Annotated in this window: 49 protein-coding genes and 3 pseudogenes (1 of these 52 running past the window's edge); 23 read left to right on the top strand and 29 right to left on the bottom strand. The window is 53.8% G+C overall.

The annotated features are described in order from the left end of the window. Positions 1-1,251, bottom strand: partial view of a glycoside hydrolase family 15 protein gene (locus OSC10802_RS0104670; protein ID WP_017715624.1) — the beginning only. The gene continues 1,959 nt to the left of window position 1, outside the view; 1,251 of the gene's 3,210 nt are visible here — the first part of the coding sequence; the start codon lies at positions 1,249-1,251; the stop codon falls past the left edge of the window. Between the two features lie 570 nt (positions 1,252-1,821). Between OSC10802_RS0104670 and OSC10802_RS0104675 the strand changes: the two genes are divergently transcribed. Further along, positions 1,822-2,574, top strand: coding sequence for a WecB/TagA/CpsF family glycosyltransferase (locus tag OSC10802_RS0104675; RefSeq protein WP_026098165.1), 753 nt, complete (start codon positions 1,822-1,824; stop codon positions 2,572-2,574). Positions 2,575-3,231: 657 nt separating this feature from the next. Here OSC10802_RS0104675 and OSC10802_RS0104680 read toward each other — a convergent pair. Beyond that, positions 3,232-5,325, bottom strand: a complete 2,094-nt coding sequence (locus OSC10802_RS0104680) for an ABC transporter ATP-binding protein (RefSeq protein WP_017715626.1) — start codon at positions 5,323-5,325, stop codon at positions 3,232-3,234. 553 nt (positions 5,326-5,878) lie between these two features. On the opposite strand from OSC10802_RS0104680, the gene OSC10802_RS0104685 reads away from it, so the two are divergent. The 7 genes and pseudogenes from OSC10802_RS0104685 to OSC10802_RS0104715 all read left to right on the top strand — a co-directional run bounded on the left by OSC10802_RS0104685 (position 5,879) and on the right by OSC10802_RS0104715 (position 11,226). Next, a complete protein-coding gene (locus OSC10802_RS0104685; protein ID WP_017715627.1) occupies positions 5,879-6,064 on the top strand; it encodes a hypothetical protein in 186 nt (61 codons plus the stop codon). Between the two features lie 403 nt (positions 6,065-6,467). After that, entirely contained in the window at positions 6,468-7,559 is a 1,092-nt protein-coding gene (locus OSC10802_RS0104695) for a hypothetical protein (protein WP_044169958.1), read from the top strand. A gap of 50 nt (positions 7,560-7,609) precedes the next feature. Beyond that, positions 7,610-7,816 carry a hypothetical protein gene (locus OSC10802_RS0104700; RefSeq protein ID WP_026098168.1) on the top strand — a complete coding sequence of 69 codons (207 nt, stop codon included), beginning with the start codon at positions 7,610-7,612 and terminating at the stop codon, positions 7,814-7,816. Positions 7,817-8,317: 501 nt separating this feature from the next. After that, positions 8,318-8,428 (top strand): annotated as a pseudogene (locus OSC10802_RS52580) (RNA-guided endonuclease TnpB family protein); the annotation flags it as partial. An 18-nt stretch (positions 8,429-8,446) separates the two neighbouring features. Then, the gene (locus OSC10802_RS0104705) at positions 8,447-9,166 is read left to right on the top strand and encodes a pyridoxine 5'-phosphate synthase (RefSeq protein WP_026098169.1); all 720 of its coding nucleotides are present in this window, start codon (positions 8,447-8,449) and stop codon (positions 9,164-9,166) included. 192 nt (positions 9,167-9,358) lie between these two features. Further along, a complete protein-coding gene (locus OSC10802_RS0104710) occupies positions 9,359-9,688 on the top strand; it encodes an MgPME-cyclase complex family protein (RefSeq protein WP_017715631.1) in 330 nt (109 codons plus the stop codon). A 323-nt stretch (positions 9,689-10,011) separates the two neighbouring features. Continuing rightward, entirely contained in the window at positions 10,012-11,226 is a 1,215-nt protein-coding gene (locus OSC10802_RS0104715) for a lipid-A-disaccharide synthase-related protein (RefSeq protein WP_026098170.1), read from the top strand. Between the two features lie 443 nt (positions 11,227-11,669). Here OSC10802_RS0104715 and OSC10802_RS0104720 read toward each other — a convergent pair whose 3' ends face one another. The 4 genes from OSC10802_RS0104720 to folD all read right to left on the bottom strand — a co-directional run bounded on the left by OSC10802_RS0104720 (position 11,670) and on the right by folD (position 15,202). Beyond that, complete coding sequence (locus OSC10802_RS0104720) at positions 11,670-12,377, bottom strand: polysaccharide deacetylase family protein (protein ID WP_017715633.1); 708 nt, start codon at positions 12,375-12,377, stop codon at positions 11,670-11,672. A gap of 266 nt (positions 12,378-12,643) precedes the next feature. Next, the gene (locus OSC10802_RS0104725) at positions 12,644-13,099 is read right to left on the bottom strand and encodes a divergent PAP2 family protein (protein ID WP_017715634.1); all 456 of its coding nucleotides are present in this window, start codon (positions 13,097-13,099) and stop codon (positions 12,644-12,646) included. Positions 13,100-13,114: 15 nt separating this feature from the next. Next, complete coding sequence (crtE, locus tag OSC10802_RS0104730; protein ID WP_017715635.1) at positions 13,115-14,047, bottom strand: geranylgeranyl diphosphate synthase CrtE; 933 nt, start codon at positions 14,045-14,047, stop codon at positions 13,115-13,117. Positions 14,048-14,329: 282 nt separating this feature from the next. Further along, the gene (gene folD, locus OSC10802_RS0104735; RefSeq protein ID WP_017715636.1) at positions 14,330-15,202 is read right to left on the bottom strand and encodes a bifunctional methylenetetrahydrofolate dehydrogenase/methenyltetrahydrofolate cyclohydrolase FolD; all 873 of its coding nucleotides are present in this window, start codon (positions 15,200-15,202) and stop codon (positions 14,330-14,332) included. 229 nt (positions 15,203-15,431) lie between these two features. On the opposite strand from folD, the gene OSC10802_RS0104745 reads away from it, so the two are divergent. Further along, entirely contained in the window at positions 15,432-15,854 is a 423-nt protein-coding gene (locus OSC10802_RS0104745; protein ID WP_017715638.1) for a hypothetical protein, read from the top strand. Positions 15,855-15,861: 7 nt separating this feature from the next. Beyond that, entirely contained in the window at positions 15,862-16,305 is a 444-nt protein-coding gene (locus OSC10802_RS0104750) for an NUDIX hydrolase (RefSeq protein ID WP_017715639.1), read from the top strand. A 39-nt stretch (positions 16,306-16,344) separates the two neighbouring features. Here the strand turns inward: OSC10802_RS0104750 and OSC10802_RS0104755 are convergent, their stop codons facing one another. Further along, a complete protein-coding gene (locus OSC10802_RS0104755) occupies positions 16,345-17,118 on the bottom strand; it encodes an ABC transporter ATP-binding protein (RefSeq protein ID WP_017715640.1) in 774 nt (257 codons plus the stop codon). A gap of 140 nt (positions 17,119-17,258) precedes the next feature. Here OSC10802_RS0104755 and OSC10802_RS0104760 point away from each other — a divergent pair, with 140 nt between their 5' ends. Further along, entirely contained in the window at positions 17,259-18,089 is an 831-nt protein-coding gene (locus tag OSC10802_RS0104760) for an ABC transporter permease (protein WP_017715641.1), read from the top strand. A 40-nt stretch (positions 18,090-18,129) separates the two neighbouring features. On the opposite strand, the gene OSC10802_RS0104765 is transcribed toward OSC10802_RS0104760, so the two are convergent. From OSC10802_RS0104765 to OSC10802_RS0104800, 7 genes are all read right to left on the bottom strand, one after another. Further along, entirely contained in the window at positions 18,130-19,617 is a 1,488-nt protein-coding gene (locus OSC10802_RS0104765) for an acyl-CoA synthetase (RefSeq protein WP_017715642.1), read from the bottom strand. A gap of 183 nt (positions 19,618-19,800) precedes the next feature. Further along, entirely contained in the window at positions 19,801-20,574 is a 774-nt protein-coding gene (locus OSC10802_RS0104770; protein ID WP_017715643.1) for a PaeR7I family type II restriction endonuclease, read from the bottom strand. Between the two features lie 11 nt (positions 20,575-20,585). Next, a complete protein-coding gene (locus OSC10802_RS0104775) occupies positions 20,586-21,578 on the bottom strand; it encodes a DNA-methyltransferase (RefSeq protein ID WP_017715644.1) in 993 nt (330 codons plus the stop codon). A 79-nt stretch (positions 21,579-21,657) separates the two neighbouring features. Beyond that, positions 21,658-21,960: a hypothetical protein gene (locus OSC10802_RS0104780; RefSeq protein ID WP_198525061.1), complete on the bottom strand. Its 303-nt coding sequence runs from the start codon at positions 21,958-21,960 to the stop codon at positions 21,658-21,660. A 9-nt stretch (positions 21,961-21,969) separates the two neighbouring features. Further along, complete coding sequence (locus OSC10802_RS0104785; protein ID WP_017715646.1) at positions 21,970-22,215, bottom strand: hypothetical protein; 246 nt, start codon at positions 22,213-22,215, stop codon at positions 21,970-21,972. Continuing rightward, positions 22,199-22,474 (bottom strand): BrnT family toxin, encoded by a 276-nt coding sequence (locus tag OSC10802_RS0104790; RefSeq protein WP_017715647.1) that lies wholly within the window; start codon positions 22,472-22,474, stop codon positions 22,199-22,201. Before OSC10802_RS0104790 ends, OSC10802_RS0104785 begins: the two co-directional genes overlap by 17 nt. Before the next feature lie 235 nt (positions 22,475-22,709). Beyond that, positions 22,710-24,974, bottom strand: coding sequence for a DUF1796 family putative cysteine peptidase (locus OSC10802_RS0104800; protein ID WP_017715649.1), 2,265 nt, complete (start codon positions 24,972-24,974; stop codon positions 22,710-22,712). Positions 24,975-25,325: 351 nt separating this feature from the next. On the opposite strand from OSC10802_RS0104800, the gene OSC10802_RS48850 reads away from it, so the two are divergent. Both OSC10802_RS48850 and OSC10802_RS0104805 read left to right on the top strand, forming a co-directional pair. Further along, positions 25,326-25,517, top strand: coding sequence for a hypothetical protein (locus tag OSC10802_RS48850; RefSeq protein WP_155967383.1), 192 nt, complete (start codon positions 25,326-25,328; stop codon positions 25,515-25,517). 58 nt (positions 25,518-25,575) lie between these two features. Then, positions 25,576-26,253, top strand: coding sequence for a Uma2 family endonuclease (locus tag OSC10802_RS0104805; protein WP_017715650.1), 678 nt, complete (start codon positions 25,576-25,578; stop codon positions 26,251-26,253). A gap of 57 nt (positions 26,254-26,310) precedes the next feature. On the opposite strand, the gene OSC10802_RS0104810 is transcribed toward OSC10802_RS0104805, so the two are convergent. The 3 genes from OSC10802_RS0104810 to OSC10802_RS55435 form a co-directional block, all read right to left on the bottom strand. After that, positions 26,311-27,348: an ABC transporter substrate-binding protein gene (locus OSC10802_RS0104810; RefSeq protein ID WP_017715651.1), complete on the bottom strand. Its 1,038-nt coding sequence runs from the start codon at positions 27,346-27,348 to the stop codon at positions 26,311-26,313. A gap of 181 nt (positions 27,349-27,529) precedes the next feature. After that, positions 27,530-30,607: a PAS domain-containing protein gene (locus OSC10802_RS43950; protein WP_017715652.1), complete on the bottom strand. Its 3,078-nt coding sequence runs from the start codon at positions 30,605-30,607 to the stop codon at positions 27,530-27,532. Between the two features lie 518 nt (positions 30,608-31,125). After that, positions 31,126-31,248, bottom strand: coding sequence for a hypothetical protein (locus tag OSC10802_RS55435; protein ID WP_255349118.1), 123 nt, complete (start codon positions 31,246-31,248; stop codon positions 31,126-31,128). A gap of 144 nt (positions 31,249-31,392) precedes the next feature. On the opposite strand from OSC10802_RS55435, the gene OSC10802_RS52585 reads away from it, so the two are divergent. Continuing rightward, complete coding sequence (locus OSC10802_RS52585; RefSeq protein ID WP_198525062.1) at positions 31,393-31,644, top strand: hypothetical protein; 252 nt, start codon at positions 31,393-31,395, stop codon at positions 31,642-31,644. 4 nt (positions 31,645-31,648) lie between these two features. On the opposite strand, the gene OSC10802_RS43955 is transcribed toward OSC10802_RS52585, so the two are convergent. The 4 genes and pseudogenes from OSC10802_RS43955 to OSC10802_RS0104845 all read right to left on the bottom strand — a co-directional run bounded on the left by OSC10802_RS43955 (position 31,649) and on the right by OSC10802_RS0104845 (position 36,960). Then, positions 31,649-33,952, bottom strand: a complete 2,304-nt coding sequence (locus tag OSC10802_RS43955) for a DUF3987 domain-containing protein (protein WP_017715655.1) — start codon at positions 33,950-33,952, stop codon at positions 31,649-31,651. Further along, positions 33,953-35,068 (bottom strand): RNA-guided endonuclease InsQ/TnpB family protein, encoded by a 1,116-nt coding sequence (locus OSC10802_RS0104835; RefSeq protein ID WP_232731805.1) that lies wholly within the window; start codon positions 35,066-35,068, stop codon positions 33,953-33,955. Further along, a pseudogene (locus OSC10802_RS54035) lies at positions 35,037-35,672 on the bottom strand (IS607 family transposase). Before OSC10802_RS54035 ends, OSC10802_RS0104835 begins: the two are co-directional and overlap by 32 nt. 193 nt (positions 35,673-35,865) lie before the next feature. Then, a complete protein-coding gene (locus OSC10802_RS0104845; RefSeq protein WP_017715657.1) occupies positions 35,866-36,960 on the bottom strand; it encodes a DUF3987 domain-containing protein in 1,095 nt (364 codons plus the stop codon). Between the two features lie 437 nt (positions 36,961-37,397). On the opposite strand from OSC10802_RS0104845, the gene mutS reads away from it, so the two are divergent. Continuing rightward, positions 37,398-40,136, top strand: a complete 2,739-nt coding sequence (gene mutS / locus OSC10802_RS0104850) for a DNA mismatch repair protein MutS (RefSeq protein WP_017715658.1) — start codon at positions 37,398-37,400, stop codon at positions 40,134-40,136. Positions 40,137-40,638: 502 nt separating this feature from the next. Here mutS and OSC10802_RS0104855 read toward each other — a convergent pair. The 3 genes from OSC10802_RS0104855 to OSC10802_RS38715 all read right to left on the bottom strand — a co-directional run bounded on the left by OSC10802_RS0104855 (position 40,639) and on the right by OSC10802_RS38715 (position 43,647). Beyond that, entirely contained in the window at positions 40,639-41,529 is an 891-nt protein-coding gene (locus tag OSC10802_RS0104855; RefSeq protein WP_017715659.1) for a proline iminopeptidase-family hydrolase, read from the bottom strand. A gap of 196 nt (positions 41,530-41,725) precedes the next feature. Then, on the bottom strand, positions 41,726-41,869 hold the full coding sequence (locus tag OSC10802_RS48860) for a hypothetical protein (protein WP_017715660.1): 144 nt from the start codon (positions 41,867-41,869) through the stop codon (positions 41,726-41,728). Positions 41,870-41,928: 59 nt separating this feature from the next. Continuing rightward, complete coding sequence (locus tag OSC10802_RS38715) at positions 41,929-43,647, bottom strand: PAS domain-containing sensor histidine kinase (RefSeq protein ID WP_017715661.1); 1,719 nt, start codon at positions 43,645-43,647, stop codon at positions 41,929-41,931. A 333-nt stretch (positions 43,648-43,980) separates the two neighbouring features. Here OSC10802_RS38715 and OSC10802_RS55440 point away from each other — a divergent pair, with 333 nt between their 5' ends. The 3 genes from OSC10802_RS55440 to OSC10802_RS48870 all read left to right on the top strand — a co-directional run bounded on the left by OSC10802_RS55440 (position 43,981) and on the right by OSC10802_RS48870 (position 45,589). Beyond that, positions 43,981-44,109: a hypothetical protein gene (locus OSC10802_RS55440; RefSeq protein WP_255349119.1), complete on the top strand. Its 129-nt coding sequence runs from the start codon at positions 43,981-43,983 to the stop codon at positions 44,107-44,109. A 448-nt stretch (positions 44,110-44,557) separates the two neighbouring features. Further along, positions 44,558-44,755, top strand: a complete 198-nt coding sequence (locus OSC10802_RS0104875; RefSeq protein ID WP_017715663.1) for a hypothetical protein — start codon at positions 44,558-44,560, stop codon at positions 44,753-44,755. 612 nt (positions 44,756-45,367) lie between these two features. Next, positions 45,368-45,589 carry a hypothetical protein gene (locus OSC10802_RS48870; protein WP_155967387.1) on the top strand — a complete coding sequence of 74 codons (222 nt, stop codon included), beginning with the start codon at positions 45,368-45,370 and terminating at the stop codon, positions 45,587-45,589. Between the two features lie 16 nt (positions 45,590-45,605). Here the strand turns inward: OSC10802_RS48870 and OSC10802_RS38720 are convergent, their stop codons facing one another. Continuing rightward, positions 45,606-46,994: a serine/threonine protein kinase gene (locus OSC10802_RS38720; RefSeq protein ID WP_017715667.1), complete on the bottom strand. Its 1,389-nt coding sequence runs from the start codon at positions 46,992-46,994 to the stop codon at positions 45,606-45,608. A 34-nt stretch (positions 46,995-47,028) separates the two neighbouring features. Then, complete coding sequence (locus OSC10802_RS38725; protein WP_017715668.1) at positions 47,029-48,639, bottom strand: helix-turn-helix domain-containing protein; 1,611 nt, start codon at positions 48,637-48,639, stop codon at positions 47,029-47,031. Between the two features lie 534 nt (positions 48,640-49,173). Here OSC10802_RS38725 and OSC10802_RS48875 point away from each other — a divergent pair. The 4 genes from OSC10802_RS48875 to OSC10802_RS0104930 all read left to right on the top strand — a co-directional run bounded on the left by OSC10802_RS48875 (position 49,174) and on the right by OSC10802_RS0104930 (position 54,316). Then, entirely contained in the window at positions 49,174-49,617 is a 444-nt protein-coding gene (locus OSC10802_RS48875; protein WP_155967389.1) for a hypothetical protein, read from the top strand. A gap of 352 nt (positions 49,618-49,969) precedes the next feature. Beyond that, complete coding sequence (locus tag OSC10802_RS45825; RefSeq protein WP_082218242.1) at positions 49,970-50,929, top strand: M23 family metallopeptidase; 960 nt, start codon at positions 49,970-49,972, stop codon at positions 50,927-50,929. A gap of 233 nt (positions 50,930-51,162) precedes the next feature. Further along, positions 51,163-51,861 (top strand): hypothetical protein, encoded by a 699-nt coding sequence (locus tag OSC10802_RS48880; protein ID WP_155967390.1) that lies wholly within the window; start codon positions 51,163-51,165, stop codon positions 51,859-51,861. Positions 51,862-52,651: 790 nt separating this feature from the next. After that, positions 52,652-54,316 (top strand): BamA/TamA family outer membrane protein, encoded by a 1,665-nt coding sequence (locus OSC10802_RS0104930; RefSeq protein WP_017715673.1) that lies wholly within the window; start codon positions 52,652-52,654, stop codon positions 54,314-54,316. 21 nt (positions 54,317-54,337) lie between these two features. Here the strand turns inward: OSC10802_RS0104930 and OSC10802_RS0104935 are convergent, their stop codons facing one another. Beyond that, positions 54,338-54,811: a hypothetical protein gene (locus OSC10802_RS0104935; protein WP_044169961.1), complete on the bottom strand. Its 474-nt coding sequence runs from the start codon at positions 54,809-54,811 to the stop codon at positions 54,338-54,340. 210 nt (positions 54,812-55,021) lie between these two features. Here OSC10802_RS0104935 and OSC10802_RS0104940 point away from each other — a divergent pair, with 210 nt between their 5' ends. After that, positions 55,022-55,216: a hypothetical protein gene (locus tag OSC10802_RS0104940; RefSeq protein WP_026098177.1), complete on the top strand. Its 195-nt coding sequence runs from the start codon at positions 55,022-55,024 to the stop codon at positions 55,214-55,216. 497 nt (positions 55,217-55,713) lie between these two features. Here the strand turns inward: OSC10802_RS0104940 and OSC10802_RS0104950 are convergent, their stop codons facing one another. Both OSC10802_RS0104950 and psaB read right to left on the bottom strand, forming a co-directional pair. Next, a complete protein-coding gene (locus OSC10802_RS0104950; RefSeq protein ID WP_017715679.1) occupies positions 55,714-56,949 on the bottom strand; it encodes a damage-control phosphatase ARMT1 family protein in 1,236 nt (411 codons plus the stop codon). Positions 56,950-57,167: 218 nt separating this feature from the next. Next, positions 57,168-57,399, bottom strand: a pseudogene (gene psaB, locus OSC10802_RS0104955) (photosystem I core protein PsaB); the annotation flags it as partial.

The raw sequence follows: 57,399 nt of genomic DNA on the forward strand, positions 1-57,399 counted from the left end.
ATCCAGCATCTGCCCGAGCAAATACAAACTCTGCGCCCACACTAGCGGGATATTTTCGTTCGGGAGGCGCTTCTGGCTGTGGGGATTTAATTGCTCGGCTCTCACGCTTTCCGCCGGCACGCAATACAGCTCTGGCAGCAATTGCAACCCATCCCGCTCAACCAGCAACGACTCCAGCCGCTCCTGATAGTATTGCACTTGCTGCCGGTCGCCCCGAAACAAGCCATCCAAAACTAAATAGGTGAAAAACAGCGGCCACTCGCACTCAATATTCTCAAACTGTTTCAGCTCCCACGGTTCGTAGTGCAGCCGGTGAGTGTCTTCCAAAACCGTTTGGTGCCCGTCCCGCATAAAGCGCTTGCAGCCGTAGCGCCCCTGCAACTTATTAATAATATCTCCGCGAGTGCGCTCCACCAGCTCTGCGCTCTCCACCGCAAAGGCTGGGTAGCCAATAACGCTCAGCAGCGCCGCATCAATTTCTTTTGACACCGATTCCCTCGGCAACAGGGACTCCAAAGTCATGCGGGCGCGGGCAATTTCGTCGGGCAGGACGTGGATGACAGAGCTTTGGGAGCCGCGCGCCCCGAACAAGTTCAAGCCGCTCATCGCTTCCAAGGCGGCTTTTGCCATGCCTATCGAGCTGGCGTTTAATTCTGGATTGCCTTTATTAATTTTGTTGCCGCGCTCCCAGATTCCGTAATCAGGCGTGCGGTAGGCGCGCCCGATGTAATAGACTAAGTTTTGAATGAAATTGACTTCATCTGTTGTGTAAATAATGTGCAAACCAGATGCCGTCATCTCCGCCAGCATCAGGAGAAACAGGGACGTGGCATCGACTTGCAAATGCCCCCACTGCTCGTCCCCCACCACCACGTCGCCGGTGCCGGTGCTGTATTTGGCGTGCAGGCAGTCTAGAAGGGACTGGGTTTGTTTGAAGCGCTCCACTTTGTCCGCTTGGCGCATCATGCAGAACAGCAACCCCCGCATCAGCTTGACGACGCTGTGCTCTAGCTCAAATGTGCGGCCCTGCAAATCGTCGATTTTGCGGTAAGCTAGGGCTAACCCCCAAGTGGCCAGTGTGCTGTACACGTTGTCCCGCACCCAGGCGTCGGTGTAGTCGCCGTGGGCGTTTATCGCCGTGGATGCCGGCAGCAAGCCGGTAATCGGGTTTTGCCGCTTCAGAATCACCCCTGATATCTGGCGGTAGTAATCCTCCAAACGGGCTTGCAGTTGGGCGGGTGGTTTCGACATGTCTTTTACCGATTATTTCCGGAATCTAAGTGAGCTGTGATGTAGTCTTCCTCCAGCCTGACGGAAGGCCAGCGCAGAATATGCCCCCGGGCTGAAGTCTTGCAGCTAGTGAGTCTGTCCCGCTGTAAATCAAACCTAATTCAAGGCCAGCCGGCGGCCAATCCGTCTCCCGAAAGCGCCTTTACCAAATTTTCACAAAAAACCTGGCAGCTTTATGCTGGCCTTAAATCGAACTCGGCAGAAATACAAGTAATATTAAGATTAGGTTAACTGTAGAAATTCGTCAAGTTTTTTAGGATGTGCGTTCCAGATACGGAGGTGCTAACCTGTCAGCTCTTTACAGTCAGAAAACTTTTCCTCTCTGTCAGCAGGTCTGGCCTCGTGACGGGCGGGTCGCAGACCGGGGCACCGGCAGAAACCAAATCGTCAGTGGCTAAACCCCGGAAATAGCGAATTACTAATAAGCAATTAGAGATACAGGGCGGAAGCAAATGGACAGGGGACAGACCGGTTGCTGGAAAGCGCTCCTTCGGGATAATGGGTGAGAGTGTGGCTGTGAAACAAGTGATGATGTCAAAGGTGCCAAGGGAATTTTCTGTACTGGGACTGCCGGTGCACTTATTAGATGACTCTCCGGGATGGTTGCTAGAGCGCCAGCAGCAAGGGCTCGGAGCGCATGTGGTGACGCTCAATGCGGAGATGACGGTGCAGGCATCAGAGAATCCGGCTTTGGGGAGCGCCATCCGTCAGGCTGAGCTGGTTGTCCCAGATGGTGCCGGTGTGGTGCTCTACTTGCAGCTGCTTGGCCAAAAGGTGCGCCGCTGTCCGGGAATTGAGCTGTGCGAGTGTTTGCTCCACAACGTGGGCCAGCTGGGAGAGGTGTGCCCCGTATTTTTTTATGGGGGAGCGCCGGGAGTGGCAGAAAAGGCGGCGCAGCGGTGGCAGCTGCAAGTTCCGGGGTTGAAGATCGCGGGGGCGCAGCACGGCTTCCTCCAGCCGGCAGAACAGCAAGAATTTTGCCAAACCCTGAAACAGCTGCAGCCGTGCGTGATTTTGGTGGGGCTGGGCGTGCCGCGCCAGGAGTTTTGGATTGTCCAGCACCGGCACCTCTGCCCGCAAGCCATTTGGATCGGTGTCGGCGGCAGTTTTGATATTTGGGCCGGTGTTAAAACCCGCGCCCCAGGCTGGCTGCGCAACAACAATCTGGAGTGGCTGTACCGGCTGTATCAAGAACCCTGGCGCTGGCGGCGCATGCTGGCTCTGCCGGTGTTTGCTTGGCGCGCTTTGCTGGCTCTCTGTTTTCAGCGAAAGGCTGTCAGTTAGCCTTTCGGGATCTGGGTTTTTGGCGGGTGAGCCGCCGCCGTGAAGTATAGCAGCACGCAGTTAGGTTAGGACGTAGGACAGGCGTCTCGCCTGTCCCAGATATCTTCAGGCCCGGCGTTAGCGCAGCGGCGCGTAAGCGCTACGCCGTACCTCCGTCTATACTTCGTATCGAGCGTGTCCTAAACTGACTGCCTACTGCTATAACGCCAAGGTTTTTCTCGTTCCTCTGGGAGCGAGAAAAATTTTTGCGCCTGCCCTTGACAAATAAAATCCTTTGCAGTATAATATCTTCTCTCTCAGTGGGATGAGCTATGGCCCAGAAACCCGGTTTCTTGGAGAAACCGGGTTTCTCAGTCCCTCACTCACAGGATAAACGCTATAATCTCCGGAAGAAAGCATATATACAAAACCGGTCTAAAACCGGGGATTTTTGAAAATAATTTAATCGGAAACCGGAAAATGGCGCTTTGAACCGGCTTCTGAGAGAAAGGAGGCTCTGACTTGAAAAGGTTGCGCAGTTGGGCTTTAGCCCTACTGGATCGTCCGCCGCCCGAAGCGAGTTTTCATTGGTGGCGATGTGCGCAGTTCCGAAATGACTGCCTCCAAAGCTGCGTTCCCAGGCGGAGCCTGGGAACGAGAGATTGGGCTAAAGCCCAACTACAAACAGGCTTGCTGCTGCTGAATGCGTTCGGGGGTGCCGGTGGGAATAGAGGCAATCAGCTGGCGCGTGTAAGCCTGTTGCGGTTGGCGGTAGATTTGCTCAGAGGGGCCGATTTCTTCAATTTTGCCCCTGTTCATCACCATAATGCGGTCGCTCATAAACTTGACCACGCTCAAGTCGTGGGAGATAAAGATGTAGGTGAGGCCAAATTCGTCCTGCAGTTCTTTGAGCAGATTCAGCACTTGCGCCTGCACGGAGACATCAAGCGCGGAAACCGACTCGTCGCAGATGATAAACTTGGGGTTGAGCGCCAGGGCGCGAGCGACGCAGACCCGCTGGCGCTGACCGCCAGAAAATTCGTGGGGGTAGCGGTTCATCCAGTCGGGATTTAGACCCACCCGCTCTAGCAAGTGAGCGGCGCGCTCGCGGCGCTGCTTGGCGCTCTCACCGGCACCGTGAATCACCAGCGGTTCCATCACCGCTTCCCCTATTTTCATCCGCGGGTTGAGAGAGCTGAAGGGATCTTGAAAAATAATCTGCATGTCCCGGCGCAACCGGCGCATCGGTGTGCCGGTCAGGTGGGTGATGTCTTGCCCTTCAAAAATCAGCTGTCCGCTCATCGGCTCAAGCAGCCGCATCAGCGTGCGGGCCAAAGTGGTTTTGCCGCAGCCGGACTCGCCAACCAGCCCCAAGGTTTCGCCCGGGAAAACCTCAAACGAGACGCCATTGACCGCCATCGCGTAGCGCTTCGTTTCGCCAAACATCCCCCGCACCGGGAAGCCAACCTGGAGATCGCGGACGCTGACCAAAGGGGATTGCTGCTGCAGTTTGGCCAGCCGCTCCTCCATCTCCGCCTCGCTCACTTCTATAATCTGCCGGTCCCTCAGACCTGTTTGTAGTTGGGCTTTAGCCCATCTTGACTCTGCTGCAGACGCTGTTTGGGCGGCTTCCCCTTCTGCCGGAACGATGCTGTCGCCTCCCCCAACGCTGGCGCTGGGGTCTTCGACAGGAGTTGCAGACAGGGGCAATTCCGTCTCGACATCTGGCGCAACCGCAGCCCTCTCCCGAATTTCCACAGCGCCGGTGCCGGTGGGGACCACTTCCATGAAGTCGGAAACCGTCGGCAAATAGCGCAGCCGGCGTTTAGGCTGAGGCCGGCAGGCGAGCAGCCCTTTGGTGTAGGGGTGCTGGGGGTTGGAGAAAATCTGCCACACCGAGCCGGTTTCCACAATTTTCCCCTGGTACATCACCGCCACCCAGTCCGCAATTTCGGCAATCACGCCCAAGTCGTGGGTGATAAACATCATGGCCATCTGCCGGCGGTCGCGCAGCTCCCGCAGCAAGTCGAGGATGGTGGCTTGCACGGTCACGTCCAGGGCGGTGGTCGGCTCGTCGGCAATCAGCAGCGCCGGATTGCAGGAAATCGCCATTGCGATCGTCACCCGCTGGATCTGCCCGCCGGAGAGTTCGTGGGGATAGCGGTTGAGCAGGGCTCGCTTTTGCTGGTTGATCTGCCGCGCAATTTCCCCCTCGTCAAGGTCGATTGCCCAGTTATCGTCCGGGGAGGAGATGCCGGTAGAGCGCCTCTGGGTTTCGATGTGGCGCTGGCGCAGTTCCTCATCGCTGGGGAGGAGTTTGACTTCTTGCAACAGCGCGATAGCTTGCCGGCGAGCTTGTGCCGGCGTCACACTTTGGTGCAGCCGAATCGCTTCTGTCAGCTGAAAGCCGATGGTGTGCACCGGGTTGAGCGCACTCATCGGCTCCTGAAAAATCATCGCTATCTGGCTCCCCCGGTACTGCTGCATTTGCTTGGGCTGGAGCTGCCGCAGGTTCACCGGCTCTAGCCGCTGCTCATCTTTGGATACGCCCCGAAACCAAATTTCCCCACCGGCAATCTTGCCCGGGGGTGCCGGCACTAGACTCATCACAGCTAGGGAGGTGACGGATTTGCCCGAGCCTGATTCCCCGACAATACCCAGGGTTTGCCCGAGCTTCACCTCAAAAGAGATGCCGTCAACGGCTTTAATCAGTTTCTCGTCAGTTTGGAAGTGGACTTGCAGGGAGCGGACATCAAGAACGGTTTCGGTCATGGAGGTGTTTGCGCGGTTTTCACGAGTGGAATACAACTTGTGTCTGTAAATCTGCTATTTTTATAGGGGTGGGCCGGCGGCGGCCACAGAGGGTTTTTATCAATCCCTATTCGGGATTGAAATGGCATTGAAATCAAATGCCCGCCACACACTGCGCTTTTGCGCCGCCGGCTGCTGCCCCACAAGGGAGCCTGCGCGCCTGCCGGTACGGAACAGGCCTTGGGCACCTCAGCTCACCGCCGGCCAGCATGCCGCCAGTCCCTACAGGGTTTAAATAACATTTATATGTCACGAAGCCGGCAGGCATAGATAAATCAAGGGAAGCTAGCTTGGTTAATTTTTAGCACATCTTGAGTTGAATTTCGCCTCTCATTGAGTTAGGCGCGGGATTTGGGGGCAAAAGTTTGGGGGCTCTCGCTTTCCCCGCAGGCCGGTGGGAAGTTCCTGGCGGCAAACACCAAACAGCGGACAGCGGACAGCAGACAATTTAAACTCTAAAATTTAAAATCTAACAGGGGGAAAAGCTCCTTGCCCGCCAATGTAGTTATTTATTATGACAAAAGAACAGCCGGTAAAGGGGAAGCGCGGGCGAGGAATTGGCGCAGCGCCGGCAGCTGCGGTGAGTGGCGGGCTGGAACAAGCGAGGAATTGCTGCGGCAGGAATGCCGCCGGTCGAGAGTGGCTCTCTGTTGAGGCTGGCAGCCGGCAATCGTGCCGGCGCTCGCTGGAGCACGCTTGAAAAGGGCGTGGGGCGTGGGGCGTGGCCTCAGGCGCATGGGGGCGCTCACACCCAACTGCCCCAGGACAGCCATGCCGGCTGTTGGCAGACATGTCTTACTTCCGGAAGAAAGCATATATACAAAACCTGGCTCAAGACCGTGTTTTGTGAATACCTTTTTTTCGGAAATGACTGAATTTGAGGGGGTGGCGTTCCTGAGGCAGCAGGGGGTGTGGGGCAAACGGGCAGGGGGCAAACAGGCAGGGGGCAAACGGGCGTAGGGTCTAATCCGAGCCTGCGCAAGGGTTGCGGCTGTGCGGGAGTGGCGCGGGCGGCAACAGGGGGCGGGCTAGAAGAAGAGGGCTTTCTTGCTAGACTTCTCTGTGAACACTCACCGGCTTGTCAGCGTCAAGTCTTGCTAGCCATGCCAAATCCTCTCGAACTTGCTAAGCAGGGAGATCCGAATGCGATTGCCGCCCTGCTCAACCGTTCTCTTCAACCCAGAGGCATTACTGCCACAGCCGAACAGGAAGATGGTTATTTGCACATCATTCTCAAGTCGGCGCAAGTGCCTAATCAAGAAGCCGTCGTTAGTTTCATCCATCAGGGGATGGTGAAATTGGAGAGTGAAGCGATTCACACGGTGAGGGTCGAAGGTTATATGACAGGCATTGACACTCCTGCTTGGAGTGACGAATTTCCCTTAGAGACAGGGGTTCTATTCCAGACAAACCAGGTGCCCCCTCCTGAGGAGCCTGAGGAGGAAGAGGAATATGCCGAGCCGCCGGAAATTGAAGATGAGGGGGACTTCGATGAATCCAGTGAGAGCGATGAGGATTCGGAGGATGCCCCCCCAGAGGCGGACAAGCGCCGGTTGGACAAACGGATCTTGCTCTTGGCGCTGCTGGCGCTGCTGGCATTAGCCGCTGTCGCTGCAGTCGCCTTTTTCAAATTCTTTATCCCGGGTGAAACGTCGGGTGAGGGCGCTCCCGAGCCAGTAGCATCTCAGGCACCCCCTGCAAAGCCCGCCCCACCGGCAGCAAAAACCCCCAAGCCAGCAGCCCCCAAGCCGGCAACCCCCACTCCCCCTATCCCGCCGCCCCCACCGCTGCCAGAGGAGAGCGCACCAGAAGCCACCCCAACGCCACCGCCACCGCCCTCCCCCACCCCTGTGCCACCGCCACCTCCCACCCCTGTGCCCGCCCCACCGCCGGCTGCCACCCCTGCGCCCGCCCCACCGCCGGCTGCCCCAGCCAAACCGCCTGGGCAACCGTCACCCGCTCAGTCTGACCCTTGGCGGCTGGGGGTCAACAAGGCCATGAGTGCGGCGACTCTGGTTCAAACGGCTTACTATCCGGATGAGTGGAATACTGTGGCCACTGAGTGGCAGCAAGCCATCGACCTGATAAAACAGGTGCCACCGGGGCACCCCAAGTATGAACAGGCTCAGCAGAAGCTAGAGGAGTACCAGCGCTATCTGGAATATGCGCAAAAAAATGCCGGGAATAGCTACTGATTTTTGGGCGGGGCTTTTCGCCCGCACCCCGATGGCACTTTCCCCGCAGGATGTCCGCCGCGCCACTGACCGGCATTTTTTCACGAGCCGGGTCCCGGGTGGCGGTTGAGGAGCGCTGCGCGCCCAAAGCCGGTTCCCCCGACCTGTGTGCCGGCACGAGTCAAGTAAACGCTTTTCTCCGGGAAGAGAACTCCCACGGCACCCTCAGGGCGCTGACTTTTTTACAAGTTTTATGCCGGCGCGCCGGGGCTGGCTAGATTTGATTGGTCGGAACCGGAAAATGGCACCGGTAGCGGGCGTGAAATTTTCCGTTAAAGCTTGAGTGGGAGCTTCCCAGACAGCCCCGCCAAAAATGTGCGCGAATTTATCAGATTTATCCCCGAGATGGGGGAAAAGGCTTAGAATTGCGGGTAGCTTTAACGTTTAAATTTATATGAATTCCAAAAAATAGGGCTGTGGGTGCGTTATTATAGCAGCAGTCATATTGGTTAGGGCCCGCTATGGCCCAATACGATCTGCTGCTATATCACAGGTTAGGGGCGGGTTTATCGGTGTTGTAGCTGTGTGGCACTCTTTGTGGGTGAACCCGCCCCTACATCATGTTAAACCCCTTGTCTTAACCTAAGTGCCTACTGCTATAACCCAGTGCAGCTGCAGTAAAATCAAGGGCGGATGACTCACCGAGAGGTAAAATTTAGTCTTGAATTTCTTGCGCAATCCTGCGAAACGTGATACAGTACAGAAATAGTTGAGAAATTGGCGCTTTTGGGATTTTCCTGAAAGCTTTGCGGGATACCGCCTCTATCACTTTTACCGGTGATAGTCCTATCGTTGCAGTGTCCGGGAATACCCGAACAAATGTCGCGTAAATGTATCAGAGATTTGGATTGCCCACATTAGGCGTCAACATTGACCACGTTGCCACTATCCGGCAGGCGCGGCGGACGGTGGAGCCCGACCCCGTGGCGGCAGCTGTGCTGTGCGAACTTGCTGGCGCAGATGGCATTACCGCCCACCTGCGGGAAGACCGGCGGCACATTCAAGACCGCGACGTGCGCTTGCTGCGGCAAACGGTGCGCACCCACTTAAATTTGGAAATGGCAGCCACCGATGAAATGGTGGGCATCGCCCTTGAGGTTAAACCCGATTACGTCACCTTGGTGCCGGAACGCCGCGAAGAGGTGACTACCGAAGGGGGGCTGGACATTGCCGGCCAGCTCGACCGCATGGCAAAGGTTGTCGATACCTTGCAGTCTGCCGGCATCCCCGCCAGCCTGTTTATCGATGCAGATGAAGCACAAATTGAAGCATCTGTCAAGGTCAAGGCGCAGTTTATTGAACTGCACACCGGGCGCTATGCCGAGGCGGCGGATGAAGCCAGCCGGCACAAGGAATTAGCCCAGCTCGCCAAAGGGTGCGAGCTGGCTCGCGGAGCCGGTTTGCGAGTCAATGCCGGCCACGGGCTGACCTACTGGAATGTCTTTCCCATTGCCAGCATCGAAGGCATGGAAGAGCTCAATATCGGTCACACTATTATTAGTCGAGCGGTGCTAGTGGGTTTGGAGCGAGCCGTTCGCGAAATGAAACAAGCCATGCGAGGGGGATAGGGCATGGGGCATGGGGCATGGGGCATGGGGCATGGGGCATGGGGCATGGGGCATTGGATTACTCCTGAAACCTAACACCTCAGACCCAAGACCTAAAAGCTATCCCCTATCCCCTATCCCCTAAAACCTACCCCCTAAACCCTCACCCCCAACTCCTAAACCCTAACCCCTTAAGAATGGGAATGATTTGAGATGACAAGTTACTACTATGTTCTGGCTTCTCAGCGCTTTTTGACCGTGGAAGAACCTCTGGAGGAAGTCCTCAGGGAGCGCACTCGCAACTACCAAGAACAGGAAAAAGAGATTGACTTTTGGCTGGTTTTGCAGCCGGCATTTATAGAGGTGCCGGCAATGGCAGAACTTAAGGCGAAATGCCCCCAACCAGCTGCGGCGATAATTTCCACCAATCCCCAATTTATTACTTGGTTGAAATTGCGGCTGGAATACGTGATCGCCGGCACATTTGAGGCTCCCTCGGATGCCATTCCAGATCCCCTGGCATCCCTAGCTGGGGTGTCCTGAGCCAGTTGCTCTCCGCCGCCCCCTCGCCTTGGCTTGCCGTCTGGGAATGCGGGGGGTGGGGGAAGAAGCTGCCAGGCATTTTTTCGCCGGGGCTTAAAAGAGGGGGTATTCAATGACCTCTAGCTTGTAATAATTCAGGAGCCAGCAGCTCAGTTGCCAGAAGCTCACAAGACAAGGGGGAAAGAAGCAAACAGGAACGGCAAGTCAAACGCAACTACCTCTGTGAGTTACTGAGTTGCTGAACTCCTGAATTATTACTTTAGATAAGCAACGAGTTGGGGCTGCAAAGCATGCGGGTGGGAGGGGGAAAAGCCTACAAACAGATGGTTCAAAAAGTATTATTTGTGAGTAACGGTCACGGGGAAGACTTAATTAACAGTCAAGCTATCCAAGCTTTTACCCAGTCCCGCCCAGAGGTGGAAGTGTCAGCCATGCCGATTGTAGGCGCGGGGAATGCTTACCGCCGATTGGGCGTGCCAATTATAGGGCCCACAAGTCCCATGCCGTCCGGGGGGGTTTTTTATATGAAACCCCTGTTTTTGGTCAAAGATATTTGGGCGGGGCTAATTGGTCTAACTTGGCAGCAACTGCGGGCGGTGTGGGCGTATTCGCGCAGCTGCGACTTTATTCTGGCTACAGGAGATATTGTCGTTGCTGCCATCGCCCACTCTACGAGACGCCCCTATGCAGTTTTTCTGTCCGCTTATTCTAGCTACTACGAGGGGCGGCTGCGTCTGGGTGTTATTCTGCCCCATTTATTAAACTCGCCCAGATGTCTCGCTGTTTTCACCAGAGACGCCTTTACCGCCCGTGACTTAAACCAGCAGGGATTAACCAAAGCAAAATTTGTGGGAACGCCGGTGATGGACAGGCTGACTCCCACAGGAAAAGACTTGCAGCTGATATCTGGAACGCCGGCAATCGCTCTGCTTCCCGGTTCCCGCCTCCCGGAAGCCAGCAACAATCTGCGCTTGCAGCTGCAATTGGTGAGAGAAATCGCTGGCGTGATGCGCCCAAATCCCGTGCAGTTCCGAGCCGCTCTCGTCAGCGATTTGATGGCGGAACTGGAAGGGATCGCAGCGTATGAAGGCTGGCAGCACCAAGCTGGAAAGCTGACCTTTACAGAAAATGTTAGTGGCAAACAAGAAACTGTTGAAGTCCTCTGTCACTCTGACGGTTTTGCAGATATTTTGCATAAATGCGACTTGGTAATTGGCATGAGTGGGACCGCTGTTGAGCAGGCGGTTGGACTGGGGAAACCGGCAATCACGATTCCCGGACCCGGACCCGCATTTACCTACCGGTTTGCCGAAGCGCAGGTGAGACTTTTGGGCCCGAGCGTGCAAACCATTGGCACAAAACCGGCAACCCCCGCCACTCTCCGGGAAGCCGCTGATAGAATCCGCCAGATTTTGCAAGACTCAGCCTACCTGGAAGCCTGCGCCAAAAATGGCTTGGAACGCATGGGGGAAGCCGGTGCCAGCCTCAAACTCTCTAACTTTATCTGCGATTATCTGCGCACAAAACAGCCTCTCTAGTCTTGAAGCGGGAGCGGCAGTTTCATTGAGTCCGCTGGCATCATTGCTGTGATGTCAGCGCGTGTTTATAAAGAAAATGTGAGGGAGCCAAAAATTGGGTTTCTTGTGGTGCCATCCCACATATATAGCAGTATGCACTTAGGTTAGAACATTAGACCTTCAGGGGGGGCGGGACGCCTGCCCTACGTCTATATAGCAGTAAGCATTTAGGAAACCTACATTCCGGCCTCCCTTGCTCCAGAGCTCCTGAAGCTTCTATTGTTCTAACCAATATGACTGCTGCTATAGCGGTTCTCATCGAGCGTGAGGTACTGAGAAACCCGGTTTCTTAAAGAAACCGGGTTTCTGGCATGTACGAACGTTATGGAAAGCTGGCAATCAAAGATGTCTGTAAACCCGCCCCTGCCAAGCAAAAGAAACCCGGTTTCTTCCCCCCCAAATTCCTACCTCCCTCTCGAAAGCAGCTGAGAAACCGTGAGAAATTCGTAGCCCTTTGACTTCAGGCTTTTGATGATTATTTCAGTAGCAGCCACCGTGCGCGAGCGGTCGCCCCCACCGTCATGCAGGAGTACGATTGACCCAGGCCGCACTTGTTGAGTGACGCGATTGGCAATTCCTTCAGCGCTGAGTTCTTTTACATAATCTTCTGAATCCACATCCCAGATGACCAGTTTCTTGCCCATCCGGGAGAGGATATAAGGAAGGAGTAAAAGTCTCCGCCCCCACGGGGGTCGAAAAGTGATGTCTTGAGTTACGCCTAATTCGCGCAAAAGGCTGTCAGTTTTTTCTATCTCCGATCTGTAGAATGCAGGGGCTCTAAAAACCATACTCTGGTGTGAGTAGGAGTGGTTCGCTAGCTCGTGGCCCTTGACAGCAATCAGCCGCACGATATCGGGGTGCTTTTCAATATTGCCACCGATTTCATAAAAAGTAGCTTTTATCTTGTCGCGAGCCAGAACATCCAGGAGCTGGTTTGTATAGGGCGGGTTGGGTCCGTCGTCATAAGATAGAGCGACGATTTTATCTTGAGTGTGCGCCCGATTGATGCCAAAAAACTGCTGTATTTTCGGGGTCAGCGTGACGGCGACAAGCAGGCCACATAAGCCAATTATTAATAATATAAATTTTCTGTTGATTTTAGGGATTTTCACAGCAAAATTCGCTCAAATGACAGTCAAGGGTCAAGGTTCAAAAAAGAATTGATCGATGTTTTGCGAAAACTCAAAACGCAAAAGGAAACGGTTGAGGGGAGTGCCTCACAAGTAGCGCTCTCCAAACCCAACTCAACCCCTTCTTCTTCTCCCCTAGATATTTGTGCGCCGGCGCGGTTGATAAAATCACTACTTTTTACCCAGGGAGCGGTTGAGAAACCCGGTAGCTAAAAAAACCGGGTTTCAGGCTAGTAGAGCCCCTGCACTCAATACGCCGGTCCCGCCAGCCAGGAGACAGCGACGCCCAAGGTGGAGCCCACTATCACCTGAAAGGGGGTGTGCCCGAGCAACTCCTTGAGCCGGTCTTCGTTAAATTCGGGGTGTTCTTGAAACAGCTCGTCGATGATTTGGTTGAGGATGCGAGCCTGCTTGCCGGCGGCTTGGCGGACACCGGCGGCGTCGTACATGACGATAATGGCGAAAATTGCCGCGAGGGCAAACTCCGGCGTTTCCCATCCCAGTGTCTGTCCGACGCCGGTGGCCAAAGCGGTGACGAAAGCCGAGTGAGCGCTGGGCATCCCGCCGGCGGTCACCAGAATCCGCACGCTGACCTTCCCATTTTTCACCAACTCGATCGCCACCTTTAAGACTTGAGCGAACAGACAGGCGAAAAGAGCAACCAGCAGCACCTGGTTGTCGAGGATGTGGCCAAAGTCCTGCATGGTGTTTGACTTACCCTAATGACTGCGGTTGGTAATGAAATCTGCGAGCGAGCGTAGCGGCTGGGCCTTCTGCCCGAAGGGGTCCAGTTCCGCCTTAGCCGCATCAATGAGCAGGCTCGCTTGTCGCCGCGATTCCTCTAGCCCCCAGAGACTGGGATAAGTCGCCTTTTGGGCTTGCAAGTCCTTGCCAGCGGTTTTGCCCAGTTTCTCAGTGGTGGCCGTGATGTCCAGGATATCATCTACAATCTGAAACGCCAACCCTATCTTCTTGGCGTAGCTCGACAGCCGCTGCAGGTCGAGAGCCGGCGCTCCCGCCAGCAGCGCCCCGCAAACCACACAGGCTTCCAGCAGGGCACCGGTTTTGTGGGTGTGGATAAAGTTGAGCGTTTCCACCGGCACATCCGGCTTGCCTTCCCATTCCAAGTCTACCACTTGCCCGCCGACCACGCCAGCCGGCCCGAAGGCGCGAGCTAGCTGGGCGATCGCCCGCACCACCCGCTCCGCCGGCACGTTTTTGGTGTTGGCGGCAATAAACTCAAAGGCGTAGGTCAGCAACCCGTCGCCCGCCAGAATCGCAATATCCTCACCATAAACCTTGTGATTTGTCAGCTTCCCCCGGCGGTAGTCGTCATTGTCCATTGCCGGCAAGTCGTCGTGAATCAGCGACATGGTGTGAACCATCTCCAGGGCGCAGGCGGTTGGCATCGCCATTTCCGGGGTGCCGCCGGCCAGCTCGCAACTGGCCAGACAGAGGATGGGGCGCAGGCGCTTGCCACCGGCCAGCAGCGAGTAGCGCATGGCGTCGTAAATCTTCTCGGGATAGGTCACCGGGATGGCACGCTCCAGCGCCGCTTCCACCTGAGCTTGTTTTTCTGCCAGGTAGGCTGATAAGTCAAACGCAGATTCCTCTTGCTTGTGAAGCGAATCAATGTCCTTGGTCGATACCATCCCTTCATCCCTCGATCTGTGACTTCGTAAACAATTTTAGGGGAGATTGGCAGCCGGGATTAGGGGATTAGGGGAAAATACAGCGAGGGGTTAGGGATGTGCCGGGGCGGGTTTTTATGCGGGGCTAGCTGTGTGGCAGAGGTTGTGGATGAACCCGCCCCTACATGTTTCCATTCCTCCCCAAATTGAGCGATATTGCGCAACCGTGGGTATAACCCCCCGTTAATTCGCCAGCAGCTTCATCCCCTAATCCCGGCTCACCTCCCCACTCCCCATTCCCGATTAGCTTTTTTTGCTGTAGCTCTCTACCGTATTGGCCAGCAACATGGCCACGGTCATGGGGCCGATGCCACCGGGCACGGGGGTGATAAATTGGGCCACCTGTTGGGCGGACTCGAAGTGGACATCCCCAACCAGGCGGGAGCTGCCGGTGCCGTCGGTGACGCTGTTGATGCCCACATCTACGACAGTGGCTCCGGGTTTTATCATATCGCCAGAGATCATTTCTGGGCGACCGGCTGCCACGACTAGGATATCAGCGCTGCGGGCCACCGCTGCCAGGTCGGGGGTTCGGGAGTGGGCGACGGTGACGGTGGCGTTGGTTTCCAGCAGCATCAGCGCCATCGGTTTGCCGACTAAAATGCTGCGGCCAATCACAGCGGCCTGTTTGCCGGCGGGGTCAATGTGGTATTCTTGCAGCAGGCGCATCACTCCTGCCGGCGTGCAGCTGCGCAAACCGGGCTCCCCCCGCAGCAGTCGCCCCATGTTCATCGGGTGCAGTCCGTCGGCATCTTTGTCGGGGTCGATTTGGTAGAGGAGGGAAATCGCATCTAGGTGTTGGGGGAGGGGCAGCTGGACGAGTATGCCGTCCACTCGCTCGTCAGCATTGAGCCGGTGAATCTCTTCCTCCAGTTCGGTTTGGCCCGTTTCTGCGGGGAAGTGCTTGCCATAAGAGGCGATGCCGATTTTGGCGCAAGCTCGCTCTTTATTGCGGACGTAAACGGCGCTGGCGGGATTGTCGCCCACCATGAGCACCGCCAGTCCGGGGGGGCGATTTCGCCCTCCTTGCAAGGATTTGACGCGCTGTTTCAGTTCGGTTTGGATTTTCTGGGCGAGGGCTTTACCGTCTAGAATTTGGGCAGTTTTGGTGTCCATTGGGGTTGATGCAGCGAAACGATAGGCGCGCGAGCCCGTCTGTGGCCCTGCTGGCAAGCACCGGCACGCCGCTCAGCAAAAGGTTCTCGCAGGCGCACGCCAATGCTCCCATGAATGCGGGTGAGGCTTGCTGTATTGAAACCGAGCTCAAGCCCTAGCTGCCACACGCGCCTTTATGTGACACTATAGAGCATAATCGTGCGAGTAAAGCGTTACAGAGTGTGGCTGTATGTCTCTCAGAGAAATTGCGATCCGTCCGGGAAAAACCCGGGTTTTGGCACTGGCTTCTTTATCTTTGCTGCTGGGGGGGCTGACTGCTGGCGCTCAGATAGCCTTGTTTGGAGTGAATGTCGGGGCTTCCGATATCGGAGAGATCCAGCAAAAGCGGGATGTTAATTCGACAGTCTACCTGCAAGGCAAGGTGGAAAAGCGAGCGCCTTTTCTGGGTGCCGGCGGCGCTTACCAGCTGCAAGATGCCACCGGCAGCGTTTGGGTTCTCACGAACAAGACGCTGCCCAATCAGGGAGATGAAGTCTCCATTAAGGGAAGTGTCAATTATGAAAGCATTCCTGTCGCCGGTCTTGAGTTAGGAGAGGTTTACATAAAAGAACAGGAACAGTTGCAGCGCAAGCCAGCCTCGAAATCCCAATGAGTTCACAATGAGTAACAAACCCGTTCATGTCGCCCTCGCTATTTTGTATCGCGACGGGAAATTTCTGCTCCAGCTGCGAGATAATATACCCGGCATTCTCTATCCCGGACACTGGGGGTTTTTCGGCGGTCACATGGAGCGGGATGAAACGCCTGAAGTCGCCATCGGGCGCGAACTGCTCGAAGAAATTAGCTACGCGCCGCCGCAGATGTCAAAGTTTGGCTTGTATTCTGATTCCTCTGTTGTGCGCCATATTTTTCACGGCGCACTGGATGTTGAATTGAGCCAGCTCGTGTTAGGCGAAGGCTGGGATATGGATTTGCTCACCCCTGAAGAAATTCGGCAGGGTGAGGGCTACTCGCGAAAAGCCGGTGAAATGCGCCCCCTCGGACTCATTCACCAGCAAATTTTGCTGGATTTCATAAAAGCTGATTTAGAAAGGAATTGTTGATGCGCCAGAAACCGGGTTTCTTAAAGAAACCCGGTTTCTTTAGCCCTCTCGCAAACCGGCAATCAGCCGGCGCTTAATTTCAATAAACTCTGGGCTGAGTTTAATGCCCAAATCCCGGTGCGCCGGCAAATCGACGCGGATTTCTTCTTTGATTTGTCCGGGGCGGGCGCTCATCACATAAATGCGCTGCGACAGGAAAATCGCTTCCCCCACATCATGAGTGATGGTTAGGACAGTAATCCGGGTTTTCTGCCACAATTCTAGCACGAATTGCTGCATCTGTTCTTTGGTTTGAGCGTCGAGCGCCCCGAAAGGTTCGTCCATCAGCAAGACTTCCGGTTCGTTGGCTAAGGCGCGCGCAATTGCGACGCGCTGTTTCATGCCGCCTGACAGCTGTTTGGGATAAGATCGGGCAAACTGAGTTAAGTTTACCACATCTAGGTAGTAATCAATTCGCTGCTGCATCTCTTTCCTAGGGATGCGCCGCAGCTGCAAGCCAAAGCCGATATTATCCGCTACAGTGAGCCAGGGAAAGAGGGAAAAATTCTGGAAAACCATTCCTCTATCGGGTCCGGGACCGGGTACGCTTTCGCCATCAACCAGCACCTGTCCGGAGGAGGGGGGCGTCAAACCGGCGATAATATTCAGCAGGGTGGATTTTCCGCACCCTGACGCCCCGACAATACAGACGAATTCACGGGGATAAACGTGCAGGTTGATGTTCTGCAGCGCCATCAGTTGCTTTCCCTGGTTGGGAAAGGCTTTGAATAAATTGCGGACTTCTAGTTTGGGGTGGTTTGAGGAGTCGAGCATGTTTGGAACCGCAGATTGACGCAGATGAACGCGGAGGGCGCTGACTGTTAAGTAGTGTTACAGGAGGGGACGCGCCGGCGCACCCTGCGGTGGAGTGGGTGAGGGAAGTTAATATAGAGTGTAACTTAAATTTTTGCGCTATGATAAAACCGCTGCCAAGTTCTTCTAAAAAGCGATATCTCCAGCCGTCTGTGTTTTGGAGCATCCGCCAGGGTTTTCCTCACTGGCTGAGGGTGCTGCTGACTGTGGCGGCGCTAGTTGTGCCACTGCTGCTGTGGGCTTTGCTCAGCGCTCAGGGGTGGGTGCCGGCGATGTTTTTGCCGGCACCGGCGGCGGTGATCCGTGCCGGTGTCCGCATGTTTGCTGAGGAGAATTTGCTGCAAGATATTATAGCAAGTTGCGGGCGCGTTGGGGCGGGTTTTTTGGCGGCGGCTGCTGTTGGCATTCCGGTGGGGATTGCTATGGGGACGTTTCCCAGCATGGAGAGTCTGTTCAGCCCACTTGTTGGGCCAGTTCGCTACATGCCTGTGGCGGCGTTCATCCCTCTGATTATCCTTTGGGTGGGATTGGGGGAAGACGCTAAGATTTTGATTATTTTTCTGGGGATTGTGTTCTACAATGCTATAATGATAGCAGATTCGGTTAAGTTTATTCCGGGCGAATTGTTAAATGTTGCTTACACTTTGGGGGCGACTCGCCGAGATGTGCTGTTCCGGGTAATCCTACCGGCGGTGTTTCCGAGTGTGCTGGATACGCTGCGGGTGAATATTGCCGGCGCTTGGAACTTTCTGGTGATTTCGGAGTTAATTGCGGCTGAGAATGGGTTGGGGTTTAAAATTGTGCAGGCTCAGCGGTTCCTGCAAACGGATAAGGTGCTGTTCAGCATTGCAATTATTGGGTTAATTGGCTGGGCGATTGATTGGGCTTTCAAGTTGCTGTCGAAGCTTCTGACGCCTTGGGCGGAAGGGTAGGTTTGGTAGGGTGCGTTCCACCGGAACGCACCCTACTGTGTTAGGATTGAAATAGCTGCGCCACTGCCGGTTTAGTCACTTTCCCCATAGCGTTGCGGGGGAGTTCTTCAACTGCCAGAATTTTGCTGGGAACTTTGTAAGTCGCCAGTCGCTCTTTTGCCCAATTTCGGAGAGGTTCTAAAGTCAAATGAGTTGCCGGTGGCAATACCAAAGCTGCGCAGACGCGCTCGCCCCACTCTGGATCGGGAACCCCAACTACAGCACAGTCTTGAATGTCTGGATGGGTTCGCAACACTTCTTCAATTTCTAAGGCAGAAACTTTGTAGCCGCCGGTTTTGATGATATCGACGCTGATTCGCCCGAGGATGCGGTAGCTGTCATTCTCGAAGGCGGCGAGATCGCCGGTGCAGAACCATCCGTTGCGGAAGGATTTGGCAGTTGCTGCCGGTTTTTGCCAATATTCTAGAAACACTCCCGGTCCTTTGACTTGGATTTCGCCAGGGGTTTCGAGAGGGACTAAATTGCCGGTTTCATCAACTAACCGAACTTCAACCTGAGGTAAGGGGTTGCCCACATATCCGGGCAATCTTTGCCCGTGTAAAGGGTTAGATAGGGCCATGCCTATTTCGGTCATGCCATAGCGTTCGAGCAGAAAATGTCCGCTGATGCTTTGCCATTTTTCTAAGACTTGGACGGGTAAAGCGGCGGAACCTGAAACCATCAGGCGCATTTTGGCGCAGCCGGCGGACATGCTTTTTTTGCGCTCGCTATCTGCGGCTTCCCAAGCTGCAATTAGCTTGACATAAATGGTGGGGACAGCCATAAATAGAGTTAAGTCACCGCCGGCAATTCGGTTCCAAATAGTTTGGGCGTCAAATTTGGGGAGCATGTGGCACTCAGCGCCAGCCCACAGGGCGCAAGTGAGCACGTTAATAATACCGTGAATGTGGTGAAGTGGCAGGAAGTGCAAGATGCGATCTTCGGATGTCCACTCCCAGGCGTCAATCAAGCTTGTCACTTGAGCTTGAATGTTTTGATGGCTGGTTACTGCGCCTTTCGGTTTGCCGGTTGTACCGCTGGTGTAGAGGATTAATGCGCGTCGGGAGATATCGACTTCGGGGAGTGCGCCGGCATCAGCGGGGAGTGTGTCGGAAGTGAGGAGAAATCGCAACCCTCGCTCTTCAGCAATGGGGCGCAATACCGGCTCGAAATCCGGGTGAGCGATGAGAGTGGATGCGTCTGAGTCTGCAATCACATATTCTAACTCGGGGCGGGGATGGGAAACGCACAGGGGCACTGCCACCCCACCGGCACGCCAAATGCCCCACTGAGTGGCGACATACTGGAATCCTGAGGGGATGAGAAAGGCAACTCGCTGCTGGTGCAAGTCTTGGGCGCTGTCGAGAAGGGCGGTTGCGATTTGGGCGGATTTGTGGAGCAAATCCCCGTAGGTAAAGGTTCCTTCGGGTGCGGCAATCGCTCTTTTGTGTTCGTTGGGTTTGGCTCGGGCAATTAGGGGCAGATTCATGTTAGTTCTGTGATTTAGGAGTTATTGTGAAATCATACCATTGCCCGGGGGGTCTGAGTTACAAGATTTCCTTTGGGAAGGATTGTGCGAGCGCCCCTCCGGGAAACATCGCTGGACAGCAGATAACTTTTGCGACTCAACCGCTCCGTTGACTTGCCGTTCCAGTTCAGCATTGGGTAGCATTCAGCCATCGCTACTCTCAGAGTGTTCAGTCGATTCATCTTTCCCCGCTCCAATCTCCTTCTTCGGAGGATCAGGTGGGCCAGGTGGTTGCATTTTGGCTACGGGGATAGCGCGACCCAAAAGCGAAATAACGAAGGTGCGAAAACCTAGCTCTGCGTCTGGCTCACGGTACTCTCCCTTCAATCCATCTTCACGAGATGACATCAGGAAGCACCCAGCATCATAAAGCCGCGATCGCACCAGTTTAGTAAGAAGTAACTGATACCGCTTGGCATAAGAGGCATCCTTAAACTCGGGAAAAACCTTAAAATGAGGCTCCTTTACCCTTACTGGCTGGTTCGAGCTAGGGGCATCCTCTAACAGCATAAGATAGCCAAGCCACGGTCGCTCGGATGGTTTGAATGCACCCTCTTCATAAGCAGCCCACAGATCCGTAGCATTCCCAAGAGCCTCTTCAGTGCGGTTGTTGAAGTTGTTTCCAAAAGAGCCAACCTGCGACTTGAACTCAATAATTGCTACGACTTTGCCATCGGCAACAACAAGTAAGTCCCAATTCTTTTCTGCCCGGAACCAACCAGGAAGTTCAGTTTTTTGTCGCCAGTAAATCGTCGCTCGTTGCAAGCCTGACGCGATAAGGATATTTGCTATCAACTCGCGGAAGCCGTCCAGATGTTTTCCCGCTCTTACAGCTTGCGGATTCCGCTCGCGTGTTAGCCAGAAATACTCAACAGCTTTTGTCAATTGCTGAGCTAGATCGTTCAGTACATCGCTCATAGAGTTTGTTTTCAAAGGTGCAGAGTGACAGTTGACTTGCGGAATAGACCTGTTACTTGTGTGACAGTCCGCTCATAAGCGCAGGTTAAATAAGCTTCATCAATCTCATACCCGATACTGTTTCGACCGCAGTTAGCTGCTGCTAATGCTGTTGTTCCTGTACCCAGGAAGGGGTCAAGCACAGTATCGCCCACAAATGAAAACATGCGGATTAGCCGTGAGGCAAGTTCCAAGGGATAGGGCGCAGGGTGGTGCCGTGTTGATGCGCCGGGGATGCCAGCCCATATCTGCTGGAACCACTCGCGATGGCACTTTTCAGGTATGACACTGAGGATTCTTGTCGTTAAATCCTGTGTTCGATAGCCTCCTGGCTTGCGTTCCATAAGGATAAACTCGATGTCATTCTTAATCACACCATTCGGCTCGTAGGGTTTGCCCATGAAAGGGGCACCATTTCCCTCAGCCTCAAACGATGCGTTAGCGATTTTGTGCCAAATAATTGGGGAGAGATTGTCGAAACCCAATGCTCGACAGCGATCCTGAATTGAGGCGTGAAGTGGCACTACAGTATGTCGCCCACCGTTCTTTTTTCTAGAAAGGCAGACATCCCCGACCACGCAGATCAACCGGCCCCCCGGAACCAGCGCATCAAAACATCTTTGCCAAACCTTATCGAGCTCACAGAGAAATTGCTCGTAGCTCTCAATGTAACCCAGCTGTCCGCTGACCTTGTTGTACGCTTTCAGAGTCCAGTAAGGTGGCGATGTTAAAACTAGGTGAGCGCTCCCAGGTTGAGCAGCCGGCATGTCCCTCGCATCGCCAAGGTAAAGATGGTGTTGGCTTGGTATCTGTGGGAGGCACTGATCTATGAGTGCGGTAAGTTTTTCATCCTTGGCGATGCGAGGGATAGCTTTTTGAGTGTCACTTAAATCTCCCAGCCCGTCAGGAAGAAAGACTGAGAGATCGCTATTGGTATTGAACTTGGCCTCAGGAAAGTCGGGCATTGGTTTTTATGTTAAGTATTTTCATTATAGCACAAGGCTTCCCCAGCACACTGTGGTGTGGGTGCCGGTTACGCTATCGCTAACCGGCACTACAGATAGAGGCTTTGACCACTACAGACCGGCAAGCTGGGTACAGGTAATCCTCTCCAGAATCATCCACTACACGCAGATAATTTTCTACTTCGGCTTTAACGTCTGGTAGGAGCCGGTACAGTTTCCAGACCTGCAGATCGTCACAGCCTTCACTTGTCACACAAATAGCAAACTTGTAATGACCTGATACTTGAGCCATATCTACTAATTCCAAAAAACAGTTGGCGAAGCCATGACGCAAGAAACCGGCAGCATAAGTCAGCACCGGCATCCGCTCTAACGCACGCACCAATAACCTCTATTCCGTCGGCTCCACCGCAGTATTGGACTGCAGTTGCTTGGCAACTTGCATTAACAGCCTTAATGCCTCATTCACCGCTTTATCATCAGGAAAAGCTCGGGCTACATCGGGCTCTAAAAGCACCAAGTTTGTTCCCGCACGATACCGAGCGACATACTTGCCTCTGATGCCGCCTTCCATCTCAGCGAAATCATACTCTGAACGCAATTCGTCTTCCATCTCGCTCTCAACTTCCTTCTTCATAAAACCTCTTTTCGTTTCGGGTAGCTTTTCGGGCGCTGATAATTCGTACCTTTTCTCCTCGGTCAGTATGGGCGACAACTAAAAGTTGTCCCAACCTAGACCTACCAATAATAATGTAACGACTTTCTCTAGCAGAATGGTCGGGATCTGGAAAGGTCGCAGATAGCGGGTCATTAAACACCGTTGCGGCTTCCTGAAAAGAAACACCATGTTTCTCAAGGTTTAGCTCGGCTTTGTTGGGGTCCCACTCAAATTCCATGTATAGCGCTCTCTGCTATCTGCTCCTCAAGTTTATTCGCCACCATCTGTAACCGTACATACAGTAAGCCCTCAAATAGTAGATCGCAGCCTAAGTCATGTTAACTATCCTATTTTATCCTAGCACTCGCCCCAAGCTCATTATAGCATAGGGCGATCGCCAAGCGCAGAAACCCGGTTTCTTTGAGAAACCGGGTTTCTGCACCCCGCAACTCAATCGGCGATACCAGCTTCAACTATTTGCGGTCATCCTTCGGCGGATTGGGCGGACACCAAAAGAGGTTTTTGCTGGACACTCCCAGCGATTCCAGAATTCCGCGCATCACATCCGTGCAGTACATCCAGTATCCCAAATCTTCGTACATGCGATCGGGATTGAACTCCAAGTTGTAATGCAGCACGTTGGGAAGGTCGGAAAACTCCTCGGAAGATTGCGGGGAAATCAGCAAGACGCGGAATGGTTTCCCCTGACATTTTAAGGCGAGCTTGCTCACCAGATCGGTGACGCTGCCCCGATTGGTAATGCCGGTGCGAATAAAAAGCAGCTCGTCAGCATTCTGCAGCGTGTGCCAAAACCGTTGCGAGCGTGCTGTGTAACGGACGCGCATTCGTTCGTATACGGGAAACATGTTATTGAGGGGATCGTCTGTCTCCTCCACTTCATGGGCGAAAGACAAACTTGTCCACTTGGCGTGGTATATCCTTCCGGCGTCATGGCTGTAGTGCAGCAGAGCGGGGTTCCACATATCATAAAAATTGCTCTCAATGATATCTGCAACATCGCTAAGATTGGTGGTTCGCGTCAGATCGAACGGAAAAGCCGGCCCGTCGTACTCCATTTTATACAGGAGCATGCGGGCAGCACAGCGATCTCCGAGCGGTACAATTGCCACCCGGCTGAGTTCTGACAGTTCGCACTTGTATTTGAAAAGCACCGAGGATTTGGGCGGCACTTTCACTCGGCTTTCCAGCCCGCCTTTGCCGATTATCATCGTGCGAAATGGCGCGTCGGGATGGAGCGGATCGTCATAAACGCCCGGCGGCATTGCTTTCAGTGCGCTGCGCACCTCCTTCCACATCGGATGGATGTTGTATTCGTGATCCGTTTCGTTGATCGCCCGGATGAAGTCTTCGTTTTCCTTCAGGAGTCCCAGATGCCCGTCGTAAAACAAAATTTGCGAGACTTTCGGCGAAAAGAAATGGAAAGCGGGGCTGTATTCCAAGTCGGTATCAGGAGGAATATCCACCAGGGTTTCAATAGTTCCATCGTCCCGCACCGAAAAGAAGGGCAGCATTCCGCTTTGGGCATTCTTGGCGATGTAAATACCCGGCATCAATCCCCCTTTGCTCTGAATCGCAGCTTGCAGGGATTTCCAATAAGGAGCGATCGTGTAAGTATATTTCGACGGATTGATCGCGCGCAAGGTCTTCTCTGCTGTGCCGGCAATGATTTGGAACCCCTGTTTGTCGCGGTAGATTGGTCGCCCCTGCTTCTGCCGGGGGAGCTGTTTTTCTTTCGCCCATTCGTCACTGGTCATTTGGAAGAGGCGAATGTCGATCGCCTCGTACATCAAGCGGTGACCTTCCGTATTTGGGTGAGCGGAATCCAAGGATGTACCGGCTTTCCAGCGCCCCGATCCGTCATCCACAGCATCCAGCCAATCCAGCACGGGAACGCCCCATTTCAGCATTCGGCTGTGCGTGTCTCGCAGCAACCAGTTGTGTTCAAACCCGTAATCCCCGTTCGGATACAACCCGCCCAAAATCGGAAGCGCTCCCAATTCCCGGGTCATTTTTATCAGTTGCTGCAATCCGCTTTCAAACCGCCGCTGCGCCGCCCGTCGCTGGTGAGGTGGACAGTGCGCCAGCCCCTCGTTTCCCAAAGAAAGGGCAATGATGACGGCATCTGGTTTTTCTGGCGCAACCACCTCCGGAAACCTGTTAATCGTTGTGCTGACATTTGCACCCACTTCCGACAAATTCACCAGTATGTGCCCGTATTTTTGATGCAGCGCTTGTTCCAGATGCCAAGCCCAACCTTTTAACATCCACGCACTGCATCCTAAGGCTACGGAACTGCCGATAACCGCGATTTTTAGACCCTGAACTCCTTGAGTTAGAGGCATTTCGGCAGGAGGTGACTCGAAATATCCGTAGGGATAGGGCTGCACATGTCCGAACCAGCCATCACTGACAATAATAGCGGATTGCTGCCGGTCAGATTCCACCGGCACCCAGCGGTTGGCTCCGCAAGATTCCCACTCCACGCTGCCATCTGAACGCAGTAACACATACTGGTATTCTATTTTTTCGCTGCTGGATGGCTCCTCAGATGGATTCCCCTCGATTTCGATGTCCGCCCACCACAAAGGGTAGCTCTCGCCACTCGTACTCAGAGGCAGGCATCTCGTTACGTCCCACAGTCCTAACTCGGGAGCCGAACCGACAATCCCGATAGATTCTCCCATTTTCGTGTGTGCGCTGACCTGAAATCGATACATACGTCCCTTCTCTCTTTAAGCATACGATACCAGACAAGTTGCTTGACTCATCGCACCTCTGAGGTTAAAAGGTAACTTCACCTCAGGCAAGACAGAAGCCCCGGTAGCCGTCCCCGACAGCGAGTCCCTTCAGTCAAGGGAATCGCTTCCACAAAGCTGCCCTCAATTTATCATATCTAAAATTCCAAATCTGTCTCCGAGAACACTTTACAAATTACCTGATGCCTGGTATGAAGCTCACGGCTGTATCTTTCCCCCACCGGCTTGAGAGATTCCCTGACTCCACATATAGCGCCCAAACGGTTCTGGCACCTCGGTCAGTCCAAAGCGCCTTACCACATTTCGCAGCTTTTGTCATCCAGTCTTCGCCCTTTGGATCTCACCACCACTCCCTCGGTACGCTCCCCACTCTTACTGGATTGCCTTTCCCTGTCTGGGGATATTGTAATTGAAATCTGGCTGCCGGTGCGAGTCCCTTTCTACCTTTTCTTGAAGAGACAAGGGGATATCTCAGCTGGTGCAAAACCGGCAGCCGGTAGTTGACAAAACGGCACTGCATCAATTATAATTGCAAGAGCAACCGCAATCAATGGAGCTACCAATGGCAGTTGAGATGGTTACTGCAACACCGAAGCCGGCTGAGCCGCCAGTTGGCTCCGAAGGCAGAGTCGTTTTAAAAGGTGTCAGCTGGCCAACCTTTAAGGCATTGCTGGCAGACATCGGAGAAGACCGCACCTCTAGATTTGCTTACGACCGAGGAGTGTTAGAAATCAGAATGCCACTCGAAGAACATGAAGAGCCCAAACGGCTGATAGAAAACTTTGTTGAAGTCCTAGTAGACGAACTGGGTATCGAGATCAGAAGCCTCGGTGCCCTCAGCCTTAAGCGGGAAGACTTAACCAGTTTTGTAGAGCCGGACACCTGCTTCTACATCCAGAATGAAGCCCGAGTTCGAGGGCGAAAAATCAACCTCTCGGAAGACCCCGCGCCTGACTTAGCATTAGAGTCTGACTACACCAGTTCGTCTCTGAATAAGTTCACCATTTATGCCTCCCTTGGCGTACCTGAACTCTGGAGATATCGCAATCAAACCCTAGAAGTTTACCGGCTTGTCGAGGGAAACTATCAGCCCGCCGGTCAAAGTCTCGCTTTTCCCTTTTTACCCCTGGCAGAAGTTGCCGGTTTCATCGAGCAAAGTAAAACTGCCGGTCAGAGAGCCGCTGTCCGCGCATTTCGGGCGCGAATCCATGAAATTTTGCAGAGTCAGAGTCAGGGCTGACAAGCGCCAAACCAGAAACCGGGTAACTCCGGCGAAACCCGGTTTCTAAGTGATACATCACGCACCCGACTGGATAGCTCTCACAAACTTAGGCTCCAGCAGCTGCGAGAGGTCGGGAATTTGTTGGATTTGGTTTTGCCCCTTCAAAAATTCTGCCATATCCTTCATCCTTTTGCCCAAATAAATCTCGCTCTGCGGGTTCGCCAGCATGTCTAAGTTGGCCTGCAAGTCGGGCAACTTCAACCCCTTTAAATTCGCCTCCAGCTCAGCCGGCGTCACATTCAGGCGTTTCGCCGCAATCGCCACAGCCTCCTGCGGGTTTGTCTTCAAGAAATCCAAAGCCTTAAAAATACCCCGCACAAACGCTCCCACCGCCTCAGGGTGCTTTTCGATAAACTTCGCCTCAAAAACATAAAGGTCAGTAATCGCACCCGGCATTTTGGAAGAATCATAGATAATTCTGCCATCTTTCTGAGCCGCATTCGCTTGCTCTATGAAAGGCGAGTAAGTCACTGCAATCTCTACCTTGCCGGTTTGATAAGCCGACGCCGCCGCCTCTGGCAGCATAGAAACAAGAGTGACATCCTTCTCGCTCAAACCGGCTTCTTTAAGCACCTGCAGCAAGAAAAAGTGACTGACACTCCCTTTTTCTAGCGCAATCCGCTTGCCTTTGAAATCCTTAACTTCAGCCAGACTGTTCCGCGCTAAAATGCCATCAGCGCCCAGGGAAATATCTTCAACCAGAACCGCTCGAAAATTTGCCCCTTTCGACGCCAGCACAACCGCCTCAGAAATCACCGGCGCAACCCCCTCCAGGCGTCCGGCGAGAAACGCCGCATTAGAGTCAGAATTAGTGCTGAACTCCTTAACCTCCACATTCAGACCCAGCTCTTTGAAAAAGCCTTTCTCCCCAGCAATGTGCAGTGGCGTCAGCCCCACCCAAGTGACAATCCCCAGAGCAGCAGAAACCGTGCCAGCTTCAGGGCTTTGCCTCCGGTTCGTACAGGCGTGAAGAGCGCCCCCACCGGCAGCACCGGCAATTAACCAAATAGCTTGCCGGCGCGTCCACAAACGACAGTCTTGCAATCGATTCATTAATTTATCTCCCCCTACAGATTAGAAGAAACCGGGTTTTTAAAAGAAACCCGGTTTCTCGCCTAAGAAACCGGGTTTATTGTGGTAGTTCAGCAGGTTTATTCTGCTTTTCACGAGAAGAAAACCGGTTTCTGGACATCTTACACCCACATCTTATCCTAACACCCTAACCCCCTAACCCCTAACCATTAGGTTTAGCCAAAGAAGCCACTGCAGCAACTAGCTCATCCGGCTCAGCCGGCTTGGGTAAATGCAGCTGGAACCCAGTCGCAAGCGCCCGCTTGCCGTCCTCTTTGCTAGCATAAGCCGTAAGAGCAATCGCCGGCACGAACCCGCCCCGTTCCGACTCTAGCGCTCTCAGCTTGCGGAGCAGAGTGTAGCCGTCCTCTCCCGGCATGGCAATGTCAGCGATCAGCAAATCTGGCTTCACTTTTTTGATGGCTGAGAGCGCGTCAGCTGCCGACAAAACCGCCCTGACTTCAGCCCCGTGCTGTTCCAGGATCGCGGCAAACAAATCGCAAATTTCCGCCTCATCGTCAACCACAACTATCCGCAAACCGGAGAGGGGCTTCGGGTTGGGGGGGCGCAGGGGCGGAGGTTCCAGACTGAGAGGCTGCAAATCGCCCCCGCTTTGCAAAAGTGGAAGTCTGACGGTAAACGTTGCCCCCTGTCCGATGCCCCCACTTTCGGCACGCACCTCTCCCCCATGCAGTTCCACCAAATGGCGCACAATCGCTAGCCCCAGCCCCAGCCCACCTTTAACTCGCGTGGTGGAGGAGTCCGCTTGGCTGAACCGGTCAAACACGAATGGCAGGAACTCCGGATCGATTCCGGTGCCGGTGTCCCTGACTTGGATTTGGGCGCAGGGAATTGGGATTTGGGCACTGGAGGATTTTGGATTTTGGATTTGGGATTTTGGATTTTGGATTGGGGATTGATTGTTTTGCTCAATGCCCGACGTCCCATTCTCGGTGCCCGGTGCCGGGTGCCCCATTTCCGCTGACAGCCGGATAAAGACGGTTCCCAGTGCCGGTGTGAACTTAACCGCATTGGAGAGCAGATTCCACACCACTTGCTGCAAGCGGTCCCCATCGGCCAAAACTTCCCCAACGGAGGGGTCGAGATCCCCCACCAGGCGAATATTCTTCGCCTCAGCAGCAGGGCGCACCACATCTAGGGCTGCGTAAATCGCCCGCACTGGATTGAGCCGGCGGGCGCTGAGGCGGAAATTTCCCTGAACGATGCGCGAGACGTTGAGAATATCCTCCACCACTTTCACCTGGGACTTGGCATTGCGCTCGATCGTCAGCAGCGCCCGCTTGCGGGCGGTTTCGTCAAAGTTGCGGCTCAGCAGCAGCTGCGTCCAGCCGAGTATAGCGTTGAGAGGCGTCCGCAATTCGTGGGAGACAGTGGACAAAAACTCATCCTTCATGCGGTTTGCCTTCTCCAACTCCTCTGCATATTGCTGCAGCCGGCAGAAAGTCCGCTGGCGCTCAATCGCGATGCCGGCTAGACGCGCCGATATCTCCAGCAATTTCCACTCCTGCGCAGAAAGCTGGCGCTCACCTGCGCAATACACCGCCAAAACCCCCGCAATCTCACCGCCAGCGTCGCGCACCGGCACTGACCAGCCCGCCTGCATTCCGTGAGCCAGCGCTAAATCCCGGCAATCTCGCCACAGCGGATCTGCGCCAATATCGAGCGCTATCGCAGACTCTATACTGTATTCCGCCCCGCCCCAGCTGTACGCGCCGGCTGCGAGAGCGAGACGGTCTGCCCCCCGCGCGAAGCTCTCCGGGAGACTCGGAGCCGCAACGCACTGTAGGTTTTTCCCATTTGGCTCAGGCAGCATTATACAGCAAAACGCTTCTTCTGATTGCGACTCGATAAACCGGGCGAGGAAGTTCAGCACCTCAGGGATCTCGACGCCGGTTGCTATCAGTTCCAGGATGCGGTTTTGCCCTGCTAAAAGCGCTCGCTCCCGCTTGCGATCGGTAATGTCCCGGATGGCAGCCACCATGCCGGTGACATTCCCGCCCTCATCTTTTAATTGCGAGACTGAGGATTCCACATAGATTTTTTCTCCAGTTTTTTTAATATGAATATTCTCCCCTTGCCAGCAGCCTGTCGTTGCTAAAGCTTCATGAGCAGCCCGCTCATCCGAGGGATCTATCCAGCAATATTGATGCGATTCTTGCAAAGGCTTGCCGATAACGTCTCCTGCGCTGAAGTTGTACAGCAGTTCCGCCGCCTTATTCCAATAAGTGATGCGCTCCTCGCTATCTATAGCAATGACCGCATCGCTCACTTGCGTGAGAATATCCGCCTGGAACTTCAGCGCTTGTTCCGCACGCACGCGCTCTGTGATGTCTTTGAGATAGACGGATAGCCCGTCGCGATCCGGATAGGCGTGAACTTCCAGCCACAGATTGAGTTGCGGGTAGAACTCTTCAAACTCCACGGCAACCTGCTCGGTGACCGCTCGCCGGCATTCTCTAAAAAACTTGGAGCGAACAGTTTCTGGAAACACCTCCCAGATGCAAGATCCGGTGAGGGCTTCTCGCTTTCTGGCGCGACCGACCCTTTGCAGCACCTGCATCGCCTGCGGGTTAATATAGGTGAAGCGCCACTGCCGGTTTAAGGCAAAAAAGCCATCGCTGATCCGCTCCATAATACTGGTAATTTGCCGCTGCGCCGCCTCCGCCTCCGCCCGGGCTTTCCGCTCTTCGGCGAGCAGTCGGGCGCGTTCTTCTTCCGCCCGCACGCGCCCGGTGATGTCTTGCGCCATCGCCATGCCGGCAAATATTTCTCCCAAATCATTTTTCACCGGCAGCACCCAGACGGCATAAATCAGGCCGGCATAGGGGATTTCTTGAAACGTCGCCTCTCCGGCAAGTGCCGCCCGATACATTGGCTCTATTGTTGCGCTCTTTTTCGCCGGCAGCGCCTCCCAAATTGTCTTTCCTTCCAGCATTTCTCTGGAAAGACCGGCAGCTGCTAGCCCTTCCCCCTCAGCGATCAGGTAGCGCAAATCCCGGTCAAACAAAAAAACCGAACCGTTGGGGAAGTTCCTAAGAATCGTGCGGTATTCCTCTTGACTTTTTCGCAGGTCTTCTAACGCCCGCTTTTTCTCCGTCAGGGCGAGGAGAAAGCAGACAAAATTCTCTTGAAGTTTATTCATAAGGGCGATGCCGGTGAGAGCGGGTAAGTGTCTGCCATCAAAGCGGATCGATTCTTTTTCTGGGATAATAGCCGGCATGTTTTCATTCGAGATCGCCGCGCCGCCAGAGATGGCGCACCGGCAAGCGCCTGCCGGTGGTGCTGCCTGCGAAACTCGAATCGGTCGCCATTAAGTCGGTAGCTCGCTTATAGCACACCGGCTCTATGGCGTCAAAGGGAGTAAGGGCTGTGCACTCATCAGATAATATCTCGGCCTTGAAACTCCCGGATCTGCAGATTGTCTTCAACCGGCAGCACAGGGAGCTTTTGGGAGTGCGGATGGGACATTAAATCTCAAGGGTAGCGCGGGAGCGCCGCTCTCTCACCGGCGATGGAGGGGGCGGAACCCCCTGCCGGTTGGCTACCCGCTGCCGCCGCTCGGCGCTCTGCATTGGGCCGGTCTTTCGTGTTCTAGCTCTCGCTCACTGACATCTGTCGCAGGGCAGATATTTTATCCGCTATCACAGCCGGTTTTGCTCGGGGCTTTGCCAGAAACCGGGTTTCTTGTGACAGGAGTAGGAGAAAGCCGGTTTCTCGGCATTTTAACGCCCACCGGCTCTATTGCGGGCGCAACAGGTGCCGGTGCGGGGACTTCCCCCGGGTTATTGTTGATCGCTGAAACCGGGTGCTGGGGGTGCCGGTGGGGCGCACTTGCGCCACTTGTAGAAAGACGAGCTTCATGCGTTCGTACCAACCGATGGAGCAAGGGTGCCGACTGATGGAGCAAGGGTGCCGACTGATGGAGCAAGGGTGCTCGAATGATGGAGCAAGGGTGCTCGAATGATGGAGTTCTGAGCTCGGATGATGGAGTTCGGAGCTCGAACGATGGAGCAAGGGTGCCGACTGATGGAGTTCGGAGCTCGGATGATGGAGTTCAGAGCTCAACTGATGGAGTTCAGAGCTCGACTGATGGAGTTCAGAACTCGAATGTCCGAGATAGGCACTCGGATGATGGAGTTTCCTTGCTTGAATGTTGAAACCCACCGGCACCCAAGAGAGCACCGGCACCCTTCCCACACCGGCACCCAAGAGAGCACCGGCACCCTTCCCACACCGGCACCCCCCCAAGGGCAGTAGGCACTTACGCCCACGACAACCTGTCGGGATCTCCCACCCCAGAAAAAGGTGCCGTGCCGGTGTGCCAATAGGAAAGCAGCTGCGCCTGAACATCCTGTGGAATAAAAGCCGATTTTATCAGCCTGATAACCTTCAGGCACTTCTCCGATAGCCGCTGCCACATCTCCTGTTTGCGCCGCTCATAATCCTCCCCAAAAACTTCCTGATAGTGCGCTGACACCGCCCCCACAAATTCCAAACTATCGGCGCATTCAAGCAACTCAACCCAGCCCAAAATCTCAGTTTCTATCTCCTCACAAACAGGCATCTCTTTTGTGAGTGCCGGTGCCTCAGCTACAGACGCGCACCGGCTTTCCCTTAGCGCCGCGACTTCCATAGAGCTATCACACACCCCTTCCCCTGCCGGTTCAGTGGTAACACTCCCAGAAGTGTCGTTAACTAACGACAAATTTACGACACTTTTTCCCCGAGTGTCAGCAGCCTCAAACTCAACCTCAGAGAGAGTTTGGCCGATTTTGTCGCCTCTGTCGTTAACGGCGGAGCCATCCGCATAATTTTCCTGTTCGGGGCGGGTTTCCAGCCTCAAGGAAAAATCAGCAGTTTTTTTGTCGTCAGTGTCAGCAAAATCCGGTAATCTCTCTCCGCTGTTAGGCTCCAGACTGCTGACAAATGTCGTTAAAGTATCGTTATCTGTCGTTAGTTTCTCCGCACTCTCCCCATTTTCACCGGCGTCAGGAGAATAACCCGCAGGCGACAGTCCTGATGGGTTTTTTGGTCCAACCGGCCAGTTCTTATTCGGGCTTGGGCCACCCGATGAGGGGGGTTTCGTGTTCCCCCCAGAGAATGCGAAATATTTCTTATCTCGAAATTCCCCATAGCCATTAGCCGCCAGATATTTACAGTGCGCCGATACCTCCGCGCTAGAGGCATTCCGTAAAGCCCGGATACCACTCTTCATCCGCCGCACCTCAACTGGCACACCTTTCTCCTTAGCGAAATCCTGAATCTTTAGCAAAATTCCTGACAGCTTCGATTGCGGAGCATTTTGAGCGTAGATCAGTCGCAATTGACCCATAAAATAATCCACAAGCCGGATGGCACCCAGCATCGTCTCCCCGCTCACCGCCGGTGCCGGTTTAACGCCGGCTAGCACCGCGTTCACCAGATGCAGCCAGAGAGCGAACCGCCCCAAATAGCTCTCAAATTTCGGGTAAGCGGTTTTTAGCCCCTCATGATCTTCTTGGAGCTGCATGTCAACTAGCTGATGCTGCTTGGTCTGAAACAGCACTTTGGCATCGTAGCTCAACAGATAGTCCGCCGGTTCAATCTTGTCCAGCCCTATGTACAGCCGGCGCAGAGTATCATACAGTTCGATATTCTTCTTTTGCTCAGGCAGCAGATGGTGGTAGCTCGCTGGCGCATCAGCAGCGCAAAACAGCCAGCGAGCCCACTCACCGGTAATATCGTCGTGTTCCCCCATCAGCCTCTGTAGCTTTCCCCATTGCGTTGAGCCGGTGCGGCTGATACAGGAACGCTCCAGATATACTGACTCCTTAATCCGGTCTTTGATTAATGGTCCGCCATTGAATTCTGACAGTTCAAGCTCGCTATCATCCCCTATCCCGTTGCGGTACTTGTTGCGGGCGGTGAAATATCCCGCAGCTTCATCCCTATAAATAAGAAAGCCCCGTGGGTTTTCCTCATGAATGTGAGCTACTGCCTCAATCGTTGAGTCTGAGATGATATAGCGCTTGCACGGGGGGGGAGGGGTAGGCGGTTCCCCGGCATTTTTCTCATTTATGCTAGCCTTATTCCAGTTCGCCATATCTCGCTCATATTGCCGCGAAAGCTCTTTCCAGCGGTGAAGTTCCTCGGATTCCAGTTTGAGCAGGGGTTCAAGGATGACCTTTTGTGCCGGCGTCTTCTTGTGGCCTGATGGAGCGACAATTATGGTGCGGAAAATGGCGGGTTGGGTGTAATTTGCGGAGGCGTTTATCACGATGCGAGCGCCCCCCATTCGCGAACTGGCTGCCGCCAGCAATGTTGTCAGCAAGTATTCCGGCGCTGTTGGCATGGAGTCGGCGGTTTCGACTATCAGGGAAATGAGCCAACCCCTATCTCCATTTATCACTTGGGCCCAATTCAGGCGTTCCTTTTTCGCCTCAAACAAGCCGGGCAGTTTTTCGGAGATTTCCAGCATCTCGGCAGCAACTTCCGCCTCTGCCTCTACTTCGTTAACGATTCGCCACAAATCCTGAGGGCGATTGCCGTATTCCTTGGCTATCGCCTGAATTATTGCCTGATACATTTACGCGACATTATTCCAGGCATTCCCGGACAATGCGACGATAGCACTATCACCAATAAAGGTGACAGAGGCGGTATCCCGCAAAGCTTTCAGGAAGATCCCGAAAGCACCATTCCAGTCCCGTGGCAAAGTAAGCCCGCAACTGGGACAGTGGAAAACTTTGGAGCCACCTAAGCGAGCATGCACATGGCCACAGCGTGTGCAAGTCTTGCTGGTGAATTCTTCGGTGACATCCACAACGATGGTTCCTGTCAGTTCAGCCTGATGCTTTAAAACGCTTTTGAACCTGTAGTGCGCCCATGTCAGCATCGCTCTCGCCGTTTTAGACTTAATTTTCCTCTTTGCCTTGGCAACCATGTTGGAAGTCTCGAAGGTAGGCAGAAAAATCAAACGGTAATTGCGAGTCAGGTAGTGCGCGATCTGCTTGTGGGTTTCATCTACCAAGTCCCGAATTTTTCCTCGCATCCTGTGAGCGGCGCGCCTCATGCTGCGCCGCCGCTTTTTGTTTGGCTCTTTGGAAATTCGGCTAGCCAGATTGTCTAAGTGCTGGCACAGTCGGGTGATGCGCCCAATATCCCCGCTGCCAAACTCTAAAAATTTGCGCCCGTCAAAACCTGTCAGGAAAGTTCTCACGCCGGGATCTAGCGCAATTATCCCATCCGCTTTCGTGGGGCTGTCTCGCACAGGCTCGGGGAAAACGGCGAACCACCGCCCTTTAGAGAAAATCAACTGCGTTCCCTGAGCGCAGGAGGTGGGAGTGGGTTCCGCCGCTACAAATGAAAGTCCTTTGGTCAGCCTCGGATACCAAGTTCCCTGAGAGAAATTGCCGTTATTGAACTTAATAGCCTGAGAAATGTCTCGGCAGCTTCTAAACTTAGCGTCTCGACTCGCGTCGAAAGCTAGGTGCGCGTCAAAAACCGCGTTCTGTCGGATGTGGCAGGGCGTTTCGCTCACCCACTGGGGCAAATCACCCTGCATAATTTCGTTTCGCAGTTTTAGCTTGTTAAGGCGCTTGCCACTTCGCTGCAAAGCGATGGACTGGTTGTAACAGTACCGGCAGGCGGCGAGCCACTTCCTCCATGTCTTATTGAGTTCCGGGCTGGGGTAGATCCGGATCTTTCTTGACCTGAGCTTTGTACTTTCGGAGTCTGTAGAGCCTGGATCTGTAGCTTGCTTCCGCGAAGCGGTAACAGTAAAGGATGGCGAGGATGTCTTCAAGCATTTCTCGCTCTGGGCTAAAACCTCTGTCATTGAGAACCACGAGTTCGCACCCGTTTTGCTCACAGAACCATCGAAACAGGTCAAAACCGTTGGCGATAGCCTGCCGTCAGGCATACCTTGCCAGTCGGTCTTTGTGGGCAACGACAACCATCCGGACATCTCCTGACAGGATTCGCTCCAATAGGGCAAGCAATTTTTTCCGCTTAAAATTAAGCTCACCTCTGCTCTCGGCGATGATTTCGGCTTGCGGGTAGAGAGAGCACAGAGATGCGAAAAGCCTGTTGAGGTCTGGCTGTTGGGGTCTTCCGCTAACTCTGGCTTAGATAACGGTTTTCCCGTCCCGTCCGGGCTTTGATGTATAGGATTCGATGTTGTCCCGGCGCTGTCCTGAAGGGGTTTTGATAGCTTCGATCCGCCCCTCGTTTTCCCACCGGCAGAGAGTTCGCTCGTGGACTCCGAGAACTTTCGCCGCTTCCTTTGGTTTGGCATATTTTACCAACGCAGCTTCCTCAATTTTGCTAGGTCTGCATTATATCGCGTTTTATGGCTTTCTGTCAATAATTCAGAATTAAATCTTGCTGTCGATCCGCCGCACCGGCACGCTGCCGGCGGCTCTCTGTGGCCCTACCCTGTAGCTGGCAGTGCCAGAAGCTCAACCGCGCCATCTTGAGCCAAATCCCTGACAGGTGGGATTAAAGATCGTTTTGAGCGTATATCAGTCGCAGTTGGGCGATGTAATAATCCACAAACCGGATGGCACCAAGCATCGTCTCCCCGCTCACCGCCGGTGCCGGTGTGACATTAGCCAGTGCCGCGTTCACCAGATGCAGCCAGAGAGCGAACCGGGCCAAATAACCCTCAAATTTCGGGTAGGCGATTTTTAGCCCCTCATTATCTTCCAGCAGATGCATGTCAACTAGCTGGTGCTGCTTGGTCTGAAACAGCACTTTGGCCCCGTCCGAGAGGAAATAGTCCGCCGGCTCAATCTTCTCCAGCCCTCTGTACAGCCGGCGCAGAGAGTCAGACAGTCCAGTATCCTTGCCTCTCTCACCCAGCTGTTTGAGATAGCTGGGGGGCACATCAGCAACGCAGAACAGCCATCGCGCCCACTCACCTGTAAGGTGATTGCCTTTGGCCATCATCTTCTTCAGCGCCGGCCATTGTATTGAGCCGGTGCGGCTGATGCATGCCTTGCTCACATAGAGTGATTCTTTGATCGTGTCTTTCATTAATGGCCCGCCATCGAATTCTGACCGCAACAGTTCGCTCTCCTCCCCGAACCCATTGCGGTGCTTCTTTCGCTCGCTTAAATCTGCTGAATCTTGCTTATCGCAGACAAGGAAGCCCCGTGGGTTTTTCTCATGGATGCGGACTGTGGCCACAATCGTTGCGTCTGAGACGACGTAGCGCTGGGGATCGGGTGGGGGGGTGGGATATTCGCCGGCATTTTGCCCCTTCTTGGCAGCGCGGTTCCAGTGCGCCATGTCTCGCTTGTATTGCCGCATTTGCTCTTGCCAGCGCGAATGGTCCTCGTGTTCGAGCTGTTCGAGGGGGTGAATAATCACCTTTTGTGCCGGCGTTGTACAGCCTGGTGGAAGGACGAGCATAGTGCGGAAGATGGCCGGTTGAGTGTAATTTGCGGACGCTTTTATCACTATGCGAGCTGCACCCATCCGCGAACTGGCCGCCGGCAGCAGGGTTGTCAGCAATAATTCCGACCCTTTTGACGTGGTGTAGTCGGTTGCCAGTATCTGGGCAGCGCTCAAACTTTCATCTCCATTTAACATCTTCTTCAACTCCTTTCCTCAGGGGCGGGGCTTTTCTCCTTTGCTGAAACCCATAATAGCTATCTCGGTGGGCCTCGCAGCTCCTGCGGCAGGCCACACGCCTTCCTTCAAGGTTCCGCTTCAGGTGAGTGCACGCTTTTCTTCGAGGCTTTTGGGCTACGCTGAACTTACGAACCTTTTTGGGCTGAAGCCCAACTACGAACCTTTTTGGGCTACGCTGAACTTACGAACTTTTGGGCTACGCTGAACTTACGAACCTTTTTGGGCTGAAGCCCAACTACGAACCTTTTTGGGCTACGCTGAACTTACGAACGGGCCAGCACCCCATCTGGCCCGGTTCAATTCTTAATTCATTGCGATCGTCGCCCCATTGCACAACGCTCTCCAGTACAATCCCATTATCTATAACCCCTCACTTGGCCCCAGAATCCCGGCTCATGACCCCTTACAGTGCATCTACACCGCCGGAACCCACCGGCAGCAAAGCCACCAACCAGCGCACCTCCCCCATCAACGACTGCAGTCTGGTCAAGGGCAAAAAGCTCTCCCCCATGTACGAACACTACGTCAAAACTAAAGAGCAGTACCCCCACGCTTTGCTGCTGTACCGAGTCGGAGATTTCTTTGAAACCTTCTTCCAAGATGCTGTCACTGTTTCCAAAGAACTAGAGCTCGTCCTCACCAGCAAGCACGCCGGCGAAGAAGTGGGGCGAGTGGCCATGACCGGCGTCCCGCACCACGCCCTGGAGCGATACGCCGCTATGCTGGTAGAAAAGGGGTATGCCGTTGTCATCTGCGACCAAGTTGAGGACGCTTCGGAATCTCAAGGTCAAATGGTGCGGCGCGAAGTCACCCGCGTCATCACGCCGGGAACGGTCCTCGAAGAAGGCATGCTCAACGCCCGCCGCAATAACTTCCTCGCCGCCGCCGTCACCGCCGGCACCCACTGGGGTTTGGCTTATGCCGACATCTCCACCGGCGAATTCTTCACCACCTCTGGTGACAACCTCGAACACCTCACCCAGGAATTAATGCGCCTGCAACCGTCGGAAGTCCTCATCCCCACCGACGCCCCCGATATCGGCAGCTTGCTGCGCCCCGGCGAAACCTCGCAACACCTTCCCAGCTGTCTGCCGGCACAATTTTGCTACTCCCTGCGCCCGCAAAAAGCCTTCACTCAAGTCGAAGCCCGCCAAAGACTGCTGCAGCGGTTTAAAGTGCGCTCCCTGGAAGGCATGGGCTGCGAGCACCGGCCCTTGGCTATCCGCGCCGCCGGCGGCTTGCTAGAATATCTGGAAAAAACCTTTGAGCAGCAAATCGGCGATTTATCGAAATCCCCCAATCCGGAACACGCGGCAAAATCCAAAATCCCCCTGCAGCCGGTGCGCACCTACACGATCACCGACTTCCTGATTGTAGACCCGCAAACCCGCCGCAACCTGGAAATCACCCAAACTGTCCGCGACGGCACTTTTTATGGCTCCCTGCTGTGGGCGATTGACAAAACCAGCACCGCAATGGGCGGGCGGGCGCTGCGCCGGTGGCTGCTGCAACCCCTCCTGGATCTTAAAGGCATTCGCGCCCGACAGGACACGATTCAAGAATTAATAGAAAACACGGCGCTGCGGCAAGATATGCAGCAAATGCTGCGCCAAATTTATGATATCGAGCGGCTCGCCGGTCGCGCCGGTTCGGGGACGGCGAATGCTAAAGATTTAGTCAATTTGGCGGAGTCTCTGGTAAAATTGTCGGAACTGGCTTCTTTGGCAGCGCAGGGGAAATCGGCTTACATGAAGGCTTTACAAAATGTGCCGCCGGTGCTAGAGCAGCTGGGGCAGCATTTGCGGGAGAATTTGGTAGATTCGCCCCCGCTGCATCTCAAGGAAGGAAATCTGATTCGCCCGGGTGTGAATCCCCAGCTGGATGAGATGCGCCGGCAAGTGGAAGATGACCGGCAGTGGATCGCTCAGCTGGAAGTCACGGAACGTGAGCGCACCGGCATCCCGACGCTTAAGGTCGGGTTTAATAAGACTTTTGGCTATTATATCAGTATCAGCCGCTCTAAAACTGAGGGGGCACCGGCAAATTATATCCGCAAGCAGACGCTGACAAATGAGGAGCGCTACATTACGCCGGAGTTGAAAGAGCGGGAGGCGCGAATTCTGACGGCGCGGGATGATTTGAACCAGATGGAGTACGATATTTTTGCTGAGTTGCGAAGAGCGGTGGGAGAGCAAGCGGAACTGATTCGCAAGGTGTCGAAGGCGGTTGCTGCTGCTGATGTGCTGTGCGGTTTTGCAGAGGTGGCGGTGCATGAGGGGTACTGCCGGCCTAATATGGTGGAAAGTCGGGAGATTACGATTATTGATGGGCGTCATCCGGTGGTGGAGCAATCTCTGCCGGCGGGTTTCTTTGTGCCGAATTCGGCGCGGTTGGGGATGGATGTATCAAATCGCCAAGGCGCAGGGGGCGCAGGGGAGGAGGCGGGGGAAAGGCCGGATTTGATTATTTTAACAGGTCCGAATGCCAGTGGCAAGAGTTGCTATTTGCGTCAGGTGGGGCTGATTCAGCTGATGGCGCAGGTGGGGAGTTTTGTGCCGGCAACTTCGGCGGTGCTGGGGATTTGCGATCGCATTTTTACGCGGGTGGGTGCGGTGGATGATTTGGCGACGGGTCAGTCTACGTTTATGGTGGAAATGAATGAGACGGCGAATATTTTGAATCACGCAACGCCAAAGTCTCTGGTTTTGCTGGATGAGATTGGGCGCGGGACGGCAACGTTTGACGGGCTTTCGATTGCGTGGGCGGTGGCGGAATATTTGGCGGCGGAGATTCGGGCGCGAACGATTTTTGCCACTCACTATCACGAGTTGAATGAGCTGGCTTCGATTTTGCCGAATGTGGCAAATTATCAGGTGACGGTGCGGGAGTTGCCCGACCAAATTGTGTTTTTGCACCAAGTTCATCCGGGAGGTGCTGACCGGTCCTATGGAATTGAAGCGGGGCGTTTGGCGGGTTTGCCGGCAGTGGTGATTCAGCGGGCGCGAGAGGTGATGGGGCAGATTGAGAAGCACAGCAAAATTGCTCTGGGGCTGCGGAAAGGGGCGGGGAAAAAAGATGCCGGTAAGCGCAAGCCACCGGCAGAAGAACCGCCCGATATATTTGAACCAGAATGAATTAATTGCCGTTGCATATTCAGGGGGGTGAACCCCACCCCCCAAACCCTCTACCCCCCGTTGGCGCTCTACCCTGCGGGAAGCAGAGAAAGCGCGTCTATGGCGTCTTGGCGGTTCATTATAGCAGCAGTCATATGGGTTAGGACAATAGGAGCTTCGGGAGCGGGGGAGCAAGGGAGGCCAGAATGTACGTTCCCTAAATGCCTACTGCTATATAGACGTAGGGCAGGCGTCCCGCCTGCCCTGAAGGTCTAATGTCCTAATCTAAGTGGCTACTGCTGTATTAGAACAATTGGGATTCAATCCAAAATCCGGACATCCAAAATCCGGGCATCCAAAATGATTCTACTCTTTATAGCAGCAGTCATATTGGTTAGGACATCAGTGACCTAGGGAAAAAGGCGTAGGGCAGGCGTTCCCTCCGTGCCCTCTTGATATAATGTCCTAACCTAAGTGCATACTGCTATAAAAGTAGAGCGAACACCAAATTAGCTATGGAGGCTCAACCGGCAAGCGGGGCTTCGACGCGATGCAAAAACTCGCTTAACACCTGCAAGAATTGTCCTGTTTCTTCTAGGTGGGGCATGTGCGAGCTGTTTTCAAATAGCACCCACTCTGAGCCAGAAATTCCGGAGTGAACCGTTTCCACGCAGGCGGGTGTCACCTCATCGTAGCGCCCTGACAGCAGCAGCGCTGGCACTTGAATTTCGCACAGCCGGTCGGTGATATTCCAGTCAATTATTTTCCCTGCTCCGCGAAAATCCTGACCGGCTTTCTCGTAAGCTCGCTGCAAACACTCAGGCCAGGGGTCAAGCCGGCAAAGATAATTGTGATTGAAGACTTGCATGGCCAGTTTGTATTCCGAATCTTGAGTGGTGCCACTGGTTTCATGCTGTTGGATGGTTTCTCGCACTTCCGCAGGAAGCTCGTCCATCAGGCGGTACGCCTCAGTAACGAATTGCCTGATGCTGGCTGGAGTGTTCGCGAGAATCAGGGCGCACACCCCAGAAGCTTTGGAAAGGACGTGTTCTAGCGCCAGACAGCCGCCCCAGGACTGGCCGAAAAGGTGGGTGCGGTCGAGACCTAAGGCAGTGCGGACAAAGGCGAGTTCGTCTTTGAAATATTCAATGGAATAGATGGAAAGGTCAGTGGCTTTTTCGGAATTGCCACACCCCAGCTGGTCATAGAAAATAACGGGTCGTCCGCCAGAAGCTAAGGACTCTATCTCGTCTGGCTTGGCTAGCGCCTCCAGAGGTTCCAAGTAATCGTGGGGAATGCCAGGACCTCCGTGAAGGCACAGCAGCGGCAGTTTCCCCGGCTGTTGCCGGTCGGGTTCTACTACACAGTACCACAGTCGGTGGCCGCGAAACTCAAGGAAGCCTTCTTTAGTCAAGATTTTACTCCTAGAACACGAATAGGTGAATTATTTATGGCCAGATTACAACGACTTCAAAAACTTTGAGGCATTGGAGAGTTGCCAATCCCTCAGCATTCTTGCTTCGTTTTGACTGATACAGGGAGGCAGAGCCTCAAAACAAGCATTTCTGGACAGAATCGGGCACCGAGAAAATTGCTATTTTTATATGGTATCAGAAGAAAACCGGCATCCAGCGCAAGCGACAGAGAAACAGCTGAGCCGCTGGGGACATGGCCTTATCCGTGGCTGCCAGGGGGCCGGCTTGTTTGGAGCCGGTGGGGTGTGAGCGGACTCGTGTTGCGGTGGAAAAGCCCACTATCCGTGTCTTAGATAAAATAGCATCCCATTTTCCCCGGCTCCAGAGACGCCAGCCCCCTAGTCTTTAACATTCACCGGCAGGTAGACGGTGAAGGTAGAGCCAGCACCAAACTCGCTATCGACAACAATTTCGCCGCCCATGATCTGGCAAAAGCTGCGGCTGATGGCTAGCCCCATGCCGGTGCCGCCATACCGGCGCGTTGAGGAGGAGTCCGCTTGGGTGAAGGGCTCGAAGATGTCCCGCATTTGCTCTCTAGTCATGCCAATGCCGGTGTCGTGGATGCGGAAGCAGATCCAGGACTCGACCAAGGAGGCGGGATAGCATTTCGGACCGGCTCCAGAACTGAGGGCGCGGAAATCAGGGGTGTCGGTGCGGCTGACATCGAGGGTGATGGAGCCACATTCGGTAAACTTGTTGGCGTTGCCGAGCAAGTTTAGCAGCACTTGCCGCACTTTAACGTAATCCGCGTGCATGGTGCCGAGTTTTTTGGAGCAAGCTACCGTCAAAGTGTTGCTGTTTGGTTCGAGCAGCGGTCGGATCGTTTTGACCACATCACTCACTATCCCCTGCACCGAGAAAGATTGCAGTTCCAGTTGCATTAAGCCGGATTCAATCTTGGCAAAGTCTAGGATTTCGCTGAGAATTGCCAGCAGCTGCTTGCCGGCAAGGTGGATGGCTTGCAGGTCTTTGATAAATTCTGAATTGGCTAAACCCTGGTCTTGGACGTCGTCTTGGAGCAGTTCGCTGTAGCCGATAATGGCAGTCAAGGGCGTGCGCAACTCGTGGCTCATATTCGCCAGAAAGGAACTCCTGGCTTTGTTGGCGGCTTCAGCTGCTGCCTTAGCCCTGTACAGTTCAGTCTCCACCTCCACGCGCTCGGTGATGTCGCGGGCAAAAATGCAATTGTACTCCTTGCCTCTGATTTGCAAGTAATTAATGGTGATTTCTACGGGCACTATATGGCCATCCTTGGCGCGGTGGCGGGATTCCAGCCTCAGAGAGCCGAGTTGCTTGATTTCGTCCCAGTAATCCGCCCAGACATCGGGTGGCAAATCGGGGTTGATGTCACAGAGGTCGAGTGCGAGCAATTCGGTGCGGGAATAGCCCAGGGAGAGGCAGGCAGCATCGTTGACGTAGAAGAGCTGCGCCCGGGGCGTCACCCAGAAGACGGCATCTGCAGCCCGATCTATAGACAGCTGCACCACGTCGCACACCTGCTGTATGTGCTGGCGCTCCTGTCTCTCAGCCTCCAGCGCTTTGGCTGCCAGCTGTAACTCACCGGCGCGCGCCTCGAGCTGAGTTTGCAATTCTTGATTGGTCTGTTTGAGCGCGATTTCAGCTGTTTTGCGCTCCGTGATGTCCTCGAAATGCAGGATCAGACCGCCGGGAACACCGGCTTGTGTCTCCCACGAACGAATCTCCCACTTCACCCACAAGGATGCGCCGCCGCTTTGAGTGATATAATCTTCCTCACATCTGTCCTGTGCTCCCTCTAAACACTTCTGGCAGATTTGCCGCCACTGATCTAGAGGGCAAGCGCCGAGGGATTCTTGATTTTGCCCCACCTTCGGGCTGTCAGGCGGCAAAAATCCGTGAAACAGGGGAAAAACTTCGTAGAGAGAGCGACCGGCTATGTCAGAGTCCCCCAAACCGCAAGCCTCCCGCCACTGGCGACTGGCTAGCAAGTAGCGCATCTGGCAATCGACCATCGCTACAGCGGCTGGGGTGTGTTCCACAAACACAGAGAGCAGCTCTGGACTGTCTGGGGCTATCATCTCAGATAGAGTTTAGAGTTTAGAGTTTAGATTTTAGATTGGGTGTTTATATCAACTCCGATAGTGTGACCGTAACATAAGTTCGCAGTCAGCGACGCACGGGTTTATTATCCTTCAGGCAATCGGGGCGGAAATCCTGCGCAGCCACGCCAGAGATTGCCGCACTGAACAGTTCGAGAGCCTTGGGGCCGGTCGCACGCTCGCGCTCAGGGGCAATGCCGGCGCTCGTTGCCTTCAGATGTGCGACAAAGCTGAGCGAGTGCGGGGGGAGAGGGAGAGGGGGAGAGACTTACCTGTATGAATGCAGCTTAGTATGATAGTGCCAAAGCCGTTGTGGGGAGCTGGAATTTCCAGGGAGCCGGTGGCGCGTGTCAGGAGCTGCCGGCACGACCGGCGGCTGTTGCTGGATCGCTGTCCGCTGCTCTCCCACCGACTCGGGAAATCACCCAAATCTCCGCCTGAAGCTTTCTGATAATTTGATAGGAAATCCCCCTCCCGCGCCGAGAGTGCCACCCCCGGGCTCGTTCGTGAAAACCGGCAAGAAGGAAGACGCAAGAAAAGTGCTCCCCTGATAAAGGGAGAAGGAAAAAGGCAGAAAAGCTGTGGGGGCGGGACATGGGGTCTGTGCGCCCGACGCCCGCGCCCCCTCTCGCCTTGCTTCCTGGGGCGGTGAGTGGCTGCTCACCTCAAGCCGGTGTCGGAGCCGCCGGCACTTGACCGGGGGGGACGGTTGCGATACAATCCGTTTCGGGCTAAGTTTGGCCCGCCGGCAGCGCTCCCGATACGTTTACATTCCTTAACACTCGGATGGTAAATGTTAAGCTTCATTACAAAATACGAAGCTGGGGAGAAGGTGTGGTAAATTTTACGAGTGTTGGAAAATGGCTAAGAGTTAAGGAAGGAGAACACTTTGGCTTCGCATCTTCAATATCCCAGCTGTTCACTTCATGAAGATATCAGCGAGTACGTGGCTGAGCTTCAGCTTCACATGACTTTACACGCTCGCAAGTTGGTTCCTACGCTCACGCAGGCGGAGGACAGCCGAAAGCAGCTGTTGCAGCAGACTCAGGCTCACGCTGAAAAGCTGGTCTCGCGACAGGCTCTCTAGATGGCTTCCGCTAAAATAGTTCTGAAAAGAACCCCAACCCCGCCCCGCAATGGTGCGGGGTTTTGAGTTTTATCCTTGTTGCGGGGTGCCGGTGGGGGATGCCGAGTGGGTAGAGTCTCCCGCCCCTATTGTGGGTGTTGCACCGGCTGGCGGTCAGTAGCGGACAGATGCCGGTAGAAGAGGAAGGATAAACACTTACCAGGCCAGCTATTTGGTGGGACAGCTGGCGGGATATCCCGCACACAGGACGTGCAGTCGGTGGCACCGAAGTTTATGCCGACAAATCGACCCCTACCAGTTAACGGTGAGACATCTTAGAATGTCCGCGCGATTAAAGCGGCTTTGCAGTAATCTTCACCACTCCGATTTGTCCCGTGGGTTTACAATCCCCTTCCTTGGCCAGCAAGGGGGATGCTTGTTTGAGTTAGGACATCCAACACGTTAACTCCAGGATGGGTATAACTCAAATAATTTCAATCCCTAAAGTTCACAAGCTAAATTCATAAAGTTCATAAAATTCACATGTTTGATGGAAGGGCAAAAATTGAGTAGACATCTGCCAGAAAAGCTGCTAGATTTTTATAAAGTGGGTTTTCGCAAAGGACTAAAATTATGCGTCAAAGTTTTGCACGCCTTAGCTTGCTTGTTCTATCAGGAGCGCTGGCCGTTGTAGCTGTTGCACCTTCCCAAGCTGCAGGAACTGCCCAAATGAACAGCGCTCAGCCACAGCAGCAGGGACAGGAGCCGTTGCGGCAGCCGGTGCTTCTGAGCCTGAGCAAGGGTAGCAGCAGCTGTAGCAGCAGCAGCACCCCCAGCAGCAGCAGCATCTTATAAAAATGCCAAAACTGGTTTAACGATTAGATGGGACTTTATCATCAATTTCAACGAACTGCCCCGCGATCCAACCTTCGGCTCCTGATTGGGGGAAGTAAACCTTATACCAAAGGTATCCACCCTGATCGTAGGCTTTATCTATAACTTGAATACGATCGCCGGGATAGGCAACGTGGCTGCTACGATACTCTATTCCGGGACCTGAGCGAATGTTCTTTTCTCCTGGTTCTCCCACGATGATTGCATTGGTTAGCGTGCTATTTGGACTATCTTTAGCTGTTTGTTCTGGTGGTTGAGGTGTATCAACAGCTTCTGAAACACCAAGAAGGGGTGAATCGTAAGTAAAATTACGTAAATTTAGTGCGGTGACGGTGGCAACTGATGCTATGCCAAGTACGAGGGCAGTTTTCCTGGTTTTAGGTAAATCCTTCAGCCATCGGCTTGTCGTATTTGGCTGGCTAATTACCTTCTTCCTAGTGGGCGGCACTACCGGCAACCCAGCAGCTTTGACCAACCCACTGTCTGCTAGGCGTTGCAAAATCGCTTGCGTACTTTGAGGACGCCCCAGGGAATTGACATCCATCATTTCATCAATCAAATCTGCCAGTATATCTGGAATCGATGTCACTTTGTCTCGCCAAATTAGCTGCCCGTAAATATCTTGAGGAAGCTCAGTGGGACTGACACCAGTCAGGAGATGCACAAAGGTGCGGCCCAGTGCGTAGAAATCCGACAGCGGTACAGATTGGCCCCGTTCCTGTTCGGGTGGGGTGTATCCCTTGGTAATCAACTTTGTCACCTCCCGCCCCTCGACAATTTTGGCTAAAAACGTATTTGTCACTGGTCTGACACCACCAAAGTCAATCAGCGCCAGTTGTCCATTGGGTTGCAGGATGATGTTTTCCGGCTTAATATCCCGATGGAAATAATGCTGCAGGTGCAGGTGATCCAAAATTTCCACCAGTTGCTTTAACCAGTCAGCTACTTGCTCTGCTGCGATCTCTTGATTCTCCTGACTTTCCAGCCAGTCTAGCAAGTTATGGCCCTCAATTTTTGCCATCACCAGACAGTGCAGCGGTTTGCGGCTATCTTTAGTCGGAAAGGTAAAGTATCCATCTGCCTCTACTTTGGGAATCCCTGGATGCTCCAGCCGCTTCAAGACCTGGGCTTCCCGCTGAAAAAGGGAAACTGCCTTGGCAGAGGTTTGGTGCAGCACTTTCAAAACTTTCCGCGTGCCGCTATCATCGATTTCATAAGTTCTACCAAATCCTCCAGTGCCAATTGGTTTAATGGCCCGATAGCGATTGTTGATTAATAAGTCTGACCCGCATTGGCGACAAATGTTTTGACCCGCATTCAGCGGGTCATCTGGCTTGGGGCAATCAGGATTGATGCAGAAACTCATAAAAACAGCTCTTATTGCTTTTCCTGACAGTAGCCTACAGTGAAGCTAGCAGGGGGTGAAGATTATCTGCGGCATAGCCGACCTCTAGCAATGAATTCCCTTGCAGCTTTGACAGTAAACGTTCCATACGATCTAGGATATTATTTTTGGTGCGGAATTTACCGAGCATTTCGGATTTGATTGACGTGATAATGAGCCGGAACTGAATTTGCCCAACCTCGCTAAGAGCGGGTGCCGTGACCAGAGCATGGCTTCGGAAAAGCCGGCTGCTATCAATCTCCTCAGTTTCCAGTAAGTCCAGAATTTCTTTTATTACCTCTTCCGTAAAGTTGACCGTGACATACTTCATCACCACAGGCTGCAGTGTAAACAGCGAGTCAGAGTCTTCTGTGCTTTTTTCCATCAGTAAGCGCCGTTCCAGAGATTCCAGAGCCTCCATCACTTTTGCCTTTGAACCTTGCCACTTCAAGTATTCTAGCAAGGCTGAGAAGGAAACCGGAGTCCGGACAATGGCCAGCCAGTACATAATGTCCTCTTCTAAACTGGACAAGCGACTGAACTGGGAATCGAGCAACTCACAAATATCGCTCACAAGAACTGTGTTCAGGTTGATAAATTTAGAGACTTCCCCCTGAAATAATATTTGAATTCTTTTAGAGATAACCTTTAAGGAAGCTGGATTACCGCGATAGAGTTCAATGAGCCTACCCCAGTTGTCTGGGTCAGATAGCCCTTGCTCCTCCAGGATTTTGCGGGCATCTGCCTCCTGCAACCCCTCCACTGGCAATGAGCGAACCTGAAGGGTGTTTTGTGCCAGCAATGACACGGTTCTAGGTTGCTCGCGCCCCACAAGCAACAAGCAGCTGTGATGCGGCTGCACCGCCACTTGTCTGATTAGCTCTTCATAGTCCTTATATTGCTCTCGATACTTCCCAGCCAGGTCATCACTGCGCAGAAGCGCCTCCACATCATCCAGTATCACCAGGCACCGGCGCTGGCGGAGAGCGTGAATCAGGCAGGAGACACTACCCTCTGCTTCTTGCCGGTTGGACATTGATTTTACCAGGTCTGCTAGAAATTCTGGAAGCAGTGGGCCTCCCGCTAGCGAGCGCCAGATGACCAACTCAAACTTATCCTGAATCTGTTGGGCCAGTCTTGCAGCCAGAGCCGTTTTACCAATCCCCCCCAGCCCCCAGATGGCCACCAGTCGGCAACCGTCCTTAACAATCGATTGCTCTAGAGTGGCCAGTTCGCCGGTGCGGCCATAGAAAACAGAGACATCAGGCGCTCCATCCCAATCGTGGCGCGGGATTGCGTTGCAGTCCAGAACCTTAGACGTATCCGGAGGCTGTGGGACTGGTTCAGGGCGCTGCTGCTGGGCTCGCCGCTCCAGTGCAGGCACCAGCACTATCTGAAACGTCTTTTTGGTCACCTGCTCTCCTATGACCTCTGACAGTAGCTTCCATAACGTGGGCGCGACCACCTTCTCTATATAGCCAATGGTGTAACCCGGAACCTCCATCTTATCGTATGTCTGACCCTCCCAGGCTCTCTGGATAATCTGCTTTTGGAGAGGACTCAAGCCTTCTCCTCTATGGCCAGCAACCCATTCATCCAATCTGCTTAACACTTCTTCAATATCCACCGCTCAGCCCCCTGTCTGAATTTGCTCCCTATTCTATCACGGTTTTGATGAAACTTATGAATTAACTGAATGAACCCGTCGCTCAGATACTGGTTAAAAGCTATGAATTTTAGGTATTTTCATTCTTAAATCAGGCGCTCATAATGGAGTCATAGCGTAGGAGGTAACGAGATAAAACGCGCTGGCCCGACTCCTCTGGTAACGAAAATATCAGATAAAGATTCTGCGGTTTTCAAGGGGATTATTGCCTTCGTACCGTCGAAGCTTCGCGGTGGGAGCCTTCCATTCGAGGAAGTGCCTAGCTCTGAAGCCAAGCCAAACAAGAGGTTCGCAGTCTCCAGATTTTCTGCCTAAGCGAAGCCACTCCTATCGTTCAGCATCAAGCGCCAACGACTGTACAGTCCTGCATCATGCCTGGGACTCAGTTAGCTATGCGTGAAATGCTTGCCAACCACATTATTTTCTGAAACACATGGAAGCTAAACGTTTAACTTCTGCGCTCACAGTCATTTTCCCTTCTAGCGAGGAAATCAAATGAATTACAAACTCTTTATGGCTGGTATTTGCGCTGCTTTGAGTGCGTCTCTCACATTTGCTTTAAAAGCAGAGGCAGCTTGTTTCGGTTCTACGTGCAACAATAAAGATCCAGTAAAGGAAGGCTGTACTGACGGGCAAGTAGTTACCCCGACGGAACCCTTTGGCTACTACTATTACGGCCCCTGGTGGAATCGTCAACGGCGACAAATTAGTGTCTATCTCGTGTATTCAAAGAAATGTAACGCTAACTGGACTAAGGCAGATGTGCCTTCTGGAACACTTCTTTATGTGGAAGAATCACCCCCCCCACAAAACCGGTTCGGACGCTATACAACTCAAACGATTGGATGGAGCTATGGAAATATGTCTAATGGATACGTCACCAACATGGGATGTGCTGAGGTTCCAGGTTCAGGGAGGTATTGCACAAATTTTAGGTAGTCAGGTGGAAACCTACCACAACCTATAAATTGGGATTAATTACTTTCTGTCTCGGAAGCCTGCGGAGACAGGCTTCCATCGCCCTGATTTGTTTTCTCTCTTTAGAAGGAAGAGAAAGCCTGTCAGTTTAGTTTGGCTGCAATTCTTTAAATACCTTCCATTCGAGGAAGTAACTAGCCCTGAAGCAAAGCCAAACAAGAGGTTCGCAGAGTTCAGTTCTTCTGCCTAAGCGAACCCACTCCTATAGTTCAGCATCAATCAAGCGCCAACGATTGTACAGTCCTGCATCATGCCTGGGACTCAGTTCGTTGTGAGCGAAATTCACGCAAATAACCTTATTTTCTGAACAGCCATGAACACGAAACGTTTAACTTCAGCGATCGCAGCTGCTTCACTTCTTACTCTTGGCGGATTGGGAGTAAGCTTACAGAAAGCTGGGATTAAGCCAATGCCAGCTGTTGCTCAGACTGCTTCTTGTGACGCGAGTATTCGTACAGAATATTTCTCCCGACGAGTCGGGTCAAGTAATGGAATTAACCTTCGGTCTGACCGGCGACTTGATGCCCGTACTTCCCAGAATGTTGCTTACAATCAAATGGTTGAGTTTGATGGTTGGGCCTACGGTCAAAGCGTCAATGACCTATGGACGGGAAAGCCTGATGCGCTCTGGTATAAGCTGAAAAATCAAAACCTTTGGGTTCCCAGCGCTTACATGATAGGGTATCCGCCCAGTAATCCTCCCATACAGCCTAATTGTAGTAATGGTAGCAGTAATGGGAGCGGGCAAATTAACCTTCCGTTCAGAAGCGGTCAAACCTGGTATGTCTGTCAAGGTTATCAGGGGCCAATTAGCCACTCAAATACTTATTCCTTCGACCTTACAGTGGCGCGAGAGGATATTGGGTCAACTGGCTGCTGGGCAGCCAACGGTAATGTTAACAAATCGGCAGGTCAGCCAGTTTTTGCACCAGCGGCTGGAACAGTCTCATACGTCAATTCTGACATGGTTTGTTTAACACTTGATTCTGGTCGCAGCCTTCTGATTGGTCACATGAATCGCACAGTTGGTAACGGGGCCCGTGTAAATCAAGACACTCAGCTGGGTACAGTGTCTGGAGCAAATCAAGCAACCAATGGTGGATATGCTCACATCCATATTGAGGCTCGTAACGGTGCTGGATGTCCTCTTCCTGTACCGCAGCGATCAGTTCCTTTTACTGCTGCACAAAAATTTCAGTTCAATGGAGTCGGGGATCTGCCAGATTTACCAGGCCGGCCAGATTATCAAGGAAGAGCCTTAACCAGGCGGTAGCTCTTAGAAACTCTAGCAATTCTTTAATTGCTCTCAGACAGCGGCTAGTTTCGAGTTTCGATTTGCACCTCTATATCGCAGTCCCATCTTTTTCAAATTCAACTGCGATCTATATCAATCACCTCATGCTGCTCTTGCTGTCTTTCTGATCTAGTCTGGGCGACCGCGCTTCCTTCGTGCAGCGCGGTCGCTTCTCCTCACCCACAAACGCCGCCACAATCCCGGAGTCAAACATGATTACCCAAAACAATCTATTTCCGAAGCGATTCGGCAACCTAGCTCTTGGGGTGGCGCTGTCCATTCCAATGGTTGCCTTGAGTCCCCAGAAGACTTTAGCCATACCCCTGCAACCCATACTGGATCAAATGGGGCGGCGTGCGATAGAGGGCTTTTTCGGTATTGGATATGGCACCCAACTATTACCACCCAATCAACAATTTCCCTACACCCAAGAGATAGCTGGATCTTCAGGCTCCGAGCCTGCCGCCTATCCCCCACCGGCTTATCCGTCACCTGACGCAACCGGCGTCTATTCCCCACAACCAACCTACCCACAACCGGCTTATTCACAACCGGCATATCCACCCCCAACCTACCCACAGCCCGCCTACTCACAACCGGCATATCCACCTCAAACCTATCCACAACCGGCTTATTCACAACCGGCATATCCACCCCCAACCTACCCACAACCGGTTTATTCACAACCGGCATATCCACCCCAAACCTACCCACAACCCGCCTACTCACAACCGGCATATCCCCCCCCAGCATATCCGGGATATTCACAACCCGCCTACCCACCCCCAACCTATCCCCCCTATCAACCACCGGCATATCCCCCACCGGCATATCCCCCCGCCTATCCCATGCCCTATCCCGTTTACCCACCGGCACGCTCAAGCCCACCCGTAATCATCAACAACTTTTAAAACTGTCAACTCAAAAGAATTATCGCCCTTCCTATCGGTGAGGTGCAGTCGCTTCTTTGCACTCTCCAATCTCGCACATCGCTCGCCCACCTTGAGGCGAAGCAAAATGAACTCTCCCCTCTTCCCTCTTCGCGCTCCTTCACGCCGGCAGTGCTACAGCCCACTCACCTATTATTATCCACGATTGTTCCAGCAACAGAGCTCGACTCCCCGAAAAAAAAGCTCCACTTTTCCAGCAAGAGCGCTCGACTCCCCGAGAAAAAAGCTCCACTTTTCCAACAAGAGAACTCCACCCCACACCTCCTACTCCCCTCTGGACAGGCGAGACGCCTGTCCTACGCCTTTTGGCAGACCGGCGCTCATCTTGGCGCAGAGGTTTCTCCCCGCTGTTTATGGAATTCAGGACTTACGCACCGACCTTAATTGTGTGGTGGGTTACGCGCTTCGCTAACCCACCCTACAGATACAGGCTTTGCGTAAGTCCTGGAATTGCGGGACGCCTGTCCTGCGCCTTTTGGCAAAATTCCCACCGGCTACTTGACAAAATTCCCATCCTGTGCTATTAACACCGGCTCTCTCAGCAAGACAGCCCCACCCCCTCACCCACAGACATCAAACTCTCACACATCGACCTCTCCTCTCTAGGCGCTCCTTCACGGAGGCGGTTCAAAAATCTGAGATATTCAATGAGTGCGGCTGAATTGCAATCCCCGCTCGGGATTCACGCAAACGAACTGCCCACCACTGATAGCACTATCAGACTCCCAGACACAGGTTGTATTCTACCCGAGTGAAACCCCCGATAACCCCCATCCCCGCCCCTACTGTAGCAATTGTTACCTTAGCAACCCTTGCCGGCAATCTCTGCGGGGGAATTAGTCCCGCCCAGGCGGAAACACCACCGGCACAGAGCGAGTTTGGATTTTCGATTGTGGATTTTGAATTGTCCAAGCAAACGGTAACATCTTTTCCGCCTCAGGAAACCAGACTGTCTCTCTCAACGGCAGAGCAAACAGCACCCGTTCCGGGAAGCACTTCCACCGACGCCGGGGATCTCGCACCCCCCCCAGAGATGCCGGTGGCGGATAGCAGTGAAAAGCAATTGCCAGAAGTGCCGCAAGAAGAACTCACCCCCCCGGAAGCTCAGCTCACTGTCACAGACATCCAAATCCGCTTTGTCAACAAACAGGGCTCGCCGGCAGATGAAAATGGCCGGCCCATTGAGGGGCGCACCAGCAAACGTTTCATCCTCGGCGAGTTAAAACTCCAGCCCGGTGCGGCGTTCAGCGAGGAGTTACTCGAACAGGACTTGCGCCGGCTCAGGCGATTGAGGCTCTTTGAGCGCGCCAGCGTTTCTGCGCGGCGAGAAGGAGCCGGTGTTACCCTCATCTATGACTTGCAAGAGGCTCGCGCCCGCTCTCTCACCCCGGGTGCCGGCAATAGCGGCGACGTGGGACTTTACGGCTCCCTAACCTATGACGACCAGAATATCGGCGGTCTGAACCAGCAGGTGTTTGCAAGAGTGCAGATTAGCGGCAAAGACGTGCAGTACAGAGCCGGCTACACAGATCCTTACCGTGCCGGCGAGCCAGATCGCTTGGGCTACAGTGTGGGGCTGTTTCGCCAGCGGGATTTTTCCCGCACCTTCACCGACGAAATCGAGCTTGCCAACGGCGACAGCGTGCGGGAGGGGCGGTTTGGCGGCGGCGCGGCGCTGCTGCGCTCTTTCGATGGCTGGGATGGCTCCCTCGGCTTGAACTACACCCGCATCAGCATGCGCGATTCCGACTGGGATGTGGTGAGAAAGGATGCCCAGGGCAATCCCCTCTCCATCAGCGGAGACGGTATCGACGACTTGGTTACCGTCTCTCTGGGGGTGACGCGCGATTTGCGCAACCGGCGCTCTAACCCGACAGACGGCTCAGTTCTCACTCTCAGCGCCGAACAGTCGGTTCCTGTCGGGCTCGGCAACATCTTCGCGCACCGGCTGCGGGCGAACTACACCCAGTATGTGCCGGTGGGGCAAAGGGGTGCCGGTGAGCCTTCCGGCTCGACCGCACTAGCAGAAGTGCTGGCGTTTAACCTGCAAGCCGGTACGGTGCTCGGCGATTTGCCACCCTCCGAGGCGTTCAATCTCGGCGGGTTGAATTCCGTGCGCGGATACGGTGCCGGTAAAGTTGGCAGCGGGCGCAGTTACGTCCTCGGCTCTGTGGAGTACCGCTTTCCCATCGCAGCGCCGGTGGGCGGAGTGCTCTTTGCTGACTTCGCCTCAGATTTGGGCTCTGGCGATACTGTCCTCGGCACGCCTGCTGCTGTGCGCGACAAACCAGGCACCGGCTTCGGTTACGGCATCGGGTTGCGGGTGCTCTCGCCTCTCGGTCTAATTCGCGGTGACTTGGGCATCAGTGACGGGGGGGAGATTCGCTTTGAACTCACCACCGGTCAGCGGTTTTAGTCCCTCACAAGCCGCGCTCCCTCAAAAATTGGCCCGGGAGACCGGTCTTTGGGCTAATCGCAGCTGCTGCACTGCCCCTACCGACAGGATCGGTCTGATCCAAGCCACCAATTGCCCCCACGCCTGGGACTCCGCTACAGAGCGGGCGTGCTTGAACTGGTGCGTGTAGAACTCTGTCCAGAAGGGCGGCGCTAGGTGCGAGAGCCAGCGCTTGCGCCACCGCTTCAGCCAGCGGGCCACATCTTCCCATTCCGGCAGTCTGACTCCCAAAATCGGGGGAAAGTCGGCATAGCTGACAAATCTGCTCACTGTCTTGGCGTGGACATAGACTATGTGCTGCTTGCAGTCGATGCGGCGAATATCCTCAATCCTGATCTTGAACATCAGCGCCACCGTCTCTTCGGTGACAAATCGCGCTAGGGGGTGCAGCACCGGCGACTTGTGGTTGATTTTTGATTCTCGGATGGCGGGCGAGTTGGGTGAGGGCTGTGTCATGGTTTCTCCTTGGGACAGTTCCTTGCTGGTAGTTTTTTTGGGATCGCCCTTCAGTCTTCTGGCTGGGGGGCGCTTTTTTTATCCTTACTACCACTCTAGCGCCTGTGTCGCGTCTTGTCAAGCCTTTTTTAAAATTTTATAAAAACTTTACAAAAGACTTGTGTTCAAGTGCTAAGATGGAACAGAAGTTGTTAATGGGCCAAAGCGGTTGTGACGAGAGCCAGTACAGCAATTGGGGTAAGTCCCCTAATCAAGGAAATGGTTCAGAAGAAAGCGTTAGAGACGCGACTGACGCTCAAAGAGGTGATTTACATGGGCATGCTCGCCATCGACGAACTGGACGATCAGCGCCGCGAACAACTGGCCGATCGGGTTCACCAGATGCAGGTCAACGGTGAAATATAGGGTATGGGGCATTGGGGATTGGGCATGGGGCATTGGGCATGAGGCATTGGGCATGGGGCATTGGGCATGGGGCATTGCAAGCCCCGTGCTAGGTGGATATGGGACGCCAGAGCCAGTCAAATTTAGGGATATCCGGAAGAAAGGTTTTTACAAATCCCCGACTTCAGACCGGTTTTGTATATATGCTTTCTTCCGGAAATCAAAAAATTCTACCTGGCGGGCCGGCACAGCCAAGGGCCACCAGCTGAAAATTGGCCCAAACTTGGCCAAAAATTGGCCCCCCCACACGGGGAATATGGCCCATGCAGGCGCACAGGGGAGGCCAAGACCTCAAATTTAGGGATATCCGGAAGAAAGGTTTTTACAAATACCCGACTTTAGACAGGTTTTGTATATATGCTTTCTTCCGGAAATGAGGAATGTCACCTAGTCGGGACAGCGCAGTCTGGACTGGGCCCGGGGCCATGCCCGATGCCCGATGCCCGATGCCCGATGCCCTATGCCCTATGCGCCAATTGGATAACCCCCCACTGTCCGTTTGTCAGCCAGTCGGTGCCGGTGCGATTGAGTTCTTCTACCTGTGCGGGGTCTAACCCAGCAGCCACTTCCGATTTGAGGGTGCGCAAAGCAACCGCCGGTGCCGGCAAATAGCAGACAATATCTGCTAGGGGAATCGTAAAATCCCAGTGCCGGTCTCCCAGTAACCTCCGGTAATTGGCATCGCCTTTGACGACAGTCAAACCGGCACGCGCGAGTTCCTCACGCACCGGTGCCGGCATTTCCCAACCCGCCAAAGGCGATGTCCAAAACCAATCCTCAAAACAGACCAAACGCTTTTCTTCCCAGCCGGTTTGCAGGCGCTTCGCTAAAGCTACCACCTCCGGCTGTTCAAACCCTACTAAAAACCCCAGAGTATCGTGAAAATCCTTAAGCGTTGCGTCAGAAACAAACGTCGGGTGAGGCTTTAAGTGCAGGTTAACCTGAGTCGCCAGACCGCTTTCTAACATAAAATCCGCCAAACACAGATCGCAAACAAATTCAAAACCAGCATTATCTGCAATCAAGTTAATCCGCTTGTTTGTGCTAGAGGTTAGCAGGTTCACAACTTGAGGCGTATCGTCGGCTAGCAAATGTTCTTGCTGGCGTCGGATGTCAAAGCTACTGCGATTTCCCTCAAACGCCGACCAAAGACTCAAATCAACTCGATTGCCCCACAAAGCAAAATACAGCAGCGCCACTAACATTGTTCGAGTTTCTTCAAACTCCCCTCTAGATGGGGACTGCAGCCACTGGCTCAACTCCCCGCACAGAGCGACTATCGCAGTCGCTGACGTTTCTAGGCTAGCCTGCTTTTGAGCTTTAAACGGGTCTGCGCCTTGCCACTCACCCGGACGGAAGTAACCGGTAATTTCTAGAATTTTGCGATACAAATAAGTCTCGGTGGCAAACCAGGGAATATCGACCCAGCGCTGCCCTATATAGGGGCTGATATAGTTGCGCCAGTCAGCCACATCCGCTCCGCCGTCATCTTCTAGCGGCGGAACATATCCGTCAACTAAGTCGTTAGAGAGTCGCTCTAATTTGTTATTAATATTGGGGGGGAAGCTGTTTTCCGCAATAACTCGCCGCACGATTGCCGGCAGCCGGTGAGTTACTGTTAACTGAGTGAAAGAACCGGGTTCTGAACCTAGAAGTGGGGGCGGACAGGGTAATTTTAGCATTTTTGGTTGCATTGCTTGCAGGGTTTTGTTTTATTTAATCGCCAAGACGCCATAGACGCGCTTTCTCGGCTTCCCGCAGGGTAGGACGCCAAGAAATTTCCTCTTGGCGCTCCCTCTGGGGGCCAGAAACCCGGTTTCTTTGAGAAACTGGGTTTCTAGCCTTTCCAAAAAAAATCCCCCACCGGCAGGCAGGGGATGTTTTAAATTACTTACAAGCTAGATTGCCTGCATCAACCGAACTTACCGGCAGTGGAAGCAATCACGAAGGCAGCGTAGGTCAAGACATAACCCACGGTGAAGTGAGCCAGACCGACCAACCGGCCTTGGACGATGGACAGAGCCACCGGCTTGTCCTTCCAGCGAACCAAGTTGGCCAGAGGAGTGCGCTCGTGGGCCCACACCAGGGTTTCAATCAGTTCTTGCCAGTAACCGCGCCAGCTGATCAGGAACATGAAGCCGGTC

Source organism: Kamptonema formosum PCC 10802 (assembly GCF_000332335.1).
Classification (GTDB): domain Bacteria; phylum Cyanobacteriota; class Cyanobacteriia; order Cyanobacteriales; family Oscillatoriaceae; genus Oscillatoria.

Bases quoted from the DNA above. Each gene is read 5' to 3' on its own strand.
- OSC10802_RS0104675 (WP_026098165.1), top strand. From the start codon at position 1,822: ATGTCAAAGGTGCCAAGGGAATTTTCTGTACTGGGACTGCCGGTGCAC.
- OSC10802_RS0104680 (WP_017715626.1), bottom strand. From the start codon at position 5,325: ATGACCGAAACCGTTCTTGATGTCCGCTCCCTGCAAGTCCACTTCCAA.
- OSC10802_RS0104685 (WP_017715627.1), top strand. From the start codon at position 5,879: ATGACAAAAGAACAGCCGGTAAAGGGGAAGCGCGGGCGAGGAATTGGC.
- OSC10802_RS0104695 (WP_044169958.1), top strand. From the start codon at position 6,468: ATGCCAAATCCTCTCGAACTTGCTAAGCAGGGAGATCCGAATGCGATT.
- OSC10802_RS0104700 (WP_026098168.1), top strand. From the start codon at position 7,610: ATGTCCGCCGCGCCACTGACCGGCATTTTTTCACGAGCCGGGTCCCGG.
- OSC10802_RS0104710 (WP_017715631.1), top strand. From the start codon at position 9,359: ATGACAAGTTACTACTATGTTCTGGCTTCTCAGCGCTTTTTGACCGTG.
- OSC10802_RS0104715 (WP_026098170.1), top strand. From the start codon at position 10,012: ATGGTTCAAAAAGTATTATTTGTGAGTAACGGTCACGGGGAAGACTTA.
- OSC10802_RS0104725 (WP_017715634.1), bottom strand. From the start codon at position 13,099: ATGCAGGACTTTGGCCACATCCTCGACAACCAGGTGCTGCTGGTTGCT.
- crtE (WP_017715635.1), bottom strand. From the start codon at position 14,047: ATGGTATCGACCAAGGACATTGATTCGCTTCACAAGCAAGAGGAATCT.
- folD (WP_017715636.1), bottom strand. From the start codon at position 15,202: ATGGACACCAAAACTGCCCAAATTCTAGACGGTAAAGCCCTCGCCCAG.
- OSC10802_RS0104745 (WP_017715638.1), top strand. From the start codon at position 15,432: ATGTCTCTCAGAGAAATTGCGATCCGTCCGGGAAAAACCCGGGTTTTG.
- OSC10802_RS0104750 (WP_017715639.1), top strand. From the start codon at position 15,862: ATGAGTAACAAACCCGTTCATGTCGCCCTCGCTATTTTGTATCGCGAC.
- OSC10802_RS0104755 (WP_017715640.1), bottom strand. From the start codon at position 17,118: ATGCTCGACTCCTCAAACCACCCCAAACTAGAAGTCCGCAATTTATTC.
- OSC10802_RS0104760 (WP_017715641.1), top strand. From the start codon at position 17,259: ATGATAAAACCGCTGCCAAGTTCTTCTAAAAAGCGATATCTCCAGCCG.
- OSC10802_RS0104765 (WP_017715642.1), bottom strand. From the start codon at position 19,617: ATGAATCTGCCCCTAATTGCCCGAGCCAAACCCAACGAACACAAAAGA.
- OSC10802_RS0104770 (WP_017715643.1), bottom strand. From the start codon at position 20,574: ATGAGCGATGTACTGAACGATCTAGCTCAGCAATTGACAAAAGCTGTT.
- OSC10802_RS0104775 (WP_017715644.1), bottom strand. From the start codon at position 21,578: ATGCCCGACTTTCCTGAGGCCAAGTTCAATACCAATAGCGATCTCTCA.
- OSC10802_RS0104785 (WP_017715646.1), bottom strand. From the start codon at position 22,215: ATGAAGAAGGAAGTTGAGAGCGAGATGGAAGACGAATTGCGTTCAGAG.
- OSC10802_RS0104790 (WP_017715647.1), bottom strand. From the start codon at position 22,474: ATGGAATTTGAGTGGGACCCCAACAAAGCCGAGCTAAACCTTGAGAAA.
- OSC10802_RS0104800 (WP_017715649.1), bottom strand. From the start codon at position 24,974: ATGTATCGATTTCAGGTCAGCGCACACACGAAAATGGGAGAATCTATC.
- OSC10802_RS0104805 (WP_017715650.1), top strand. From the start codon at position 25,576: ATGGCAGTTGAGATGGTTACTGCAACACCGAAGCCGGCTGAGCCGCCA.
- OSC10802_RS0104810 (WP_017715651.1), bottom strand. From the start codon at position 27,348: ATGAATCGATTGCAAGACTGTCGTTTGTGGACGCGCCGGCAAGCTATT.
- OSC10802_RS43950 (WP_017715652.1), bottom strand. From the start codon at position 30,607: ATGCCGGCTATTATCCCAGAAAAAGAATCGATCCGCTTTGATGGCAGA.
- OSC10802_RS55435 (WP_255349118.1), bottom strand. From the start codon at position 31,248: ATGAAGCTCGTCTTTCTACAAGTGGCGCAAGTGCGCCCCACCGGCACC.
- OSC10802_RS52585 (WP_198525062.1), top strand. From the start codon at position 31,393: ATGGAGCAAGGGTGCCGACTGATGGAGTTCGGAGCTCGGATGATGGAG.
- OSC10802_RS43955 (WP_017715655.1), bottom strand. From the start codon at position 33,952: ATGTATCAGGCAATAATTCAGGCGATAGCCAAGGAATACGGCAATCGC.
- OSC10802_RS0104845 (WP_017715657.1), bottom strand. From the start codon at position 36,960: ATGTTAAATGGAGATGAAAGTTTGAGCGCTGCCCAGATACTGGCAACC.
- mutS (WP_017715658.1), top strand. From the start codon at position 37,398: ATGACCCCTTACAGTGCATCTACACCGCCGGAACCCACCGGCAGCAAA.
- OSC10802_RS38715 (WP_017715661.1), bottom strand. From the start codon at position 43,647: ATGATAGCCCCAGACAGTCCAGAGCTGCTCTCTGTGTTTGTGGAACAC.
- OSC10802_RS48870 (WP_155967387.1), top strand. From the start codon at position 45,368: ATGCGTCAAAGTTTTGCACGCCTTAGCTTGCTTGTTCTATCAGGAGCG.
- OSC10802_RS38720 (WP_017715667.1), bottom strand. From the start codon at position 46,994: ATGAGTTTCTGCATCAATCCTGATTGCCCCAAGCCAGATGACCCGCTG.
- OSC10802_RS48875 (WP_155967389.1), top strand. From the start codon at position 49,174: ATGAATTACAAACTCTTTATGGCTGGTATTTGCGCTGCTTTGAGTGCG.
- OSC10802_RS45825 (WP_082218242.1), top strand. From the start codon at position 49,970: ATGAACACGAAACGTTTAACTTCAGCGATCGCAGCTGCTTCACTTCTT.
- OSC10802_RS48880 (WP_155967390.1), top strand. From the start codon at position 51,163: ATGATTACCCAAAACAATCTATTTCCGAAGCGATTCGGCAACCTAGCT.
- OSC10802_RS0104935 (WP_044169961.1), bottom strand. From the start codon at position 54,811: ATGACACAGCCCTCACCCAACTCGCCCGCCATCCGAGAATCAAAAATC.
- OSC10802_RS0104950 (WP_017715679.1), bottom strand. From the start codon at position 56,949: ATGCAACCAAAAATGCTAAAATTACCCTGTCCGCCCCCACTTCTAGGT.